54 protein-coding genes and 1 tRNA gene (2 of these 55 only partly in view) are annotated in these 56,048 nt (G+C 63.9%); 25 read left to right on the forward strand and 30 right to left on the reverse strand.

Annotated features, from left to right (window positions below; translation table 11 throughout):
- Positions 1–879, forward strand: the final stretch of a protein-coding gene (locus A4R29_RS25400) for a M23 family metallopeptidase (RefSeq protein WP_063173803.1). 1,083 nt of this gene lie to the left of the window's left edge; 879 of the gene's 1,962 nt are visible here — the last part of the coding sequence; its start codon lies beyond the left edge, outside the window; it ends in the stop codon at positions 877–879.
- Positions 880–885: 6 nt separating this feature from the next.
- Here the strand turns inward: A4R29_RS25400 and A4R29_RS25405 are convergent, their stop codons facing one another.
- Positions 886–2,445: an MFS transporter gene (locus A4R29_RS25405; RefSeq protein ID WP_063173134.1), complete on the reverse strand. Its 1,560-nt coding sequence runs from the start codon at positions 2,443–2,445 to the stop codon at positions 886–888.
- A 151-nt stretch (positions 2,446–2,596) separates the two neighbouring features.
- On the opposite strand from A4R29_RS25405, the gene A4R29_RS25410 reads away from it, so the two are divergent.
- On the forward strand, positions 2,597–3,229 hold the full coding sequence (locus A4R29_RS25410) for a TMEM175 family protein (protein ID WP_063169065.1): 633 nt from the start codon (positions 2,597–2,599) through the stop codon (positions 3,227–3,229).
- Here A4R29_RS25410 and A4R29_RS25415 read toward each other — a convergent pair.
- The 8 genes from A4R29_RS25415 to A4R29_RS25450 all read right to left on the reverse strand — a co-directional run bounded on the left by A4R29_RS25415 (position 3,203) and on the right by A4R29_RS25450 (position 14,920).
- Positions 3,203–4,708: a L,D-transpeptidase family protein gene (locus A4R29_RS25415; RefSeq protein ID WP_063173135.1), complete on the reverse strand. Its 1,506-nt coding sequence runs from the start codon at positions 4,706–4,708 to the stop codon at positions 3,203–3,205. The genes A4R29_RS25410 and A4R29_RS25415 overlap by 27 nt on opposite strands.
- 150 nt (positions 4,709–4,858) lie before the next feature.
- Complete coding sequence (locus A4R29_RS25420; protein ID WP_013529465.1) at positions 4,859–5,224, reverse strand: MmcQ/YjbR family DNA-binding protein; 366 nt, start codon at positions 5,222–5,224, stop codon at positions 4,859–4,861.
- A gap of 59 nt (positions 5,225–5,283) precedes the next feature.
- The gene (gene clpB, locus A4R29_RS25425) at positions 5,284–7,890 is read right to left on the reverse strand and encodes an ATP-dependent chaperone ClpB (RefSeq protein WP_013529464.1); all 2,607 of its coding nucleotides are present in this window, start codon (positions 7,888–7,890) and stop codon (positions 5,284–5,286) included.
- 219 nt (positions 7,891–8,109) lie between these two features.
- Positions 8,110–9,054, reverse strand: a complete 945-nt coding sequence (locus tag A4R29_RS25430; RefSeq protein ID WP_063173136.1) for a DUF4167 domain-containing protein — start codon at positions 9,052–9,054, stop codon at positions 8,110–8,112.
- Positions 9,055–9,357: 303 nt separating this feature from the next.
- Positions 9,358–10,230 carry a peptide chain release factor N(5)-glutamine methyltransferase gene (gene prmC / locus A4R29_RS25435; protein ID WP_027163520.1) on the reverse strand — a complete coding sequence of 291 codons (873 nt, stop codon included), beginning with the start codon at positions 10,228–10,230 and terminating at the stop codon, positions 9,358–9,360.
- Positions 10,223–11,302, reverse strand: a complete 1,080-nt coding sequence (gene prfA, locus A4R29_RS25440; RefSeq protein WP_013529461.1) for a peptide chain release factor 1 — start codon at positions 11,300–11,302, stop codon at positions 10,223–10,225. Before prfA ends, prmC begins: the two co-directional genes overlap by 8 nt.
- Positions 11,303–11,312: 10 nt before the next feature.
- On the reverse strand, positions 11,313–13,583 hold the full coding sequence (gene ptsP, locus A4R29_RS25445) for a phosphoenolpyruvate--protein phosphotransferase (RefSeq protein WP_063173137.1): 2,271 nt from the start codon (positions 13,581–13,583) through the stop codon (positions 11,313–11,315).
- Positions 13,584–13,666: 83 nt separating this feature from the next.
- Positions 13,667–14,920 carry an aspartate kinase gene (locus A4R29_RS25450; protein WP_013529459.1) on the reverse strand — a complete coding sequence of 418 codons (1,254 nt, stop codon included), beginning with the start codon at positions 14,918–14,920 and terminating at the stop codon, positions 13,667–13,669.
- A 257-nt stretch (positions 14,921–15,177) separates the two neighbouring features.
- Between A4R29_RS25450 and A4R29_RS25455 the strand changes: the two genes are divergently transcribed.
- On the forward strand, positions 15,178–17,034 hold the full coding sequence (locus A4R29_RS25455; RefSeq protein WP_063173804.1) for a CHASE3 domain-containing protein: 1,857 nt from the start codon (positions 15,178–15,180) through the stop codon (positions 17,032–17,034).
- 11 nt (positions 17,035–17,045) lie between these two features.
- Here the strand turns inward: A4R29_RS25455 and A4R29_RS25460 are convergent, their stop codons facing one another.
- Positions 17,046–17,615 (reverse strand): putative glycolipid-binding domain-containing protein, encoded by a 570-nt coding sequence (locus A4R29_RS25460; RefSeq protein ID WP_063173805.1) that lies wholly within the window; start codon positions 17,613–17,615, stop codon positions 17,046–17,048.
- 285 nt (positions 17,616–17,900) lie between these two features.
- On the opposite strand from A4R29_RS25460, the gene ubiG reads away from it, so the two are divergent.
- Positions 17,901–18,650: a bifunctional 2-polyprenyl-6-hydroxyphenol methylase/3-demethylubiquinol 3-O-methyltransferase UbiG gene (gene ubiG / locus A4R29_RS25465; protein ID WP_013529456.1), complete on the forward strand. Its 750-nt coding sequence runs from the start codon at positions 17,901–17,903 to the stop codon at positions 18,648–18,650.
- Positions 18,651–18,652: 2 nt separating this feature from the next.
- On the opposite strand, the gene A4R29_RS25470 is transcribed toward ubiG, so the two are convergent.
- Both A4R29_RS25470 and A4R29_RS25475 read right to left on the reverse strand, forming a co-directional pair.
- Positions 18,653–19,171 carry a flavin reductase family protein gene (locus A4R29_RS25470; RefSeq protein WP_063173138.1) on the reverse strand — a complete coding sequence of 173 codons (519 nt, stop codon included), beginning with the start codon at positions 19,169–19,171 and terminating at the stop codon, positions 18,653–18,655.
- A gap of 142 nt (positions 19,172–19,313) precedes the next feature.
- Positions 19,314–20,204, reverse strand: coding sequence for a DMT family transporter (locus A4R29_RS25475; RefSeq protein ID WP_013529454.1), 891 nt, complete (start codon positions 20,202–20,204; stop codon positions 19,314–19,316).
- Between the two features lie 96 nt (positions 20,205–20,300).
- On the opposite strand from A4R29_RS25475, the gene A4R29_RS25480 reads away from it, so the two are divergent.
- Positions 20,301–20,786 (forward strand): MarR family winged helix-turn-helix transcriptional regulator, encoded by a 486-nt coding sequence (locus tag A4R29_RS25480; RefSeq protein ID WP_013529453.1) that lies wholly within the window; start codon positions 20,301–20,303, stop codon positions 20,784–20,786.
- A gap of 6 nt (positions 20,787–20,792) precedes the next feature.
- Here the strand turns inward: A4R29_RS25480 and A4R29_RS25485 are convergent, their stop codons facing one another.
- The 5 genes from A4R29_RS25485 to A4R29_RS25505 all read right to left on the reverse strand — a co-directional run bounded on the left by A4R29_RS25485 (position 20,793) and on the right by A4R29_RS25505 (position 23,866).
- Positions 20,793–21,347: a hypothetical protein gene (locus tag A4R29_RS25485; protein ID WP_167355189.1), complete on the reverse strand. Its 555-nt coding sequence runs from the start codon at positions 21,345–21,347 to the stop codon at positions 20,793–20,795.
- Positions 21,348–21,469: 122 nt separating this feature from the next.
- The gene (locus A4R29_RS25490; protein ID WP_013529451.1) at positions 21,470–21,895 is read right to left on the reverse strand and encodes a DUF1178 family protein; all 426 of its coding nucleotides are present in this window, start codon (positions 21,893–21,895) and stop codon (positions 21,470–21,472) included.
- Entirely contained in the window at positions 21,892–22,758 is an 867-nt protein-coding gene (locus A4R29_RS25495) for a carbon-nitrogen hydrolase family protein (RefSeq protein WP_082827592.1), read from the reverse strand. Before A4R29_RS25495 ends, A4R29_RS25490 begins: the two co-directional genes overlap by 4 nt.
- Before the next feature lie 10 nt (positions 22,759–22,768).
- On the reverse strand, positions 22,769–23,038 hold the full coding sequence (gene grxC / locus A4R29_RS25500; RefSeq protein ID WP_013529449.1) for a glutaredoxin 3: 270 nt from the start codon (positions 23,036–23,038) through the stop codon (positions 22,769–22,771).
- A gap of 27 nt (positions 23,039–23,065) precedes the next feature.
- Positions 23,066–23,866, reverse strand: a complete 801-nt coding sequence (locus A4R29_RS25505) for a ComF family protein (RefSeq protein ID WP_013529448.1) — start codon at positions 23,864–23,866, stop codon at positions 23,066–23,068.
- 65 nt (positions 23,867–23,931) lie between these two features.
- On the opposite strand from A4R29_RS25505, the gene A4R29_RS25510 reads away from it, so the two are divergent.
- Positions 23,932–24,807, forward strand: coding sequence for a class I SAM-dependent methyltransferase (locus A4R29_RS25510; RefSeq protein ID WP_024503791.1), 876 nt, complete (start codon positions 23,932–23,934; stop codon positions 24,805–24,807).
- A 28-nt stretch (positions 24,808–24,835) separates the two neighbouring features.
- Here the strand turns inward: A4R29_RS25510 and A4R29_RS25515 are convergent, their stop codons facing one another.
- The 5 genes from A4R29_RS25515 to argJ all read right to left on the reverse strand — a co-directional run bounded on the left by A4R29_RS25515 (position 24,836) and on the right by argJ (position 28,013).
- Positions 24,836–25,021, reverse strand: a complete 186-nt coding sequence (locus tag A4R29_RS25515; RefSeq protein WP_013529446.1) for a Flp family type IVb pilin — start codon at positions 25,019–25,021, stop codon at positions 24,836–24,838.
- Between the two features lie 109 nt (positions 25,022–25,130).
- Positions 25,131–25,445 (reverse strand): hypothetical protein, encoded by a 315-nt coding sequence (locus A4R29_RS25520; protein WP_013529445.1) that lies wholly within the window; start codon positions 25,443–25,445, stop codon positions 25,131–25,133.
- Between the two features lie 129 nt (positions 25,446–25,574).
- Entirely contained in the window at positions 25,575–25,997 is a 423-nt protein-coding gene (mutT, locus tag A4R29_RS25525; RefSeq protein ID WP_063173141.1) for an 8-oxo-dGTP diphosphatase MutT, read from the reverse strand.
- On the reverse strand, positions 25,990–26,742 hold the full coding sequence (locus A4R29_RS25530; RefSeq protein ID WP_063173142.1) for a GNAT family N-acetyltransferase: 753 nt from the start codon (positions 26,740–26,742) through the stop codon (positions 25,990–25,992). Before A4R29_RS25530 ends, mutT begins: the two co-directional genes overlap by 8 nt.
- A gap of 29 nt (positions 26,743–26,771) precedes the next feature.
- Positions 26,772–28,013, reverse strand: coding sequence for a bifunctional glutamate N-acetyltransferase/amino-acid acetyltransferase ArgJ (gene argJ / locus A4R29_RS25535; RefSeq protein WP_063173143.1), 1,242 nt, complete (start codon positions 28,011–28,013; stop codon positions 26,772–26,774).
- Positions 28,014–28,472: 459 nt separating this feature from the next.
- Between argJ and A4R29_RS25540 the strand changes: the two genes are divergently transcribed.
- Positions 28,473–29,072: a TetR/AcrR family transcriptional regulator gene (locus tag A4R29_RS25540; RefSeq protein WP_013529441.1), complete on the forward strand. Its 600-nt coding sequence runs from the start codon at positions 28,473–28,475 to the stop codon at positions 29,070–29,072.
- Positions 29,073–29,142: 70 nt separating this feature from the next.
- Here the strand turns inward: A4R29_RS25540 and A4R29_RS25545 are convergent, their stop codons facing one another.
- Positions 29,143–30,060, reverse strand: coding sequence for a peptidylprolyl isomerase (locus A4R29_RS25545; protein WP_024503787.1), 918 nt, complete (start codon positions 30,058–30,060; stop codon positions 29,143–29,145).
- A gap of 246 nt (positions 30,061–30,306) precedes the next feature.
- Here A4R29_RS25545 and secA point away from each other — a divergent pair, with 246 nt between their 5' ends.
- The 4 genes from secA to A4R29_RS25565 all read left to right on the forward strand — a co-directional run bounded on the left by secA (position 30,307) and on the right by A4R29_RS25565 (position 37,735).
- Entirely contained in the window at positions 30,307–33,039 is a 2,733-nt protein-coding gene (gene secA / locus A4R29_RS25550; protein WP_013529439.1) for a preprotein translocase subunit SecA, read from the forward strand.
- A 499-nt stretch (positions 33,040–33,538) separates the two neighbouring features.
- Entirely contained in the window at positions 33,539–34,939 is a 1,401-nt protein-coding gene (locus A4R29_RS25555; protein WP_063173144.1) for a lipopolysaccharide biosynthesis protein, read from the forward strand.
- Positions 34,939–36,219 carry a GNAT family N-acetyltransferase gene (locus A4R29_RS25560; protein ID WP_063173145.1) on the forward strand — a complete coding sequence of 427 codons (1,281 nt, stop codon included), beginning with the start codon at positions 34,939–34,941 and terminating at the stop codon, positions 36,217–36,219. Before A4R29_RS25555 ends, A4R29_RS25560 begins: the two co-directional genes overlap by 1 nt.
- A 232-nt stretch (positions 36,220–36,451) precedes the next feature.
- Positions 36,452–37,735 (forward strand): coiled-coil domain-containing protein, encoded by a 1,284-nt coding sequence (locus A4R29_RS25565; protein WP_063173146.1) that lies wholly within the window; start codon positions 36,452–36,454, stop codon positions 37,733–37,735.
- Positions 37,736–37,832: 97 nt separating this feature from the next.
- On the opposite strand, the gene A4R29_RS25570 is transcribed toward A4R29_RS25565, so the two are convergent.
- Positions 37,833–37,917 (reverse strand) — tRNA-Leu (locus A4R29_RS25570).
- 274 nt (positions 37,918–38,191) lie between these two features.
- Here A4R29_RS25570 and A4R29_RS25575 point away from each other — a divergent pair.
- Together A4R29_RS25575 and A4R29_RS25580 are read left to right on the forward strand one after the other, a co-directional pair.
- Positions 38,192–38,779, forward strand: coding sequence for a YqaA family protein (locus A4R29_RS25575; protein WP_013529435.1), 588 nt, complete (start codon positions 38,192–38,194; stop codon positions 38,777–38,779).
- A gap of 33 nt (positions 38,780–38,812) precedes the next feature.
- Entirely contained in the window at positions 38,813–39,331 is a 519-nt protein-coding gene (locus tag A4R29_RS25580; protein ID WP_063173147.1) for a disulfide bond formation protein B, read from the forward strand.
- A gap of 166 nt (positions 39,332–39,497) precedes the next feature.
- Here A4R29_RS25580 and A4R29_RS25585 read toward each other — a convergent pair whose 3' ends face one another.
- Positions 39,498–40,055 carry an HNH endonuclease gene (locus A4R29_RS25585; RefSeq protein WP_006328497.1) on the reverse strand — a complete coding sequence of 186 codons (558 nt, stop codon included), beginning with the start codon at positions 40,053–40,055 and terminating at the stop codon, positions 39,498–39,500.
- A gap of 128 nt (positions 40,056–40,183) precedes the next feature.
- Positions 40,184–40,825, reverse strand: coding sequence for a DNA-3-methyladenine glycosylase family protein (locus A4R29_RS25590; RefSeq protein WP_013529433.1), 642 nt, complete (start codon positions 40,823–40,825; stop codon positions 40,184–40,186).
- Positions 40,826–40,899: 74 nt separating this feature from the next.
- On the opposite strand from A4R29_RS25590, the gene gluQRS reads away from it, so the two are divergent.
- Positions 40,900–41,775 (forward strand): tRNA glutamyl-Q(34) synthetase GluQRS, encoded by an 876-nt coding sequence (gene gluQRS / locus A4R29_RS25595; protein ID WP_063169082.1) that lies wholly within the window; start codon positions 40,900–40,902, stop codon positions 41,773–41,775.
- 145 nt (positions 41,776–41,920) lie between these two features.
- Entirely contained in the window at positions 41,921–42,817 is an 897-nt protein-coding gene (locus tag A4R29_RS25600) for a DMT family transporter (RefSeq protein ID WP_063169083.1), read from the forward strand.
- Between the two features lie 126 nt (positions 42,818–42,943).
- On the opposite strand, the gene A4R29_RS25605 is transcribed toward A4R29_RS25600, so the two are convergent.
- Complete coding sequence (locus A4R29_RS25605) at positions 42,944–43,795, reverse strand: YihY/virulence factor BrkB family protein (protein WP_013529430.1); 852 nt, start codon at positions 43,793–43,795, stop codon at positions 42,944–42,946.
- 55 nt (positions 43,796–43,850) lie between these two features.
- Here A4R29_RS25605 and A4R29_RS25610 point away from each other — a divergent pair, with 55 nt between their 5' ends.
- From A4R29_RS25610 to A4R29_RS25640, 7 genes are all read left to right on the forward strand, one after another.
- Positions 43,851–44,717 carry an SDR family oxidoreductase gene (locus A4R29_RS25610; RefSeq protein ID WP_082827492.1) on the forward strand — a complete coding sequence of 289 codons (867 nt, stop codon included), beginning with the start codon at positions 43,851–43,853 and terminating at the stop codon, positions 44,715–44,717.
- 24 nt (positions 44,718–44,741) lie between these two features.
- Positions 44,742–44,933: a twin transmembrane helix small protein gene (locus A4R29_RS25615; RefSeq protein ID WP_013529428.1), complete on the forward strand. Its 192-nt coding sequence runs from the start codon at positions 44,742–44,744 to the stop codon at positions 44,931–44,933.
- 25 nt (positions 44,934–44,958) lie between these two features.
- Positions 44,959–45,540, forward strand: coding sequence for a cob(I)yrinic acid a,c-diamide adenosyltransferase (locus tag A4R29_RS25620; protein WP_013529427.1), 582 nt, complete (start codon positions 44,959–44,961; stop codon positions 45,538–45,540).
- Positions 45,541–45,568: 28 nt separating this feature from the next.
- Positions 45,569–46,369 (forward strand): rhomboid family intramembrane serine protease, encoded by an 801-nt coding sequence (locus A4R29_RS25625; protein ID WP_024503780.1) that lies wholly within the window; start codon positions 45,569–45,571, stop codon positions 46,367–46,369.
- Positions 46,370–46,567: 198 nt separating this feature from the next.
- Complete coding sequence (locus A4R29_RS25630) at positions 46,568–47,317, forward strand: electron transfer flavoprotein subunit beta/FixA family protein (protein WP_013529425.1); 750 nt, start codon at positions 46,568–46,570, stop codon at positions 47,315–47,317.
- A 158-nt stretch (positions 47,318–47,475) separates the two neighbouring features.
- Entirely contained in the window at positions 47,476–48,405 is a 930-nt protein-coding gene (locus A4R29_RS25635) for an electron transfer flavoprotein subunit alpha/FixB family protein (RefSeq protein WP_027162891.1), read from the forward strand.
- 207 nt (positions 48,406–48,612) lie between these two features.
- Positions 48,613–49,491 carry a 3-hydroxybutyryl-CoA dehydrogenase gene (locus tag A4R29_RS25640; protein WP_013529423.1) on the forward strand — a complete coding sequence of 293 codons (879 nt, stop codon included), beginning with the start codon at positions 48,613–48,615 and terminating at the stop codon, positions 49,489–49,491.
- 56 nt (positions 49,492–49,547) lie between these two features.
- Here A4R29_RS25640 and A4R29_RS25645 read toward each other — a convergent pair whose 3' ends face one another.
- The 3 genes from A4R29_RS25645 to A4R29_RS25655 form a co-directional block, all read right to left on the reverse strand.
- On the reverse strand, positions 49,548–51,587 hold the full coding sequence (locus tag A4R29_RS25645) for a PAS domain S-box protein (RefSeq protein WP_027162892.1): 2,040 nt from the start codon (positions 51,585–51,587) through the stop codon (positions 49,548–49,550).
- A gap of 134 nt (positions 51,588–51,721) precedes the next feature.
- On the reverse strand, positions 51,722–52,360 hold the full coding sequence (locus tag A4R29_RS25650) for an NrsF family protein (RefSeq protein ID WP_027162893.1): 639 nt from the start codon (positions 52,358–52,360) through the stop codon (positions 51,722–51,724).
- Between the two features lies 1 nt (position 52,361).
- A complete protein-coding gene (locus A4R29_RS25655) occupies positions 52,362–52,913 on the reverse strand; it encodes a sigma-70 family RNA polymerase sigma factor (RefSeq protein ID WP_013529420.1) in 552 nt (183 codons plus the stop codon).
- Positions 52,914–53,174: 261 nt separating this feature from the next.
- Between A4R29_RS25655 and A4R29_RS25660 the strand changes: the two genes are divergently transcribed.
- The 3 genes from A4R29_RS25660 to A4R29_RS25670 all read left to right on the forward strand — a co-directional run.
- Positions 53,175–54,182, forward strand: a complete 1,008-nt coding sequence (locus A4R29_RS25660) for an iron ABC transporter substrate-binding protein (RefSeq protein WP_013529419.1) — start codon at positions 53,175–53,177, stop codon at positions 54,180–54,182.
- A gap of 174 nt (positions 54,183–54,356) precedes the next feature.
- On the forward strand, positions 54,357–55,937 hold the full coding sequence (locus A4R29_RS25665) for an ABC transporter permease (RefSeq protein WP_024503777.1): 1,581 nt from the start codon (positions 54,357–54,359) through the stop codon (positions 55,935–55,937).
- Positions 55,934–56,048: the start of an ABC transporter ATP-binding protein gene (locus tag A4R29_RS25670; RefSeq protein ID WP_013529417.1), read on the forward strand. It continues 968 nt past the right edge of the window; the window shows 115 of its 1,083 coding nt (coding positions 1–115); its start codon is at positions 55,934–55,936; the stop codon falls past the right edge of the window. Before A4R29_RS25665 ends, A4R29_RS25670 begins: the two co-directional genes overlap by 4 nt.

Here is a 56,048-nt window from a genome sequence, read left to right on the forward strand (position 1 = left end):
AACCCCGAATTGCTGACGGCCTTCGATGATTCGTCGGCGCCGGTGGTGGTGCGCGGCAACCTGCCCAACGTCTATGACGGCATCTACCGCGCCGCCTACTCCTACGGCATGTCCAAGGCGATGACGCAGCGGTTGATCAAGCTGCTGGCGTCCGATGTCGACTTCCAGTCTCGCCTCAGCCCCGCCGACCGCATCGAAGTCCTGTTCTCGCAGCCCGACGGCGACGATCAGACCTCGGACAGCTCCGAGCTTCTCTACGTCTCGGCGACGTTCGGCGGCCAGACCCGCAACTTCTACCGCTTCCAGATGCAGGACGGCGGCACCGACTATTTCGATGAGGACGGTTCGAGCGCCGAGCAGTTCCTGTTGCGCAATCCCTTGCCCGCCGGGAAATTCCGCTCCGGGTTCGGCGCCCGCAGGCATCCGATCCTCGGCTATGTCCGCATGCACACCGGCGTCGACTGGGCAGCCCCCATCGGCACGCCGATCATCGCCGCCGGCAACGGCACGGTCGAGAAGGTCGGCTGGGCCGGCGGTTACGGCAAGCAGATCATCATCCGCCACGCCAATGGCTACGAAACCTCATACAATCACCAGAGCGCCTTTGCCAAAGGCATCGAACCGGGCGTGCACGTCCGCCAGGGCCAGACCATCGGCTTCCTCGGCCAAACCGGCCTCGCCACCGGCCCGCATCTTCACTACGAGCTGATCGTCAACGGCACCAAGGTCGATCCGATGCGTGTCCGCCTGCCGGTCGGCAAGGTGCTGAAGGGCGATGACCTCGTCGCCTTCAAGCGCGAACGCGAACGCATCGACGAACTGTTGAAGCAGGAAGACAGCGATTCGCTGAAGGTTGCGAGCGCCAAGATCGACGGTTGATCGGCTTCAGCCTGGCGTATCTTCGGCCCGTCGCGGCCATGGCAATCGATCACCGGGAATGGTCGTCCAGGCGATGACAGCCGCAAGCAGGCAAAGCAGCGCGGTCACCGAAGAAACCGCGGCAAACGCGGCGTCGCTGGCGGCGAGCCTTGTCGCATCGATGGCCGGGGCAAGCCCGGCTGGCGCCGGTTCACCAAATCCCGGGATGCCGGACGTTGCGCTCGCGTCCAGTGCATTCGCGTAGACCCACGCGGCAAGCGAGCCCATCGCCGCCACCGCGATCAGACCGCCGATGCGTGAGACGGCATTGTTGATGCCGGAGGCCGCCCCCGTGTCCTTGTCCTCCACCGCCGTCATGATCGCGGTCGACAAGGGCGACACGACCAGAGCCATGCCGAGCCCCATCAGCCCCATCAGCGGAAATGTTCCCGTCCAGAAATTGTGGATGCCGGCGTAGGTGAGCAAGGCCAGCCCGGCAAACGCAAAAGCCACGACCAGGCTGCCGCAGGCGATCGGAAAACGCGGTCCGATCCGGTCCGACAGCTTGCCGACAGGTCCCGACAAAAGCGCGATCGATGCCGACAAGGGCAGGAAGATGAAGCCGACCTCGGCCGTGCTCAGCCCCCAGCCGGCGATCAGCAGCATTGGCAGATAGAAAAGGTTGGCCGACAGCGCAAAATAGAGGAAGAACGTCGCCACATTGGCGCCGGCGAAAGCACCGACGCGAAACAGGCTGAGGTCGATCATCGGCTCGCCCTGCCGAAGCTCGAAGACGATGAAGACAGCCAGCAATACGACGCCGGCGGCAATGCTCGGCCCTGCCATGAGGCCCTCGCCGCTGGCGCTCATCGAGGTCAGCCCATAGGCAAGCGCACCGAAAGCCAATGTCGCGAGCGCTGCACCGCCGAGATCCAGGCTGCGTTTCTCCGTCGGCGCATCGGCCGGAACCTTGGCCAGCAGAAGCCAGATCGAAATCAAGCCCAGCGGCAGGTTGATGGCGAAGATCGCCCGCCAGATGCCGTCACCGAAGGCCGACAGCACGAAGCCGCCGAACACCGGGCCAAGTGCCGTGGTCAGCGCCGAAGCCGCCGCCCAGATGCCGATCGCGCGGCCGCGTTCTTTCTTCGGGTAGGCCTTGGCGATGATGGCGAGGCTGCCAGGCACCATGATTGCCGCACCGATGCCCTGCAACGCGCGAAATGCGATCAGCACAATTGCATTCGGCGCCAGCGCACAGGCAAGCGAAGCGAGGATGAACAGCGCAATGCCGGCCACGAAGGCGCGGCGCAGACCGAATCGGTCGCCGGCAGCGCCCCCGGCCAGGATCAGCGCCGAGAGCGTCAAGGCATAGGCATTGGAAATCCACTGCGCCTCGGCAAGGCTTGCGCCGAGATTGACGCGGATCGCTGGTGTAGCGATGGCCAGGATGGAGCCGTCTATGAAGCCAAGCGCCGAGGCCAGAATTGCCGCGACCAGCACAAATCGTCGCCGCGACTGCGGACAAAACGTTCCATTCGTGACCGGATTGGTCAGCGGGACGGCGGCGGCTTCACTTGGTGAATGCATGAAACCTTGCTTAAACCCCTGGCGCACCGGCAACAACCAGCCAGTGGCTTGCTGTCGCTGAAACCAGCCGTTTGGCCAGGGTCGCACCCTGTCAGATGCAAATGGCGGCAACCATGCTAGGTTTCCGGAAGGTGCCGATGGGGAAACATCGATGAAGCGGCCACTTGAAGCATCGGCTGAGGGACGCGGCCGTATCGTCGGGATCACCGATGGCGTATTCGCCATCGCGCTCACCCTGATCGTTCTCGAAATCAGGGTGCCGGCGCACGAGGCGATCCATTCCGAACGCGAGCTGCTCGCTGCGATCGCCGCCCTGGCGCCGCGTTTCCTGACCTACGCCTTGAGCTTCCTGACGCTGACCATCTTCTGGTTTGGCCAGCAGGCGCAGCATGGTCTGATCGCCAAATCCGATCGACGGCTTGCCACGCTGAACCTTTGCTTTCTCGCCTTCATCGCCTTGCTGCCCTTCTCGACCGATCTTCTGGCCGACTTCCTCGAGTTCAGAACCGCGGTGCTGGTCTACTGGCTCAATCTGCTGGCGCTCGGCGTCACGCTGTTCGCGAGCTGGCGTTATGCGGAGAAAAGCGGCTTCGTAGCAGAGGATGTCGATGCGGAAACCAAACGCACGGTCTATCTGCGCATCATCAAGGCACAGATCCTGTGGGCGGTCGGCGCCGCACTCTCGCTTGTCAGTCCCTTGCTCGGCGTCGGCTTCATCCTGGTCGTGCAGTTGGTCTATGCCGCCGCGCTTCGCGGTTCACTGCTGCGCAAGGTTATCGGCTGAGGGCCCGCCGACAAACTCCACCGTCACGCCCGGCGAAACCAATTTGGCCAGCTCCCGCGCATCCCAGTTGGTCAGGCGTACGCAGCCATGGCTCTCGGTCTTGCCGATCTTCGACGGATCGGGCGTGCCGTGGATGCCGTAGGTCGGCTTATCCAGGGCGATCCAGACCGAACCGACGGGACCGTTCGGGCCCGGCGGAATGGTCAGGACCTTGTCGTTTTGACCCTGCTTGAAATTGATGCTGGGATTGTAGGTGTAGTTCGGATCGAGCGCCACGCGCGACACCGTGTGTATGCCGGACGGTGACGGCGTATCCGACGAGCCGATGGTTGCGGGATAGGCCGCGACCAGTTTGCCGCCGGCGTCATAGGCGAAAACCTCTTTCTTGTCCTTGTCGGCGACGATACGCGCCACCGGCGTCGAAACCAGCCTGCCGAAATTGGCGACCTTGATGATCGTGCCGGGACGATTGAAATCGACCTCCGGGTTGAGCGCCTTGAGATAATTCTCGTCCATGTGAAAGCGCTCCGCGAGCGCCTCGGTCACCGACGTATAACCCATGCGGTCGAGTTGCGCCTTCTGGCTGTAGTCTTCCGGGATCGACGCGACATAGGGACCGGCCGCGTCCTCCGCTGTGATCGTGTAATTGGCGAAGGCATCGCCGCCGGATTGCGCAAGTGCCGCCTGGATGGCGACCGCGTCGGTCGATCGCAGATTGGCGCCGGTGATCTGGTTGTAGGCGGCGAGCGCCTTGTCGACATTCGAACCGAAACGCCCGTCGATGACGCCAGGCGAAGCGCCACCCCGGTCGAGCAGCACCTGAAGGGCGGCGACATCCTGGCGCGCTCCCAGCGAAAGTGCCGGGGCAACGGTGGTCTTGTCGCCGGCCTTTGGCGGCAGAGCCGCCTGATCGGCGGGTGTCGTCGGCTGGGCAGGGTCTATCGCGGCCTCGTTCAGCGGCTGGCGCTTGATTGTACCCGGCTTAGCCGGCTGCGGCGCGTCGGGATAATTGTCGTCGTAATTGCCATCGTCCTGCGGCGCCGGCGGGTAGGCTTCGGCGGAATTGTCCCCATAGGGATCGTACTCATCCGCCGGCGGCGGGATAACGCGGCCTTCCTCTTCCAACTGCTTGCGCCGGAACCGCGCCATGTCTTCCGGATCGTCGAGATAGTAGCGGTCGTCGCCTTCGGGGGCGCGGCCCAGTTCGCGCAGTCGTGTCTCGCGGCGCGAGGCGCGGCGATCGAGCCGGGTCTGCGGCGGCTGGATGGCGATGACCTTGCCAGTATCGGCATCGACGATCACGCGGTTGCCTCTGGCGTCGTAGTAGATGTCGAGATTGCCGTCCTGGGCGACAAGGATGCCCCCGGTATCGGCAGCGCGGACAACCCTTGGCGCATTGTCCGTCGTCGGCGCGGCGAACGCCCCGGAAGACACAAGCCCGGCGGCTAGCGCCGAGAGGGCAAAGATCGTGCGGAACATGGTGGCCAAATTCTCCGGTCCGTAAATTTGCCGCCGCCGGCATTGTCTTCTGGCGAACCCCTTCGCCAGCAAACCAGTTACACCATCCTATGGTTCCAACATGAACCGGGCATGAAGATGGCGGTTTTCCGGCGCCTCAAGGAATATAGGCTAGCTTTCGGCAAGTCCCAATTCCTTGCGCGCCTGCCTGGTAAGCTTCAGGGCGACAAGGCGATGGCTCTCGCGCAGATAGTCCTTCAGCGCGGCATCATCCATGCTCTGGCTTGTCCGACGCTGGATCCATGTCATGCCGCGCGAGGCAAGATAGGGTGCAGGCCGTAGCCCCGGCTGTTCCTTGAGCACATCATAGGCGATATCGGAACATTTGAAGGTGACGAAGAGCTGCTGGCCATCGTCCCAGCCGCCGATCGCGAAGACCTTGGCCCCCACCTTCCAAACATGGGCGCCACCCCACTGGACGACATGGGTCGTCGAAGGCAGCGAGTCGCAGAAGCTGTTGTAGTCGTCCAGTGTCATCCCCGCCCCACGTTTTATATGAAAACGCCGCGCGTCCAGGAAGGACGCGCGGCGCAGGATCAGGCTGCCGCTTCCGCCGCGACGATCGTCGGTTTGGAGCGGAAATTCAGCCGGTCGGAACCGGCTGTCACCTTGACGGTCGAGCCGTCGAGGATGTCGCCGAGCAGGATCTTCTCCGCCAGTGGGTCCTGCAATTCCTTCTGCATCACCCGCTTCAGCGGCCGCGCGCCATAGGCCGGGTCGTAGCCCTTGGCCGCCAGCCAATCCACCGCCTCCTGGTCCAGCGATAGCGTGATCTTGCGGTCGACAAGCAGGCTCTCGAGCCGCTTGAGCTGGATCTCGACGATGCGGCCCATATCCTGCCGGCGCAGCCGGTGGAACAGGATCACCTCATCGACGCGGTTGAGGAACTCCGGCCGGAACGATGCCCTGACGACGTTCATCACCTCGTCGCGCACCAGATCGACATCCTGGTCCTCGGTGAGGTTGACGAGATATTCGGCGCCGAGGTTCGACGTCATGATGATCAGCGTGTTGCGGAAGTCGACCGTGCGGCCCTGGCCGTCGGTCAGGCGGCCGTCGTCGAGCACCTGCAAAAGCACGTTGAACACATCCGGATGCGCCTTCTCGATCTCGTCGAACAGCACGACCTGATAGGGCCGGCGCCGCACCGCTTCGGTCAGCGCGCCGCCTTCCTCATAGCCGACATAGCCGGGAGGCGCGCCGATCAGCCGGGCGACCGAGTGCTTTTCCATGAACTCCGACATATCGATGCGCACCATGGCGCTCTCGTCGTCGAACAGGAAGCTCGCCAGCGCCTTGGTCAACTCGGTCTTGCCGACACCCGTCGGTCCGAGGAACATGAACGAGCCGATCGGCCGGTTCGGATCCTGCAGGCCCGCGCGGGCGCGGCGCACCGCTTTCGACACAGCTTGCACCGCCTCGCCCTGGCCAACGACGCGCTTGCCGATCTCGTCTTCCATGCGCAGCAGCTTGTCGCGCTCGCCCTGCAGCATCTTGTCGACCGGAATGCCGGTCCAGCGCGAGACGATATGGGCGACGTGGTCGGGGGTAACCACCTCTTCGACCATGCCGGCTTTGCCGTCCTGGGCCTCGGCCTCCTTCAGCTTCTTTTCCAGTTCCGGAATCTTGCCATAGGCAAGCTCGCCGGCGCGCTGGAATTCACCCTTGCGCTGGGCAATGGCAAGGTCGTTGCGCGCCTCGTCGAGCTGCTTCTTCAGGTCGGCGGCGAGCCCGAGCTTCTGCTTCTCGGCCTGCCACTTGGCGGTGATCTCGGTCGATTCCTCCTCAAGGCCGACGAGTTCCTTTTCCAGGCGGGCGAGCCGGTCCTTCGAAGCATCGTCCGTCTCGACCTTCAGCGCCTCGCGCTCGATCTTGAGCTGCATGATGCGGCGATCGATCTCGTCCAGCGCCTCGGGCTTGGAATCGACCTGCATGCGCAGCCGCGATGCGGCTTCGTCGACCAGGTCGATCGCCTTGTCCGGCAGGAAGCGATCGGCGATGTAGCGGTTGGACAGCGTCGCCGCCGCCACCAGCGCTGAATCCGAAATGCGCACCTTGTGGTGCTGCTCGTATTTCTCCTTCAGGCCGCGCAGGATCGAAACGGTGTCTTCCACCGTCGGCTCGTCGACGAAAACCGGCTGGAAGCGCCGGGCAAGGGCTGCATCCTTCTCGACATGCTTGCGATACTCGTCGAGCGTGGTGGCGCCGACGCAGTGCAGTTCGCCGCGCGCCAACGCCGGCTTCAACAGGTTGGATGCATCCATGGCGCCATCCGCCTTGCCGGCGCCGACCAGCGTGTGCATCTCGTCGATGAACAGGATGATGTTGCCGCTGGCCGAGGTGACTTCGGAGAGCACGGCCTTCAGCCGCTCCTCGAACTCGCCGCGATATTTGGCGCCGGCAATCAGCGCGCCCATGTCGAGCGCCATCAGCTGCTTGTCCTTCAGCGATTCCGGTACGTCGCCATTGACGATGCGCAGTGCCAGACCTTCGGCGATCGCCGTCTTGCCGACGCCGGGTTCGCCGATCAGCACCGGATTGTTCTTGGTGCGGCGCGACAGCACCTGGATGGTGCGGCGGATCTCGTCGTCACGGCCGATCACGGGGTCCAGCTTGCCGGCACGGGCATCCGCGGTCAGGTCGCGCGCGTATTTCTTCAGCGCGTCGTAGCCCTGTTCGGCACTCGCCGAATCGGCGGTGCGGCCCTTGCGGACATCGTTGATGACCTGGTTGAGCGCCTGCGCGGTGACGCCGGCCTTGGCCAATATGTCGGCGGTCTTGGCCGACTTTTCCATGGCGAGCGCCTGCAAGAGCCGCTCGACCGTGACAAAACTGTCGCCGGCTTTCTTGGCCAGTTCCTCGGCGGTCGAAAACACTTTCGCCAGCGGCTGGGCCAGATAGAGCTGGCCATTGCCGCCCTCGACCTTGGGCATCGCTTCGAGCGCCGTCTCGACGCCAAGCTTGACGTCGCGGACGTTGCCGCCGGCGCGTTCGATCAGCGACGCGGCCAGGCCCTCGTCGTCGTCGACGAGCACTTTCAGGATATGTTCAGGGGTGAATTGCTGGTGGTTGCGGGAAAGCGCCATGGTCTGCGCGGACTGGATAAAGCCGCGCACGCGCTCTGAGTATTTCTCAAGGTTCATATCTGTCTCCTTCCATCACCGGCCCGCTTTGCGGCACCGGATCCGATTGCGGTGACGGACCCGCTCATTCGAGCCGGGTCCAGTTGAGGCTGATATGGTGCACAGGCCCTGAACCCTCAAGACGTCCCGATATCGGCAACCACATAATATTGCACGGCCGCCCAAACGAAAACGGCGGAGATTTCTCTCCGCCGCTCAATGCCTTGAAATGCCGTTGGGTCAGTTGTCGATATCGACATTGACCGGTTGGGCGTTGCCGCTGTCGGCCGGGGCCGCAGCCACCTCGCCGGCGTCGGTCCCGGAACTGGCATTGTCACTACCGCCATCAACCTGATCGGCGTTGACGCGCGGGCGGCGCGGACGACGCGGACGACGGGCTGCACCGCTTTCGGCGGCCGCCTCGTTGAGTTCGGCCTGGGCGGCAAGACCTGCCGGGGAAAGGTTCTCGAACGACGGAGCCGGTTCGGCCGGCGTCACAGATTCGGCCGGCGAAACGGCTTCGCCCTGGATCGGGGTCTCGTTGCCCTGGGGCTGACCACCTTGCTCGGCGGACGATGAAAAGTCGCGCTGGCCGTTCTGGCCATAGCCGCCATTGGGGCGGCGATCACGATGGCGCCCGCCATTGTTGTCGCGGCCGCCATTGTTGCGCCCGCCATTGTTATCGCGGGCCTCGCGGCCACCTTCCCGGTTCAGCGCGACCTCGGCCGGCGTACCTTCGATAACCGGCTGCGGGCCGGCGCCATGGTTGACCACCGGGATCTGGACGTCGGAAGCAGCGTTGCTGTTGTTGCCGCTATTGTCGAAATCGTCGCGGTCCTCATCGCCGTCATCGTCGAAATCATCGCGATTCTGCTGCGTGTTCTGGATTGGCATCTGCGCCTGTGCGGCCGCGATGATGCGATTGTAATGCTCGGCGTGCTGGAGATAGTTCTCCGCCATGACCCGGTCGCCGGAGCTGTGTGAATCACGGGCAAGGGTGGCGTATTTTTCGGCGATCTGCTGAGCCGAACCGCGGATCTTCACGTCCGGGCCATTGCTCTCGTAGTTGCGCGTCAGGGGATTAGGCCCCTTGCGGTTGTTGTTGTTATTGTTGTTATTGTTACCACCGCCGCCGCCATTGTTGTTGCGACCGCGCATGCGCCTGTTCTGCTGTTGTGGCCTCATCAAACTCTCTTCATTTTGAAATTTTCGAAAAACTCTTCACGAACGGAGGCGCTCATGCAGCCAGCCGTTTCGTCTCTTCACCGGCGTTCGCCCGCATCGATTGCGTTGGCGCCACGTGTCATCCTGTTCCGGTTACATCACTTGCCGGACGATTCCCGCACGAAGCTTGGGCATCGTTTGCGCAAGAAGGCAGCTATTTCCAAGGAAAACCGAATCGCTAAGAGCACTGCCTGCTTCGTCTCATCCGGTTAAGGCGACCCTAGCCGCATTCCCCGGCATTGCCAAGCGCTTTTTTGCACTGCGTCAAGGCTTTATCCTTTCAAAGACAATAACCCTGTCGTTTCCACCGAGGTCACGGAAAACACTGCCCGGCACGTAGCCGGCTGCAGTGAATATCTCGCAGACCTCGTTGCGTTGCGTATGGCCGATCTCGACCGCAATTCTGCCTTCAATTTCCAAAAACCTTGCCGCTTCCGCAGCGATGGTTCTGTAGGGGTTCAGACCGTCCGCGCCGCCATCCAGGGCTAGGCGCGGGTCGAAATTGCGGACTTCGTCCTGCAGATTTCCAATGTCTTCGGAGGATATATAGGGAGGGTTTGCGACAATTACATGGTACCGGCCGGAAACTTTTTCGAACCAGTCCGACTGCAGCGCCGTGAACCGGCCCGCAAGGCCCAGTTGCCCGGCATTGCGGGCCGCCGTCGCCAGCGCACCCGCGGACAGATCGACGCCGGTGGCATTAGCCGTCGGCACGACGCTGAGCAGCGCCAGCGCAATGGCGCCGGTGCCGGTGCCAAGATCGAGGATGCGACACTCGCCTTCCTGCGTCGCAACCGCCTTGACGAAGGGCAATATCGCCTCGACCAGCGTTTCGGTATCCGGCCGCGGTTCCAGCGTTTCCGGCGACAGCGACAGGCGCAAACCGTAGAATTCACGATAGCCGAGGATGCGATGCACAGGTTCGCCGCCGGCGCGGCGTCTCAAGGCGGCATCGATTTCGGCAACAGCGCCGGCGCCGACCCTGCGTTCGGGGTCCGCAATGGCTTGCGTGCGCGTCGTGCCCGAGAAATGCTCGACGATCAGCCTCGCATCGAGCGCCGGGTCGTCGACGGTGCTGCCGAGCCGAGCCCGCGCTTCCCGCAGCAGCGGCCCGAGCGCGTTGGGCAGGTCAGTCATCGATGCCGATGTCGGCGAGCAGCTTGGACTGATGATCGGCGATCAGCGCGTTGATGATCTCGTCGAGTTCGCCCATCATCACCCGGTCGAGCTTGTAGAGCGTCAAATTGATGCGATGGTCGGTGACGCGCCCTTGCGGGAAATTATAGGTGCGGATGCGTTCCGAGCGGTCACCGGAGCCGACCTGTGACTTGCGCGATTCGGAGCGCTCCTCGTCAGCCTTGCCGCGTTCGAGATCATAGAGGCGGGCGCGCAGGATCTGCATCGCCTTGGCGCGGTTCTGGTGCTGCGATTTCTCAGCCTGCACGACCATGATGCCGGTCGGCAGATGGGTGATGCGGACGGCCGAATCGGTGGTGTTGACGTGCTGGCCGCCCGAACCCGAGGCGCGCATCGTGTCGATGCGGATGTCTTCGGCCCTGATGTCGATGTCGACCTCTTCGGCCTCGGGCAGCACCGCGACGGTTGCCGCCGACGTGTGGATGCGCCCGCTGGCCTCGGTCGCCGGCACGCGCTGCACGCGGTGCACGCCGGATTCGAATTTCAGATGCGCAAAGACGCCCTTGCCCGACACCGTGGCGATGATTTCCTTGTAGCCGCCGGCATCGCCATCGCTGGCCGAGGCGGTCTCGAAACGCCAGCCGCGTTCGGCGGCGTAGCGTTCGTACATGCGAAACAGGTCGCCGGCGAAAAGCGCGGCCTCATCGCCGCCGGTGCCGGCGCGGATTTCGAGAATGGCGTTCTTGTCGTCGGCGGCATCCCTGGGCAACAGCAGGATCTGAATGTCCTTCTGCAGCGCCTCGATGCGGTCCTCGACCCCTGGCAGCTCGGCCTCGGCCAGCGCCCGCATCTCGGCGTCGGTGCCCCTGTCGGCAAGCATGGCTTCGAGGTCGGCCTGTTCATGCTCGGCCGCGCGCAGCGCCCTGACCTTGGCCACCATGTCCTGGATTTCGGCATATTCGGACGCCATCCGCACATAGGCGTCCGGCGCCGGGCCGGCCGACATCTGCGCTTCGAGCATCTCGAAACGCTTGACGACTTGATCCATACGATCGCGGGGCAAATTGACCATGATGAGGCTGCTATAACGGGATCGAACGGTCGTCGGCAAAGGCCTGCAGCAGCGCCCGCATCGGCAGGCCCTGTGCCGGAGCCATCAGATTGTCGTCGAAAAACGCCTTCAATTCGTCCAGCGGCAGTTCCGTCAGCATCGCCTTGACCGGCCCGATCGAGGCCGGCGACATCGAGATCGAGCGGAAACCGAGTCCGATCAACGCCATCGCCGAGATCGGCTTGCCGGCGAGTTCGCCGCACAGCGTCACCGGCGTGTGATTGCGGACGCCGGCATCGGCGATCTGCTTGAGGACGCGCAAGAAGGGTGCCGACAGCGTGTCGAAGCGGTTGGCCAGTTGCGTGTTGCCGCGGTCGACGGCCATGACGAACTGGAACAGGTCGTTCGAACCGACCGAGACGAAATCGACCGCTTTCATCAATTCATCGAGTTGGAACAGCAGCGATGGCACTTCAAGCATCGCCCCCAGCTTCAGGCTGGTCGGCAAATGATGGGCAAAGCGCGACAAATGCCGCACCTCGCGGTCGATGATCTCGCGTGCCTGGGCGATCTCGCCGAGTTCGGTCACCATCGGCAGCATCAGCTTCAGCTCACGCCCGCCGCTGGCCTTGAGCAAAGCGCGTATCTGGGTGCGCAGCAGGCCCGGCCGGTCGAGCGTCAGGCGGATCGCCCGCCAGCCAAGCGCCGGGTTCTCTTCCTGGATCGCGCCCTTGAAATAGGGCAGCACCTTGTCGCCGCCAATGTCGATGGTGCGGAAGGTGACGGGCTTGCCGCGCGCCGCTTCGAGCACGTCGCGGTAGAGCTTTTCCTGGGCCTCGGCCCGGGGAAAGGTGGAAGCGACCATGAATTGCAATTCGGTGCGGAACAGACCGATGCCGGCCGCGCCCGCTTCGGCAAGCTGCGGCAGGTCGACGGCGAGACCGGCATTCATCAGCAAATCGACCTGTACACCATCCCTGGTCGTCGACGGCTTCTTGCGCAGTTCGCGGTAGACCTCTTGCCGGCGCGCCCTGAAACGCACTTTTTCGGCATAAGCGGCCTCGAGATCTGGCTGCGGCCGCAAATGGATCACGCCCTCCTCGCCGTCGACGATGATGGCATCGCCGTTTTCCGCCATGGAAACAGCGCCCTTCATCTGGCCGGCGACGGGGATGCCCATGGCACGCGCGACGATGACGACGTGGCTGGTCGCTGCACCGTCCTCGAGCACCAGCCCGCGCATCTTGTCGCGGGGATAATCGAGCAGTTCGGCAGCCCCCATCGAACGGGCGACGATGATGGCGTCCTTAGGCAGCGATGCCGCGACATCTTCCGGCCCGCGCCCCATCAGCTGGCGTAGCAGGCGGTTGGCGAGGTCGTCGAAATCGCTCATCCGCTCGCGCAGATAGGGATCGGTCATGTGCAGCATGCGGGCGCGCATGTCGCTCTGCACCTTTTCCACCGCGGCTTCCGCCGTCAGGCCGTTGCGGATCGCCTCTTCCAGCCGTCGCACCCAGCCGCGATCGTTGGCGAACATGCGATAGGCTTCCAGCACCTGGCGATGCTCGCCCTCGAAGGCGACGTCGCGGCGTTCCAGCATGTCGTCGATGGACAGCCTGAGCGAGCTGAGTGAGATCTCCAACCGGCGAACCTCTTCCTCGCTGTCCTCGTTGAACAGATTGGTGACGACGATGCGCGGCTCGTGCAGCACGACATGGCCAAGCCCGACACCTTCATTGAAGGACAGGCCGGTGAAGCTGACAGGACGGCGCAGATCGAGTTCGAGGCCGGGCCGGGTCAGCCGCGCCAGATCGCCGGTGGCGATCATCTCGGCGATCACCATCGCCGTGGTTTCCAGCGCCTCGACCTCGTCGTCGCGGTAGTGGCGCATGGTCTTGTTCTGCACCACCAGCACGCCCAGCGTGCGCCCTGCCCGCAGCACCGGCACGCCCAGGAACGAGTTGTAGATCTCTTCCCCGGTCTCCGGCAGGTAGGCGAAGGCAGGGTGTTCCTGCGCATTGGACAGGTTGAGCGGCCGCGCGCTGGCGGCAATGGTGCCGACCAGGCCTTGGCCCAGCCGCAACTGCGCCAAATGGACGGCGTTCGGGTTCAGACCTTCGGTGGCGTAGAGTTCGAGCACCGAATCGGCACGCAGCACATAGAGCGAGCAGACTTCCGCGACCATGTTGGAGGCGATGTCGCGCACAATCCGGTCAAGCCGCTCCTGCGGCTCCAGCGGCTCCTGCATGAGCTCGCGGAGCCGTTTGAGCAAAACGCGCGGGCCACTGGCCTGATCACGCATCGCGGCTTGTTCTCCAATGGGCATTCTGCCCGCCGCAGTTTCCACCGCGACCGGCGCACACGCAACAACTCAAATCGTTCTCGCTACTGCTTATCCAGACCGTAGACGGAATGCAAAGTACGAACCGCAAGTTCCGTATACGGGCCGTCGATCAGGATCGAAATCTTGATCTCCGAGGTCGTGATGGCGCGGATGTTGATCGATTTGTCGGCCAGCGCCTTGAAAGCGGTGGCGGCGACGCCGGCATGGCTCCTCATGCCGATGCCGATGACCGAAACCTTCGACATGCCGGCTTCCGACTGCACGACATCGTAGCCGATCGAGGCCTTGAGGCGTTCAAGCACGGCCAGCGCCTTGTCGACATCGCCCGACGGCACGGTAAAGGTCATGTCGGTGAACTTGCCGTCCTCGGAAATGTTCTGGACGATCATGTCGACATTGATGTTGGCCTCGGCCAGCGGCCCGAAGATGCCGGCGGCAACGCCCGGCCGGTCGCCGACCCGGCGCAGTGAAATCTGCGCTTCGTCCTTGGCGTAGGCAATTCCGGTGACGACCTGCTGTTCCACGATCTCTTCCTCGTCGCAAATGAGCGTTCCGGGCGGATTGAGCAAATCCCCCATTCCGGGCGCATCGGGATCGTCGAAGGACGACCGCACGAAGGTACGCACCCTGTGCACCATGGCAAGCTCGACCGAACGCACCTGCAGAACCTTGGCGCCGAGCGAGGCCATTTCAAGCATTTCCTCGAACGAGATCTTGGCCAGCCGCCGCGCCTTGGGCTCGATGCGTGGATCGGTGGTGTAGACCCCGTCGACATCGGTGTAGATGTCGCAGCGATCGGCTTTGACCGCCGCAGCGATGGCGACAGCACTGGTGTCGGAGCCGCCGCGGCCGAGCGTGGCAATACGATTGTCCGGGCCGATGCCCTGGAACCCGGCAATCACCGCCACCTGGCCCTCGCCGAAGCGCTTGATCAGGAACGCACCGTCAATGTCGAGGATGCGCGCCGCCCCATGCGCATTATCGGTCTTGATCGGGATCTGCCAGCCCTGCCAGGAGCGGGCGTGCACGCCCATGTTCTGCAAAGTGATGGCCAGCAGGCCGGCCGTGACCTGCTCGCCGGAAGCGACGACCGCATCATATTCGCGTGCGTCATGCATCGGCGAGGCCTCACGCGTCCAGCCGACCAGTTCGTTGGTCTTCCCGGCCATCGCCGAAACGACCACCGCCACCTCATGGCCGGCGTCGACCTCGCGTTTGACGTGACGCGCCACGTTGCGGATGCGGGCGATGTCGGCGACCGAGGTTCCGCCGAATTTCATCACGATGCGCGCCATGGGAGCGAAATGCCTTTGCCTGAAGCCGGATCCCAGCCAAAAGCCGGAATCCCGAAAAGCGGAAGGCCGGCTGACGCCGGCCGCTGAATGCGCGGCCTCCTTAGCCAAATGACGAAGGTTTCGCAAGGCTGGCGGCCAATTGCCGGCTCCAGAAGCCGGCATATTGCCTTCCGCCCCGGCGCCGCCTACGAAATGCTGCCTGCGGGAATTCTTTTGGTTCGGCATAGCAGATGATGATTGCTCGGTTTCGACGTGCCATGCGATGGCAATCGCTCCCGCTTGTCGCAGGCTTTGCGGTGCTGGCGCTTATTGTCGGCAGCCGTGCCATGCTGGTCGAGGAACAGCGGGCCAACCGCGCCGCCGCGCGCGAGGCAATCGAATATCAGCAATTGCTTTCGGGTCTGCTTTCTCTGGCACAGGAAGCCGAGAACGGCCAGCGTGGCTACCTGCTGACCGGCGAGAAATCCTATCTCGAACCCTATCGGAGCGCTGTCGGCGCCATTCCGGGGCAACTTGCCCGTATCGACAGCTTGACCGCCCCCGACGACCAGTTCGTCCAGCCGATCAACCACATCAAGGACGCGCTTTCGCAAAAGCAGGCTGAACTGGCCGAGACGATTGCCCTATACGACCAGGGCAATGCGACGAAAGCGCTGGATCTGATTCGCAGCGGCCAGGGCAAGGCAGTCATGGACGAAATCCGAACCAGCATGGATACGGTCCGACGCATCAGCGCCGCAGCCGTCGCCGCGCGCGACGCGCATACCGACCAGGTCGAGACCTGGCTACGCATCGGTTCGGTGGCGGCACTGCTGGCGATCTTCCTGCTTGCCGGCTACGCGATCAGGGAATCGCGCCGCCGCTTCCTTGAGGTGGCCGTCGCCCAGGAGGAGTTGGTGCGCAAGAACGTCGCGCTCGGCAGTGAGATCGAGATACGTGAAAAGGCAGAATCCCAGATCCGCCAGATGCACAAGATGGAGGCGGTCGGCCAGCTTACAGGCGGCATCGCCCACGACTTCAACAACATGCTGGCGGTGATCATCAGCGCCATGAACCTCGCCCAGCGCAAGCTGGCGCGCGGCGAGCACGATATCGCACAATTCATCGACGCGGCGATCGATGCCGCGACCCGTGCCGCCAATCTGACGGCCCGGCTGCTCGCCTTCTCGCGTCAGCAGCCGCTGGCGCCGCAGATCGTCGACGCCAACCGCCTGCTGACCGGGATGTCCGACCTGATCCGGCGGGCACTCGGCGAAACCATCCGCATCGAAACGGTGCTGGCGGGAGGCTTATGGAAAACCCATGCCGACCCGAGCCAGATCGAGAACGCCGTTCTCAACCTGGCCGTCAACGCCCGCGACGCCATGGGCGATGACGGCAAGCTGACCATCGAGACCGCCAACAGCCATCTCGACGACAGCTACGCCGCCGCCCATGCCGAAGTCGCGGCCGGCCAGTATGTGATGATCGCCGTCAGCGATACCGGTTCGGGCATGACCCCCGATGTCATGGCCAAGGCCTTCGAACCCTTCTTCACCACCAAGCCGGTCAACAAGGGCACCGGCCTTGGATTGAGCCAGGTGTTCGGCTTCGTCAAACAGTCGGGCGGCCACGTCAACATCTATTCCGAGCCCGGCGAAGGCACGACAATCAAGATCTACTTGCCGCGGTATTTCGGCGCCGAAGAGCCGGCCGTGCCCACCGGGCGCGGCGACAACCCCGCCGCACCGGTCGCCGAAACGATCCTTGTCGTCGAGGATGATGCCCGCGTGCGGGTCTCCACCGTCGAGGCCATACGCGAACTCGGATACACCGTCATTGATGCCGCGAGTGGCGAGGAAGCGTTGCAGAAACTGGCGGAGAACCCGAAGGTCGCCCTGCTGTTCACCGACATCGTCATGCCCGTCATGAACGGCCGCAAGCTGGCGGAAGAGGCCGTTGCCCGCATGCCGCTGCTGAAGGTGATCTTCACCACCGGCTTCACCAGGAACGCCGTGGTCCACAACGGCGTGCTCGACCACGACGTGCATTTCCTCGCTAAGCCCTTCACCATCGAGCAACTGGCAGCGAAACTGCGTGACGTGCTTGGCACGACGCAGGTCGCAGCGGACTGATCACAATCGCTTCAGCCTGACGCAGCCGCGCTTCTCCAAAGGCCGGGATAGTCGACAACGAAGCCGTGCGGCGAGACGTTGAGGGTCTCGTCATAGCCGAACACCGGCGCGGCGTAGGCATAGCGAACCGTGTCGAGACGCCGATAGGTCTGATCGAGGCGCACCAGCCTCAGTTCAGGGAAAGTCAGGTAGGCGGCCGGGGCAGGCGACGCTTCGCCGATCCCGAGGCCATACCGGCGGATCGCCACCAGGTTCGATGCCGGTGTGAAGCCAAGATCAACGTCGACAAGGCCGTCGACGCCCTGCTGGACTTCGCCGTTCAGCGTCCACTGGCCGTTGAAATCGCGTTCGATCGCATAGTGCAGCTGGCGCGTGCCGAGAAAGCCTTCGACAAGCGCCGCCCGTGTGTGCCAGCCGGCATCGCAATCCACCCCGTAGGCGAGGCAGCACGGCTTGCCGTCCTGGATGAAGATGACTTGTCCCTTGAGGCTGTGCCCGCCATCGGTCTGCGCAAGCAGACAGGCATCATGCCCCTCCACGTCCAGCCGATGCCAGAGGATCGAAGCCGTCATTGCTGTCATCGTCACCTCCTTCGAGTTCAAAACGATGATGTGTTCCTTCGCCCGCCAGGCCAATTGTGTTTCACCGCGGCGCACTCCAGCTGACATGCCCTGACAGAATCCGGCTCCCTGCCGGCAGAAGAAAATTGTTGCCTTGACATTCGCGGCTTCACGCCCGACTTCCTAGCGCATGACCCCGAAATCGAAGTCGATTTCGGAAAGGATCATGCGCAGAATCTAAAGTGCTACAGCGTCCTTTGCGCGTCCAAGAGGACGCGCGGCGCTGTAGTGTCGAGGAGACCAACTATGCCAGAGCCCCGACGATCGACGATCGATGCCGGAGAAGTGGAACGCTTTTCCGCCCTTGCCGCCGAATGGTGGAACCCGAACGGCAAGTTCCGTCCCCTGCACAAATTCAATCCGGTCCGGCTGGCCTATATCCGCGACCAGATAGCGACGCGCTTCGGCCGTGACCCACGCGCTGCAAGGCCTTTCGAGGGACTGCGCATCCTCGACATCGGTTGCGGCGGCGGACTTTTGTGCGAGCCGATGGCGCGGCTTGGCGCCGAGGTTGTGGGCGCGGATGCCTCCGAAACCAACATCGAAGTGGCCAAGCTGCACGCCGCCGAAGGCAATGTCAGCGTCGACTATCGCGCCACGACGGCCGAGGACCTTGCCGACGCCGGCGAGAAATTCGACGTCATCCTCAACATGGAAGTGGTCGAGCATGTCGCCGACATCGACCTGTTCGTCGCCAAATGCGGCGAGATGGTGCGGCCCGGCGGCATCATGTTCGTGGCCACCATCAACCGCACGCTGAAGGCGCTGGGCTTAGCCATCATCGGCGCCGAATATGTGCTGCGCTGGCTGCCGCGCGGCACCCACCAGTTCGGCAAGCTGGTGCGCCCGGAAGAGCTCGAAAAGGCGCTTGCCGGCGCCGGCCTGACCATCATCGACCGCACCGGCGTCACCTACAATCCGCTGGCCGACCGCTGGGCGCGGTCGAAGGACATGGACGTCAACTACATGGTCCTGGCGGAAAAAGGCTCGGTCTGACCTTATTCAGAATTCAGCGGCCTGTAGCCGCCGCGCCAGTAGATCAGCGCCTGGCCGGCATCGGACGTGCGCACGGCCTCGACCGAACCGATGACGATGGAATGCGTTCCGCGATCGATCATTTCATCGAGGCTGCAGTCGAATGCGGCCACCGCATCCGAAAGCAGCAAAGCTCCGGTCTTGAGCGTCACCCATTCGGCGCCCTCATAGCGGTCCTTGCCCTTGATGCCGCCGAAGCCGGAGAACCGCTCGGCCACGCGCTGATGCTGGGGGCCAAGCGAGTTGACGCCGAAATGCCGGTAGCGTTCGATCACCGGCCAGGTCGACGATGACCGGTTGACACAGGCGATCACCTTGGGCGGCTCGGCCGACAGCGAGACGACCGAAATGACCACCAGACCGGAGCGATCCTCGCCGGTGCCGGCGGTGATGACGCTGACATTGCCGACGATCAGCCGCATCGCGGCGCGAAAATCAGCTACATCGACGGCAGTCTCCTCGGATGTCTTCGGTTCGGTCATGGCTTGCTCCAGAGCACGATTCCAAAAAGGGAAAGGTCCTCGGAAAAGACCACGCTCAAACAAGAAGATAAAGCAGATCTGGATACAAATTCAGGTGAGATCGGCTCCAGGCGCGAAGGCAGTTCGGATCCCCTGCGACCGCTCACGCCTTCTGGCTTTGTGCCCTGGTGGTGATGAACACGCCGGCGGTGATGATGAGCGCGCCTGCCCAGGTCAGCAGTTGATAGTGCTCGCCGAGGAAGAGGGTTCCGGCAAACAGGCCGACGGCCGCCGCCACATAACCGATCTGGCTGAGATAGACCGGACCGCCGACCGCCTGCAGCCGGAAGAAGAACGCGAACATCGCCGATGCCGACGCAACCTGCGCGACGACGACCAGCGGCACGCCGCCGAGTGGGACGAAAGCTTCGCCGCCGAACAGGAGGAGAATGCCGGCAAGCAGCATCGCCGCCGACGCCAGATGGCTGCCGACGGCAAGCTCGATCGGGCCGGTACCGTCCGGCCAGTCGACCGTGCGATAGATGTTGCCGGCGGCAAGGCTGACCGGGATGAGCAACCCCATCGCCACCCAGAACAAATCGGCCGGCTGGCCGGCCTCGCCGCGCGTCACCGCGACCATGACGGCGCCGACGAAGCCGACGGCGATGCCGGCAATGCCCAGCATGTTGGGGCGCCGGACACGCAGCAGGATCGAGAACACCAGCGTGATGACCGGCGACAGCGTGAACATGATGCCGGTGTAGCCGGCGCCCAGATGCGGGATGGCCGAGAACATCAGGAGATTGGGGACAGCATAGGACACCGCGGCGGTGACGAAGAAATAGCGCAATTTGTGCGCGGTGAGCCGGACCCGCTTGCCGCGAGCCAAGAGCATGCACAGCAAGACCCCGCCGGCGCCGAGCGAGATGACGAAGGCCCAGACCATGGCCGGCACGCCGGCAGCCGTGGCGAGCTTGCCGAACGGCAGCGTCAGGCCGAGCAGGCCGCCGGTGACGACCAGCAGGCCGAGCGCCGAATCCCAGAGAAGCTTCATTGACCGAATCCTGTAGCGCGGCTCTTGGCCGGCATTGCATCTTGCAGTAAGATAACGGAAAGATTCTTAACGTCAAGATAAATGATGGTGAGACAGTTGGACAGGGCAGCACGGGCGATCGAGCAATGGAAGCGGGAACGACCCGATCTGGACGTCTCGCCGATGGGTGTGCTCGGGCGGCTGAACGAGGCCGCCTCGCTGATCGCCCGCGAGCGCCTGGCGCCGTTGTTTGCCCGTTATGGATTGCAGTCCGGGGAATTCGACGTGCTGGCAACGCTGCGCCGCTCTGGATCACCCTACGCCCTGACGCCGACCGCCCTCTATGAAGCGACGATGGTGACGTCAGGCGCCATGACCAACCGGCTCGACCGGCTCGAAACGTCCGGATTGATCCTGCGCGGGCCGCACCCCAACGATCGGCGCGGCATTGTCGTGCGGCTGACCGAAAAGGGTCTCGCGTTGATCGATGAGGCTATTGCCGCCCATGTTGCCAACGAGCATGAGATTCTTTCCGGCCTGACACCGGCCGAACGGGAGACGCTCTCTCGGCTGCTTGAGAAATTGATCGGGAGCGTGAGCTAAGCCGGGTCAGTTCGTAGGCTGCCGCGAGAACCGGCGCCGGTGTTTCCAGCGGCGGTATGATACGGTGAGGTCGATAAGCCGGGTCGGCATGTTGAGGTAGAGCAGAGCATCCCGCAAACCGCTGAGATAGCGCTCACTCATCGCCTTGTCGGAAAAGTCCGGCATGGCCTCGAGTGTCGCTTCGGCTTGCTGGCTCCGGCCCTTTCCGGTCGGCAATCTGGCCGCAAAGGCTATTTCTCGACGCAGACAGACCTGCTCCACGCGATCCCGCAGCGCCTCTTCGTAGCCGATACCACATCGCATAAGCCGCGCGTGGGTGGCTTCATGGACGATAATCGAAGCGACCAATTCCGGCGTCGTCCCTTCGCTGATGATATGGCGCTCGTCCAATTCGCATGCCTTGGAAGAGTTTGCCCATTGCGCGACGGAAGCAGGAAGGGTTGTGACAAATACCTGTCTTACGTCACCAAGCAGCCGTCTGTAGCGCACTGGATCAAAATCACGAATAAGCTGAAGCGCCTCGACGATCTTGTCGGTGCCCTTGTCGCTGATGATGAGCAACCCGTCGATCGTTCGGGTACCGCTAAGCTTGACGGCGCCCCAGCGGGCCAATCGGCCAACGACGGCTCTTATGCTGCGTCGCGGCTCAATCGCTTCTGGGTCGCGCAAAGCTCCCTCGGAACTCAGTTGCGGTCGTCCGGAAACACCGGGATCGGCATGAACTCGACGCCGTCCTCGACCAGGCTCTTGGCTTCGTCCAGCGTCGCCTCGCCATAGATGCCACGCGGGTCGCTCTCGCCGAAATGGATCTTTCGCGCTTCCTCGGCGAACTTGTCGCCGACATAATCGGCATTCTCGCGCACCTTCTCGGCCATCGCCTTCAGCTGCGCCAAAGCCTGCTTCTGCGCCTCGCCCATGGCCAGCGCTATGGTTTCCTGCTTGCGCGCCGTGGAGACGGCCGGCGCCATCAGTGCTTTCTGCACCTTGTGCGAACCGCAGCTCGGGCAATCGACGAAGCCGCGCTTCTTCTGGGTGTCGAAATCGTCGTTGCTGCGGAACCAGCCTTCGAATTCGTGCTCGTGCTCGCAGATCAGGGCAAAACGGATCAAGAGGCTGCACCCCTGAGCCGCGGCGCCTCGCCCGAGCCGGCATTGACGGCAAAATCCCGCGCATTCCTGAGATTGGGGATCTTCTTGCGCGCGGCAAGCGACTGCGCCGGGTCGATCTCGGCGACGATCACCGCCGGTTCGTCATGCGCGGCTTCCGCAATGATCCGGCCCCACGGATCGACGATCAGCGAATGACCGTAAGTCTCGCGGCCGTCTTCATGCAAGCCACCCTGCGCGGCGGCGACGACATAGGCGCCGTTCTCGATGGCGCGCGCCCTGAGCAGCACGTGCCAGTGCGCCTCGCCCGTCTGGCGGGTGAAGGCAGCCGGTACGGAAAGCAGGTCTGCGCCGGCCAACGCCTCGGCGCGGAAGAGTTGCGGAAAGCGCAGATCGTAGCAAACGGCGAAGCCGAGCTTTGCACCCTCGATGTCGGTGACGACGGCCTCGGTTCCCGGTTCATAGGCGGCGGACTCACGCCAGCTCTCGCCATTGTCGAGATCGACGTCGAACATGTGGATCTTGTCGTAGGCGGCGAGCGCAGCACCATCCGGCCCGAACAGCAGCGCCCGGTTGGCGAGCTTGCCGTCAGCGCGCAGAATGGCGGTCGAGCCGATATGCAGGAAGATGCCGAGCTCCCTGGCCAGCCTGCGCGCGGTCGCAACGACGATGTCCTTGTCCTCCGACGTGAACGATGCGGCGCGAGCTTCCTTGTCGCGGATCAGCGCCCCGGTCATTTCCGGCGTCTGGATGTAGGTGGCACCTAGGCTGGCTGCTTCACGCACCAGCCGTTCGAGATCGACGGCGTTGCGCTCGGGGCTCTCGCCCGAACGCATCTGGATCGCAGCGGCCTTGAAAACACCCATCGTCATTCCCTCAATTCGTCGCGCCGTTGGCGAGCAATTTGTCCAGCCGGCCTTCGGCCTCCAGCTCGTGGAGGTCGTCACAGCCGCCGACATGCGTATCGCCGATGAAAATCTGCGGAAAGGTCGTGCGGCCATGCGCCCGGGAGATCATCTCCTGGCGCAATTCCGGCGAGAAGGAGGCATCGTGCTCGGTAAAGGCTATGCCCTTGCGCTCGAGCAGCCGCTTGGCTGCCGTGCAATAGCCGCACATCATGCGGGTGTAGATCGTGACATCGGTCATGACGAATTTCCGCTGTTCGTTGCCGACTTATATAGTCGCGGACTCGTCCGCCCGAAAGTCCCCCGGCAACACACGCGCAAAGGTCAGCACGTCGACGGCGGCCGCACCTCCCCTTTTCAGCGCCTTGGTGGCGGAACGCACCGTGGCGCCGGTGGTGTAGACATCGTCGATCAAAAGCACCCTGCGGCCGGCGATCTCGATTTCCGCCTCGGCGGGCACCCGGAACGCGGCCCGCACATTCTCCTCGCGTTCGCCGCGCTCCAGCCCAACCTGCTGGCGGGTGAGTTTCACGCGCCGCACCGCCGAGGGGGCGAAGGGCAATCCGCTAAGTGCCGAGACCGCCCTTGCCAGTTCCGCCGACTGGTTGAAGCGCCGCCTGAAAAACCGTCGCCAGTGCAGCGGCACCGGCACCACCACATCCGCCTCGGCGATGAGATCGGCACCCGCACGCATCATCCAGCGCGCCATCCAAGGTGCCAGATCCGTGCGATCCTGGTATTTCAACCCTTGCACCATCTGGCGCGCAACGCCGGAATAGGCGACCGCCGCCCGCGCCCGCTCGAAAGGCGGCGGATCGGCAATCGCCTCGGCCGACAGAAAGCCTTCGCCCATATGGTGGGTGAACGGCGTACCCATGACAGGGCACCATGGCCGCTCCAGCAGCCTGAGCTTCGGCCAGCAGGCGCCGCACAGCACGCCCGGCTGCGAGACATGCCGGCGGCAACCGGCGCAGACCGGCGGAAACAGCATCCGCGCCGGCCAGCCGACAACCGACCGGGCCAGGTTCGTGATCCCGATGGACTTGATCTTGGGCATCGGATCGGCCACGTGGTTGCTCCTGCGCGCCACTATATCAACGATCTCGGAGCGTGGACAAACAAAGGATCTGCCCGTTGCAGCCAATAATGGATACCTCTCTGTGGCTGACGCACAAGCGGCGCGCGCTTGCCCGTCCGGTCGACGGCGCGGACTTCCTCATGCGCCGCACGGCCGAGGACCTTGCCGACCGGCTGGGCGCCGTCGAGCGCCGGTTCGGCAAGGCGGCCGTGCTGTTTTGCCAGACGCCGGCGGCGGCCGAAACGCTCGCCGAAAGCGGCAAGGTCGCCGACATTGTCCGCGTCGAGACGGATACGGCTTTCCTGAGCGGTGGCGATGCCGGCCTGATCGCACCGCTCGAAACCGTGCCGTTCGAGCCGGAAAGCCTCGATCTGGCGGTGTCGCTCTTGTCGCTGCAGGCCATGAACGACATCCCAGGCATGCTGATCCAGATCCGCCGCGCGCTGCGGCCGGATGGGCTTTTCCTCGGCGCCTTTGCCGGCGCCGGCACGCTTTTCGAATTGCGCGAAAGCCTGCTTGCGGCCGAGACCGAGCTTTACGGGGGCGCCAGCCCGCGTGTCGCGCCGTTCACCGATGTGCGCGATGCCGGTGCGCTGCTGCAGCGCGCCGGTCTCGCTCTGCCGGTCGCCGACGTCGAGACGGTGACGGTGCGCTATGCCAGCCTGTTCAACCTGATCGCGGATCTGCGGGCCATGGGCGAGACCAATGCGCTCACCGATCGCAGCCGGCGGCCGGGCTCGCGCAAGCTGTTTGCCCGTGCGGCGGAAATCTACGCCGAGCGGTTTTCCGACCCCGACGGCCGCGTCAGGGCAAGTTTCTCGATTGTCTGGATGTCCGGCTGGGCGCCCGACGCTTCGCAGCAAAAACCGCTGAAGCCAGGGTCGGCCAAGGTCTCGCTGAAAACAATCCTGGAGGCGCCCGACGGGCAATGATCCTGCCCCAGGGTGCGGAAAAGCCGGATCAGGGAGTGGGTGCGAAAGCGTTCGCAAGCTTGCTGTTGTTGTCGCTGAACAGCCAGATGATCCCGTCGCGGACCTCACCGATACCGCCGACGATGGCCAGCGACAGCACGGCGATGATCACGCCATATTCGACGGCCGTGGCGCCGGTCTCGTCGTTCAGAAAACCCAGCAGCACTGCTTTCATGGCCTCAACCCCTCTGTCCGGGACCTTACAGCCGACCTGTTAAGAAAGGTTAACGGCAAAGGCTTAACAGGCGGTGAAACCGCCGCCTTTGCGAAATTTCTTAACCATGTCAGCAGTCGCCGCTGCTCCGGCCATTGGACCTGATGATGCAGACCGAGCTCGGCTGCGGCTGCAGCACGCTGCGGCGCAGCGTGTAGGTTTCGCGATGGCCGATCGAGCCTGTGGCCGCCATGTCGAGCCCGCCGAAACCGTCACGGGCCGACAGCGAGCGTGTCTGGCTGTCGAGGAAAGGGGTTGCGATCAGCGCCAGCGCCACCGCGGCCGAACCGAACAGAAGCGTTATGCGCAATATGCCCATGCCCGCATCGGCGGCGCGAAACCCCCGCTCGGGCCGGATCGAGTCCCAATCCCTGTCTAGGCTCATGCTATCGCTCCCCGGCAAATCGACGGCTCGGCCGCGAACGGCCATGCTTCAATTTTTCACGACGAGATAAATCTTCCATTAATGCTGGCTGATACAACGCCTCGGCCAGGAACCGGCCGGACGGGAGCCTCAGAGAAGATCGATGAGGAACGGGATCAGCGGCTCATCGGCCGGCGGCATCGGATACTCGCGCATCTGCTTCGGCCGCACCCATTTCAGCGTCTGCCCTTCCCTGGGCTGCGCGATACCGCGAAAGCGGCGACAGATGAACAGCGGCATCAGCAGGTGGAAATCGTCGTAGGAATGGCTGGCGAAAGTGAGCGGCGCCAGGCACGGGATGTCGGTTTCGATGCCGATTTCCTCATGCAGTTCGCGAATGATGCATTGTTCGGGCGTCTCGCCCGGCTCGACCTTGCCGCCGGGAAATTCCCACAGCCCGGCAAGTTGCTTGCCCTGAGGCCGCTGCGCCAAAAGCACCCGGCCGTCGGCATCGACCAGCGCGCAGGCGGCGACCAGCAGCAGGCGCTTGCCGGCAATCACGACATCATTCATGACCCGGCGGCCGGCGGTAGTGGTAGCGATAGACTTCCTCGAAGCCGAGCGAATGGTAGAGCGCCAGTGCCGGCACATTGTTGGCCTCGACTTGCAGCCAGGCTTCCCGTGCGCCCCGCAGCCGTGCCCATTTCAGTGCCGACAGGATCAGGTTGCGGCCGTGGCCCCTGTTGCGTGCCGACTTGTCGGTGGCGACTTCGAACAGGCCGGCGAGATCGCCGTCATGCACGCAGATCAGCGTCGCCAGCGCTTCTGATCCATCTTCGAGCGCGAACAGCCCGGCTTCGGGCTGGATGGCGCCGATGATCTCCGACAGGCCGGGGCGCAGCGAAACATCCGAACCGCTGACCTTGAGCGACGCGCCGATGAAGCGGCTGATGTCTTTGAGCGGGATCTGGTCCATGGCAGCGTCGAGTTGCGCATCGGCCAGCGGCAGCCGCATGACCAGCGACTCGTCGAACCGGCTCCATCCCTCATGGTCGAGATGACTGGCAAGATCGGGACCCGACAACGGCGACATGCGGAATGTCAGCGGCCTGCCATAGGCATCGAAACGGCGGCTGGCCCTGCCTATACGGTCGGCAATGTGCTGGATGTCGCCGGGATCGAGCGGATTGACCGAGTTCAGCCGCTTGGCCGGATGGCCGGCGGTCAGCCGCACCACCCAGGTGCCGTCATAGTGGACGGCGGCCGCCGGCCAGGCGCGAAAGCCGGCCGCCTCGTAACGGCGAACGATCGCGAGCATGCTTGCCGGATGCCTGGAGCTCAAAACCGTCAGCTCCGGTAATCGCCATTGATGGCGACATATTCCTTGGTGAGGTCGCAGGTCCACACCGTCGCCTTGCCGCGGCCAATGCCGATATCGGCGCGGATGCGGATATCGTCGCGCTTCATGTAGGCCGACGTCGCGGCCTCGGAATAGCCGGGGTCGCGCTCGCCTTCATGCGCCAGCCTGTTGTCGCCGAACCAGATCGACAGCCGGTCGCGATCGGCGGGTTCGCCGGCCTTGCCGACGGCCATGACGACGCGGCCCCAATTGGCGTCCTCGCCGGCGACTGCCGTCTTGACCAGCGGCGAATTGGCGATCGACAGCGCGATGCGCTTGGCCGAGCGCGCCGATTTGGCGCCGGTGACGGTGACTTCGACCTGCTTGCGGGCGCCTTCGCCGTCGCGCACCACCTGCAGCGCCAGCGATTTCAGCACCTTGCCGAGCGCCCGGCGGAACGTGCCGAGACGGGCATCCTTGGGATCGGTTATCGCCGGCGCGCCGCGCCTGGCGGCCTTGCCGGTGGCGAAGATCAGCAGCGTGTCGCTGGTCGAGGTGTCGCTGTCGACGGTGACCGCGTTGAAAGTCTTGGCCGTGCCGCGCGACAACAGATCCTGCAGGACAGGGGCGGCGATCGGCGCGTCGGTGGCGATGAAGGAGAGCATCGTCGCCATGTCGGGCGCGATCATGCCGGCGCCCTTGGAAATGCCGTTGATGGTGACATCGGTGTCGCCGAGCTTGACGGTCGCGGTCGCCACTTTCGGATAGGTATCCGTGGTCATGATCGCCTTTGCCGCTTCGGTCCACAGCTCGGGCTTGCCGTTGCTGACCAGCCCCGCGAGCAGATGGCTGAATTTGCTGGTGTCGAGCGGCTCGCCGATGACGCCGGTCGAGGCCATGAAAACCTCCGCTGCCGTGCAGCCGGCCGCCTTCGCCGCCGCCTCGCCGGTCAGTGCGGTCGACTCGCGGCCCTTCTTGCCGGTGAAGGCGTTGGCGTTGCCCGAATTGACGACCAGCACCCGCGCCTTGCCCGCGCCGAGATTCTGCCGGCAGAAATCCACCGGCGCCGAGGGGCATTTCGATTTCGTGAACACGCCGGCGACCGCAGTGCCTTCATCGAAGACCATGGTCAAAAGATCGGTGCGGCCCTTGTACTTTATCCCGGCCTCGGCGGTGGCGATGCGCACCCCCTCGATTTCTGGCATTTTCGGGTATTTCTTCGGCGCAAGCGGCGAAATCGTCGTGGACATGGAGGCCTCGGGCGGGAAAATCGCAAGGGAAGGCCGGTTTGCCCGATAGACCGCGCCGGCGCAAGGGCGTTTTCGTCGCTCTTGTCCGGGAGCTCGAACTCGCCCCTGGGAGCAGGGCTCCGAGACGTCGCAAGCCCATGCAGTAGACATCGTCCGACGGCCGGTCCGGCGGTGTCAGCCAGTTTGCGCCGGCCGCGTTCATGTTAGTAGGAATTTATTCTTGACAGGGTGAGAGCAGCTATGCTACATTTTCGTCCATGGTGCTGATTTGCGCCAGTGACCCGCCTCCGGCGGGTTTTGCTTTTGGGGGCTCACCAACCGAGACGCCGGTAAGATTCCAGAAAAACGACCAACCCCTGCCCCGACCTTGCCAGCCTCCAGAAGCTTCAAAACGCGCCGTTTCGTTTGAGCGTCGGGTCACCTATATTGCCGGCGAAGTGTTTGGCGAGGACGACAGAGATGGCCGAGGACGCCGATCCGGCGCGCAGATCGATCGGTGCGCGGCGCAATCCCGACAGCGCCGAGGCCATTCTCCAAGCCGCCGAGACCGTGCTGGTCGAAGCCGGTTATGCCGGTTTCTCGATCGAGGCGGTGGCGCGGCGGGCCCGCGCCGGCAAACCCACCATCTATCGCTGGTGGCCGAGCAAGGCGGCGTTGCTGCTTGAGGTCTACCAGCGCCAGAAGCGCGTCGATGTTCCCGATACCGGGGTGTTGGAGGAGGATCTCGTCGGCTTCCTGAAGAACCTGTTCGCCCACTGGCGCGAGACATCGTCGGGAAGCGTGTTCCGGTCGCTGATCGCCGAGGCACAGTCGGACGAGACCGCGGCCGCGGCCCTTGCCGACTACTCACTGGGCCGACGGTCCCATACCGCCCAGATCATCGAACGCGCCAAGGCAAGGGGCGAAATCCCGGCCGAAATCGATTCAGCTGTTGTCGCCGACCTGATCGCCTCCTTCGCCTGGAGACATCTGCTGACCAACCGGCTCGACGAGGACGAAGCGACCATCGGCAAGGCCGTCAACTACGTGATGCGAGGCATAGCGGCGCCTGCCTCGTAAAGACGGCAATGAATGAAAAAGGGCGCGGCAACCCCTGGCTGCCGCGCCCCTTTTCAAAAAGCTGCCAGTCTTACTTGGCGCTTTCCAGCGTATCGACCGCCTTCTTCAGGTTGGCGTCGGGGATCTCGACCTTGGCGCCGGCGCGCAGCGACTTGACCAGCGCGAAATACTTGTCGCGGATGACCGCCTGCTTGGCCTGGTCCTTGACGTCGTCGAAGGCCGGCGGCTGCTTGGTGCGCTTGTCCTCGAGCTTGATGACATGCCAGCCGAACTGCGTTTGCACCGGCTGCTCGGTGTATTTGCCGACCTCGAGCGCGGAGGCAGCCTTGTCGAACTCCGGCACCATCTGGCCAGGTCCGAACCAGCCGAGATCGCCGCCGCTGGTCTTGCCTGACGGATCGCTGGTGTGCTCGTTGGCGAGCTTCTGGAAGTCGGCGCCGCCGTCGAGCTGCTTGATGATCGCCTCGGCCTCTTCCTTCGTCTTCACGAGGATGTGACGGGCATGCAGCTCGTTGGTGGGCGGCGTGTTGGCGATTTCCTGGTCGTAACGGGCGCGGACCTCGGCGTCGGTGACCTTGTCGACGACACCCTTCTCGACCATCTCGCCATGCAGCGCGCGCTGCTGCAGGAAGGCCATGCGGCGCTGGAAGTCGGGATCCTTGTCGAGCCCTGTGGTGACCGCCTGGGCGGCCATGACGCGGATCTCGATGGCAGCCGAAAGGGCGGCGGCACGGCGCTGCTCGGGCGGCAATTGTGCGAACTGCTGCGACAATTCCCCTTCGGCAAGCACCAGATCTGCTTCGGTCAGGGGCTGACCGTTGACCGTGGCGATAACCTTATTGGGATCGACCGGTGCCGCGGCTGGCGCTGCTGCATCCGCTGGAGCGGGAGCGGTTTGCTGCGCCATCACAGGCGAGAGCGAAAGGGCCGACAGGCCGACGGCCAAGCCAAGGCTGGCGAGCGACGCGCGGCGAAACAACAGGGACATAGGGGGACTCCGGTGGGGATTGTTAAGAGGGGTGCTTCCAGATCGGCCAGATTGTGGCGGAATTTGGCGCAGCCAGCAGGGCCAGCGCGGCGTTGACATCAGTTGAGCCCCCTCTTATCTGTCCAACGACTTTGCGTCCAGAACCGTTTTCCGGGCGCTTTTTGTGTTTGTCCACGTTCACGTGGAATTGATGGGGCCGCCCGGCGCTCATCTCAAGATTGAGAATTCTATCGAAAGGACCATTGGATGGTCAGTCTCGGCGGTCTCGCCCGTAAGGTTTTCGGTTCCTCCAACGACCGTCGGGTCAAATCGACCCGGCCCCGTGTCGAGGCGATCAACGCCATGGAAAACGAGATGCGGGCGCTTTCCGATGAGGAATTGGTCGGCCGCACCGCGAAATTCCGCCAGGACATCGCCAACGGCGCCACGCTCGACGACCTGTTGGTGCCGGCCTTCGCCACCGCCCGCGAGGCCGCGCGCCGCGTGCTCGGCATGCGCCCCTTCGATGTCCAGCTGATCGGCGGCATGGTGCTGCACAATGGCGGCATTGCCGAGATGCGCACTGGCGAGGGCAAGACCCTGGTCGCGACGCTGCCGGTCTACCTCAACGCGCTTGCCGGCAAGGGCGTCCACGTCGTCACCGTCAACGACTATCTGGCCACCCGCGACTCAGAATGGATGGGCCGCGTCTACAAATTCCTCGGCCTCTCGGTCGGCGTCATCGTCCACGGCCTGTCCGACGAGGAGCGCAGCGCCGCCTACGCCGCCGATGTCACCTACGCCACCAACAACGAGCTCGGCTTCGACTATCTGCGCGACAACATGAAATACGAGCGCGCCCAGATGGTGCAGCGCGGTCACAATTACGCGATCGTCGACGAAGTCGATTCCATCCTGGTCGACGAGGCGCGCACGCCGTTGATCATTTCCGGTCCGCTCGAGGACCGTTCGGAAATGTACAACACCATCGACACCTTCATCATCCAGCTGCAGCCGCAGGATTATGAGATCGACGAGAAGCAGAAGACCTCGATCTTCACCGAGGAAGGCACCGAGAAGCTCGAGAACCTTTTGCGCGACGCCGGCCTGCTCAAGGGCGAGTCGCTCTACGACGTCGAGAACGTCGCCATCGTCCACCACGTCAACAACGCGCTGAAGGCGCACCGGCTGTTCCAGAAGGACAAGGACTATATCGTCCGCAACGGCGAGATCGTCATCATCGACGAGTTCACCGGCCGCATGATGCCGGGCCGCCGCTATTCGGAAGGCCTGCACCAGGCGCTCGAAGCCAAGGAGCATGTGGCGATCCAGCCGGAGAACCAGACGCTCGCCTCCGTCACCTTCCAGAACTATTTCCGCCTCTACAAGAAGCTGTCCGGCATGACCGGCACGGCACTGACCGAGGCAGAGGAATTCGGCAACATCTACGGCCTCGAAGTCACCGAGATCCCGACCAATCTGCCGGTGATCCGCATCGACGAGGACGACGAGGTCTATCGGACGGTCGAGGAGAAATACAAGGCGATCGTCAGGGAGATCCGCGAAGCCAGCGCCAAGGGCCAGCCGACGCTGGTCGGCACCACCTCCATCGAAAAATCCGAGCAGCTGGCCGAGCGCCTGCGCAAGGAAGGTTTTACCGATTTCGAAGTGCTGAACGCCCGCCATCACGAGCGCGAGGCGGCGATCGTCGCCCAGGCCGGCAAGCCCGGCGCCATCACCATCGCCACCAACATGGCCGGCCGCGGCACCGACATCAAGCTCGGCGGCAATGCCGAGATGCGGATCGAGGAAGAGCTGGGCGACATGCCGGCCGGCCCCGAACGCGAGGCGCGGGAAAAGGAAATCATTGCCGACATTGAGCGGCTGAAGGAAAAGGCGCTGGCCGCCGGCGGCCTCTATGTGCTGGCCACCGAACGCCACGAATCGCGCCGCATCGACAACCAGCTTAGAGGTCGCTCAGGAAGACAAGGCGACCCCGGCCGCTCGAAATTCTTCCTGTCCCTGCAGGACGATCTGATGCGCATCTTCGGCTCCGAGCGCATGGACGGCATGCTGCAGAAGCTCGGCCTCAAGGAAGACGAGGCGATCATCCATCCGTGGATCAACAAGGCGCTGGAAAAGGCGCAGAAGAAGGTCGAGGCGCGCAACTTCGACATCCGCAAGAACCTGTTGAAATATGACGACGTCTCCAACGACCAGCGCAAGGTGGTGTTCGAGCAGCGCATCGAACTGATGGACGGCGAAGGCCTCTCCGAAACGATCGCCGAGATGCGCGAAGGCGTCATCGACGAGATCGTCGCCAAGGCCATTCCCGAAAATGCCTATGCCGAGCAGTGGAACGTTGCCGGGCTGAAGGCCGAGATTGCCGAGTTCCTGAACCTCGACCTGCCGGTCGAGGACTGGGCCAAGGAAGAGGGCATCGCCGAGGACGACATCCGCGAGCGCATCGCGCAGGCCGCCGAAGCCGCCGCCAAGGAGCGCGCCGAGCGTTTTGGCCCCGAGGTGATGAATTACGTCGAGCGCTCGGTGGTGCTGCAGACGCTCGACCATCTGTGGCGCGAGCACATCGTCAATCTCGACCATCTGCGCTCGGTCGTCGGCTTCCGCGGCTACGCCCAGCGCGATCCGCTGCAGGAGTACAAGGGCGAGGCGTTCGAGCTGTTCCAGGCCATGCTCGGCAATCTGCGCCAGGCCGTCACCGCGCAGCTGATGCGCGTCGAACTGGTCCGCCAGGCCGCCGAAGCCCCGCCTCCGGAAGCCCCCGACATGTTCGGCACCCATATCGACGGCACAACCGGCGAGAACGACTTCGAAGGCGGCGAAACCGCCCTCCTGGTCCGCCCGGAGACAACCGCAATCGTCGCCCCCGAAGACCGCGACCCCAACAACCAGGCCACCTGGGGCAAAGTCGGCCGCAACGAAGCCTGCCCCTGCGGATCGGGAAAGAAGTACAAGCACTGCCACGGGGCGTTCGCGTAAGGGGCGCTTTTCCTTCTCCCCGTTCACGGGGGTGAGGCGTGGTCCGCGTAACGGACGAAAAGCCAATTGCTTGGCTTTTCGAACGACGAACGCCCGGAGCGATAGCGAAGGGCTGGAGTGCCGACGTTCGCGATTAGCCCATCTCCCCACCTGAGGGGGAGATGGCCGGCAGGCCAGAGGGGGGGCGCTGTCCCGCCGACTAAGCCGCCTCGAACTCGAACTTCAGCTGCGCGGCCTCTTCCTCTGGCAGCCAAGGCACCATCTGAGGCACGATCGATAAAGCTGGGTGCTATCCTGATCGGCAACGTCTCCGTGCTGCACGCCTCGGCGATGATGAAACAGCGGCGCAACCTCAAACGCCTGCGCCGCCCCTCATCCGCCTGCCGGCACGTTCTCCTCGTATAGGGACGGGGCGAAGGAACTTCTCACCCAACCGTTTCTTAATGTGTCTCCGCTACACCAACGCCTGAAAAGAAGCGGAAAACGGAGAGAAATCGGGGTGCGCTTTTCCGCGGCCACGACTGCCGGGCGGTTCTTGCCGCAGCGTTGGGCGCTGCGCATGGGGCCGTTGCTTGGCCGCATCGATGCCGTGCTGTTCACCGCCGACGAGCGCGGCGAGGCCAGCCGCATGTCGGTTATCGCCTTCTCGGTCCGCATCGTCAGCGCCGTCATTGCCTTCGTCAGCCAGGTGCTGATGGCACGCTGGATGGGCTCGTTCGAATATGGCATCTTCGTCCTCGTCTGGGTGACGATGGTCATCGTCGGCAATCTCGCCTGCCTGGGCTTCCACACCTCCGTCATCCGCTACATTCCCGAATACCGCGAGCGCGGCTTGATGGACGAGTTGCGCGGCATCGTGCTGGCCAGCCGTCTGTTCGTGCTGATCGCATCGACGCTGATCGCCGGGCTCGGCGCGCTCGGCGTCTGGCTGGCGGCACCCTGGATCGAGAACTACTATGTGATCCCGTTCATCCTCGGCGTCATCTGCCTGCCGATGATCGCCATGTCCGACCTTCTGTCGGGCCTGGCACGCGCCAACAGCTGGGCGCTGTTTGCCCTGTCGCCGACCTATCTGGTGCGGCCGGTGCTGATCCTGCTGTTCATGGCGCTGATGCTGTTTGCGGGCTACGCACCCGATGCCAGGACCGCAATCTTTGCTTCGATCGCCGCCACCTACGCCACAACGCTCGGCCAGCTTATCGGTGTCACCCAGCGCATGGAACGGCAGATTCCGGCCGGGCCGATGAAGGTCCATTTCGCGCAATGGTTCGTCGTCTCGCTGCCGATCTTCCTGGTCGAGAGCTTCTTCTTCCTGCTGACCAATGCCGACGTGCTGATGGTCGGCGCCTATATGGACCCCAATGACGTCGCCGTCTATTTCGCCACGGTGAAGACCCTGGCGCTGGTGCATTTCGTCTACTTCGCCGTCAAGGCCGGCGTTGCCCAGCGCTACGCCCAGTTCACCCATGGCGACCCGCAAAGGCTCGCCGCCTTTGCCCGCGAGACGGTGTCGTGGACGTTCTGGCCTTCGCTGTTGATGGCGCTGCTGGTGCTGGCGCTCGGCGAGCCGATGCTGGTGCTGTTCGGCCCGGAATTCAGCAGCGGCTATCCCTTGCTGTTCCTGCTCGTCTTCGGCGTCGCGGCGCGCGCCGCCGTCGGCCCCTGCGAAAGCCTGCTGACGATGAGCGGCAACCAGAACATCTGCGCCGCCGTCTATGCCATGACGCTGGCCTTCAACATCGCCCTCAACGTGGTGCTGATCCCGATGTTCGGCCTGTGGGGCGCGGCCATGGCCACCGCCTTTGCCATGATCTTCGAAGCCGGCGCGCTGTCCTTCACGGTGTGGCGCAAGCTCGGCATCGTCATGCTTATCTTCGTGCCTGCGAAAGGAGCCGCGTGATGGCTGCCATCCCGTTGCTTGAGGAAACCAGCGGCGGCACCGCCGGCGCCATGGTGTCGGGCCTTGCCGGGCTGACCCGTGACGCCGACCCCGCCCATATCGAGATTCTCGCCAACAACCGGCCCGAGCGCAAGCTCGCCATCTACCCGGCATCCGCCGGCTTCGACCTGGTCGAGGAACTGGATTATCTCTGCGCCCGCACGGTCGAGCCCAACGTGTTCTTCAACCCGCGTTTCCTTGCGCCCGCCATGCCGCGGCTGGAAGATCGCGAGGTGCGGCTGGCGGTCATCCGCGACGGCGACGAATACCGCAACCGGCTGCGCCTTCTGGTGCCGTTCTCGGTGGAACGGCCGGTGGTGCCGCTCGGCGTGCCGGTGATGCGCACATGGTCGAGCCCGTTCGGTCCGCTCGGCACGCCGCTGGTCGACCGCGACGACCCGGTGGGCGTCGTCGAGGATTTCTTCTCGATGCTGTCGCGCCCGCATCTCAAGCTGCCGAAAGTGTTCGTCCTGCCCGATGTCCGGCTCGATGGCCCGGTGGCGAGCCTGTTTGCCACCGTGGCCGAGACGCGCGGCCTGATGCTGGTCACCACCGGTCAGACCCTGCGTCCGGCGCTGGAGAGCGAGCGCGACGGCGATGACTATCTGAAGGCCTCGCTGCGTTCGCACCATTATCGCGAGTTCCGGCGGCTGAAGCGGCGCCTTGGCGACCTCGGCAGGCTGGAGCATGTCGTGGCGCGCGGCCCCGAAGACATCCGCCACGCCATCGAAGGCTTCCTGACGCTGGAAGCGGCCGGCTGGAAGGGCCGCGAACGCACCGCCATGGCGATCGACCGTTTCCGCGCCGCCTTCGCCCGCGAGGCCGTGCACCGGCTGGCCGAGCAGGACATGTGCCGCATCCATTCGCTGACGCTCGACGGCCGCACCATCGCCTGCCTGATCGTCTTCGTCGAAGCCGGCATCGCCTACACCTGGAAGACCGCCTATGACGAGACGCTGGCCAGCTATTCGCCGGGCACCTTGCTGATGATCGAGGTGACCAGGCAGCATCTCGACGATCCCAACATCATGATGACCGATTCCTGCGCCGTGCCCGACCATCCGGTGATGAGCCGGCTATGGGCCGAGCGCAAGCCGATGGGCACGCTGGTGATCGGCCTGACGCCGGACGCCGACCGCCTCACCCGCCAGGCCGCCTCGCAACTGCACCTCTACCGCGAAACCCGCAACATGGCCCGCCTGCTGCGCAACCGCATGAAGAGCTTGTTGGGGCGGCGCTGAGAAAAGGCAAGGGTGCGGTTCTGGAAGGATGGCACATTTTCGCTGCAATATTTGACACGGAGGTGGCCGGGACTTTACTTCGATTGCCCAAGAGGCAAGCGCTAAGATCGACTTCCGCTTCAAAAAAACGAGATTTCTTGCAGCAATTTTCCGGTGAAACCCGGCAAGATCTACTCGCATTCTTGTCCTTGATGCACGATAGTCTAGTGATTCGGTCCGCGATGAGAGAAAAATGTCGCTGAATCATGAGGCCAACGGCGCCCGGCACATCAGTGCGAACGACAGCGCCGTTGTCCGAAGGGCCGACGAAGACTTCGAAGAACTGATTCGAAGCATCCGAGCCGCCACGCATCAAGCTTTGCCTCTCTTCGAAGAGGAGCCCGTGACCGGATTGGCCCAGTCAGACACGCTGGCCGCCTCCCTCGGCTCGACTTCGGCCCGGACGGGCTCGAGTCAGGGCCACGCCATGCGCAGCTCCTCGCTCTTGTCCAACGATGACGACTTGGCGTGGTCGCTGGTTGAGGACTATGTGGCCAGGCTCGATGCGCAAACGCACGATGCCGACGCTCCCGATACGGACAAATGGGACTTGCAGGAAGAGGTGGCGAAGCTGCAACGCTTGCAGGATCGCACCTCGAAAGAGCTTGGGCGAAAATCGCGCGAGCTATCGATCGCAAGCAAGACCATCGCCGACCTGGAGGTCCAACTCAACAGGGCACGGCAGACCATTGCGCAGGCAGATAGGCATGCCGGCCAGCGCGCAACACGGTTCCTCGAAGCGAATGTCGAGGTCGAGCGCCTGGGACGGAACCTGGCGCGCGTGTCGGGGCAACTCCGCGACGAGACCATGGCCAGGCAAGCCGCCGAGCAGGCGCGTGAGGACGTTGCATCGCGGCTCGCCAGCTTGCAACAGGCCGCCATGCTGCTTCGTTCCAAGGTCGCGGACTACCAGCTCCACAACGAACGACTGACCGGCAAACTATCTGCGCAGATGCTTGTACAGCAGGACCTGCAGGCGCGGCTGTCCACGGTCGAGCATCAGCGCGGCGTTCTCGGCGATTGCGCCGCCGCCGCGCAGGAACGGGCCGTGGAACTTGAAAAGAGGTTGCGCTTGCTCCAGCGCAGCGCCCCCGATCAAAGCGTGGTCCGCGCAACGCCGAGCGCCGGGCAGCGCGCCGAGGACGTGGCCGAGCATCGGCGCCAAACCTCGGAAACCGAGATTGCGAAATTACGCCAGGAGCGCGACGCGGCGCGCCGGGACTGTGGCGCGGTGAAGGTTCAACTCGCCGATCTCCGCTTGCGCGGCATGACCGACGAACTCGCGCATGCCCGTTGCCGCAACGAGAACCGCCAGCTTCACCAAAGGCTGGAAACGCTGACACGCCAGGATCCGCCCAGCGGACCGGCAGCCGATGACAGCGCCGACCTAGAACGGACATTCGACGAATTGCTGGCAGCTGGCGAGATCGGCCCGGCCAATGACGGCGACCCCAGCGTGGCGCGCAAAGCGTGTTGATCGCCTGCTGAGACGTATCGGGAGCCAAAGCGACCGTGACGTCCTTCGTCTATTGAACTTCGAGTGGCCCGCCACCCGAAGCTCGGAGAGCGAAGGGTGGTGCCCCTAGCCGGGATCGAACCAGCACTCCTTGCGGAACTCGATTTTGAGTCGAGCGCGTCTACCAATTCCGCCATAGGGGCTCAGGCCGGGCGGCCTGGATGGCGCGGGACTATACGGTTGGAGGGCTGTTCGTCAACTGGCCAATTCCTCGTCGCCCCGGATGCGACCAAACTGCGCCTTTCGATTTCGTGACGGGGCTGCCATTGTGCAGCGCGGAAAATCTTTCTAGACAGGCGGCGCATCAAAGCGCGGCACGTCTGCGGGGACGGATGGCGTGCGCTGGGTCTTTGTTCTGTGCATGCCGTTACACCCCAACATGCCTGCGCAATTGAACGACACGCATTAGGAGTGCCGATGCTTCGCGGACTTTACGACTGGACCCTGTCGCTGGCGGCCCGCAAATCCGCCGAATGGTGGCTGGCCTTCATCGCCTTCGTCGAAAGCTCGGTGTTCCTGGTGCCGGCCGACGTGCTCTATCTGCCGATGGCGCTGTCGCGGCCGGATCGCGCCTACCGCTATGCGCTGATCGCCACCGTCGCCTCGGTGCTGGGCGGCATCGCCGGCTGGTTCATCGGCCACTATGCCTATGACGCGGTCGCCAGGCCGATCCTCGAATTCTACGGCAAGTACGACGAGTTCGAGCAACTGCGCGCGGGCGCCGGCGTCGGCTTCATCGTCCTGATGCTGATCACATCGGGTGCCGCCCACCTGCCGCCGATCAAGGTGGTGACGATCCTGTCCGGTGTCATCGGCGTCAATTTGCTGCTGTTCATCGTGCTGGCGATCGTGGCCCGCGGCGCCCGCTTCCTGCTGCTCGCCTGGCTGCTGCGCCGCTATGGCGAACCGATCCGCGAATTCATCGAAAAGCGCCTCGGTCTGATCGCCGGCGCCGGCGCGGTTGCCCTGATTTTGCTCTATATCCTAGTCAAATACGCGTTCTGAACATTACCATTGCGAGCCGGACGACCGATTGAAATGACAGCGACCATGAATGCCGACACCGGACGCCAGCGCACGCTGACCGCCTTGTTCCTCGCCGTCGCCATGGCCGCCACTGTCGGCTCGGCGCTCGGCTTCCAGTATCTCGGCGGCTACATCCCCTGCCACCTCTGCCTCGAACAGCGCACACCCTACTATATCGGCGTGCCGCTGATGGTGCTGGCGGTGATTGCGTCGATGCTGCACGCACCGGCATGGCTGACACGCGGCCTGCTGGCCGTCGGCGGCATCCTGATGCTCTACGGCCTCTATCTCGGCGTCTACCACTCCGGCGTCGAATGGCAGTGGTGGGCCGGCCCGACCGATTGCACGGCGGGCGCCGGGCCGGTCGACACCGGCGGCAAGGGCGTGCTCGACGCGCTCGACAAATTCGTGCCGCCATCCTGCGACAAGGCCGCCTTGCGCATCCTTGGCCTGTCGCTGGCCGGCTGGAACGCCATCGCCAGCCTGATCCTCGCCGCCGTCGCCTTCCGCGGCGCCCTCACCCGCGACTAAGCCAATTCGATTGAACGGCGCGACGCAGAGTTCGAGCAAAAATTCGCCGGGCTGAGTCGGATAGGCGCGGCTTTCGAGAACCGGAGCGGAGCGTACTGAAGTACGTGAGCACCGGAAGCGCAGAAAGCTGCGTCAGGCGGCCAGCATGGCGGATTTGTGCCGAACTCTATGGTTCGAGTTCGACATCCCAGTACAGATAATCCATCCAGCTCTCATGCAGATGGTTGGGCGGGAACAGGCGGCCATTGTTGTGCAGATCGTGCACCGTCGGCTGGAAAGGCTTCTGCAACGGCCACATCTTGGCATGCGCCGGCATCATGCCGCCCTTCCTCAAATTGCACGGCGAGCAGGCGGCAACGACATTCTCCCACGTCGTCGCGCCGCCGCGATGGCGTGGGATGACGTGATCGAAGGTCAGGTCCTCCGGCGTGCCGCAATATTGGCACTGGAAGCGATCGCGCAGGAAGACGTTGAAGCGGGTGAAGGCCGGGTGCCTGGAGGGCTTCACATAGGCCTTAAGACTGACAACGCTCGGCAGCTTCATCGAGAAGGTCGGCGAGGAGACGGCGTGCTCGTATTCGGCGACGATGTTCACCCGGTCGAGGAACACCGCCTTGATGGCGTCCTGCCACGACCAGAGCGACAAGGGGTAATAGCTGAGCGGACGGTAATCCGCATTCAGCACCAGTGCTGGAAGCCCATCCGGAGATACGGCAACCGTCACGTGTTCACCTCCTTGGTTCTAGACCCGAACGGCACGGATACTGTAAGCCCGACATGACAGGGATGTGAAGCGGATTGTCGCGTCGCTGAAGCGCCAAAAATGCATGATTTTTATGATTTTTCGTGGATTCAGGCCGGCGGCGCGGCGTCCCGCCCTCTGGTTTCACGATAATAGGACCAGAAAAGCCGCGATGCGACACCTCGCCACGGGCTCCATGATTCGGCCAATGCGATCAGCGTTTTCTCAGGCGGACGCGGCTCGATGCCGAGCGCGTGGCCGACCGCGCTCTGCAGCGCGACATCACGCGCGGGGAAAATATCGGGGTGCCCGGCGGCGAATAAAAGGTACACTTCCGCCGTCCACGGGCCGATGCCGGACACCGCCGTCATCGTCGTGATCGCCTCCTCGGCATCGAGCGAACAGAGGTGATGCAGGTCGAGGCCGTCGACCACGGCCTGGGCAATTGCGATCAGGCCGCGCTGCTTCGGCCGCGACAGGCCGGCCTCGCGAAACATGTCCTCGCCGGCGGCCAGGATCGCCTGCGGCGTCAGCGGATCGACGAGCTTGGTCAGCCGGCCGAAGATCGCATCGGCGCTGGCGCGGGACACTTGCTGCGAGACGACGATCGACGCCAGGCTTCGAAACCCCGGTTCGGACAGCCGCAGCGGCACCTCGCCGGCCATGCCGCGCACCTTTTCCAGGCGCGGGTCGATCACGCAAAGCGCATCGAGCCCCCGGGCAATGTCGTCCGATGTCGCGATACGCTGCATGCTTTCTTGTTCCTGAACCGGCAGCACGGTAGCAATTGGCAAAACCGCCGCACAACCCGATTGCCGCCGCAGAGATGACACTCCTGACATTCCGCTTCGCGCCCAGCCCCAATGGCGACCTGCATCTCGGCCACGCCTATTCGGCGCTGCTCAACCAGAAGCTGGCGGCACGGGCGGACGGCCGCCTGCTGCTGCGCATCGAGGATATCGACACGACGCGCTGCACGCCGCAATTCGAGGCCGGCGTGCTTGCCGACCTGAAATGGCTGGGGCTTGGCTGGGAAGAGCCGGTGCGCCGCCAATCCGAGCATTTCGCCGAATACCAGGCGGTGCTCGAGCGGCTGGTCCGGGAGGAACTCGTCTATCCCGCCTTCATGAGCCGTGGCGAGATCCGCGCCTTCATCACCGACAGTGAAAAGCGTGGGCGCGACTGGCCGCGCGATCCCGATGGCGTGCCGCTCTACCCCGCCGCTGACAAGGCGCTGCCGGTCAAGGAACGCCAGCGGCGGATCGCCGGGAATGCGCCCTTCGCCTGGCGGCTGGATGTCGATGCCGCCTTGGCGCGTGTCGGCAAGGACCTGTCTTGGACCGAATTCGCCGACGAGACGCTTTCCGCGACACGCTCGATCGAAGCCCGTCCGCAGGACTGGGGCGACGTGATCGTGGCGCGCCGCGATATCCCGACCAGCTACCACCTCGCCGTCGTCATGGACGATGCCCTGCAAGGTGTCAGCCACGTCGTGCGCGGACAAGATCTGTTTTCCGCCACCGGCGTGCAGCGCCTGCTGCAGCAACTCCTGGGACTGCCGCAACCGGCCTATTTCCATCATCGCCTCATCCTCGGGCCCGACGGGCGAAAACTGTCGAAGAGCCTGGGCGATACCGGCCTTGCCGCCTTGCGCCATGCCGGCGCATCGCCTGACGACATCAGGCGAATGGTCGGGCTTTGAGCCCGGTGAGACCAAGAAGCCACCCCAGATGGGCCGGCGTTGAATTCCGGTGATCTATGGATCAACCGTTTCGCTTTGCGCGCCGGGGTGAACGGGATTAGAGCATCGCCACGGCAATTCTCTCCAGTGCGGCGGACTCCGGAACATGCACAGCATCAAGCGGTTCATTCCCGCCACCTTCGTCGTTCTGTGGGCGACCGGCTTCATTGGCGCGCGCTACGCCATGCCATGGGCGGAGCCGTTCACCTTCCTCGCCGCGCGGTTCGTCATCGCCGCCATCCTGCTGGCCGTCCTGATGCTTGTATTGGGTTCGAAAAAAGCCACCCGCGAGGAGGCGCTGCATGCCACCGGCGCGGGCATCCTGATGCATGGCGTCTATCTCGGCGCTGTGTTCTGGGCCATCCACAGGGGCATGCCGGCCGGCTTTTCGGCCCTCATCGTCGGCCTGCAGCCGCTGATCACGGCGGTGCTGGCCGGCAAATTCCTCGGCGAGGCGATCCTGCCGCGTCACTGGCTTGGCCTTGGCATCGGCCTCATCGGTATCGTCATCGTGCTGTGGCCGAAGCTCGGCGCGCTCGGCGGCGGCGTGACCGCGGCGACATTGACCGCCTCGCTGGTTTCGGTGCTCGGCATGAGCGCCGGCACCATCTGGCAGAAGCGCTTTGCCTCCGGCGGCGACCTCGTCGCGGCGACCATGTGGCAATATGTCGGCGGTGGCTCGCTGATGCTCGTCGCCTCCCTCGCCTTCGAAACCCACACGGTCGTCATCAATGGCGAACTCATCTTCGCCATGGCCTGGCTGGTGCTGGTGCTGTCGCTCGGCGCCATCTTCCTGCTGATGGTGATGATCCGCGACGGCGAGATGTCGAAGGTGGCCTCGCTGTTCTACCTGGTGCCGGCGGTGACGGCGATCATCGCCTGGGCCCTGTTCGACGAGCAGCTCAACGCACTTCAGATTGCCGGCATGGCGATCACGACATTCGGCGTCGGCCTGGCAACGGCGCGGCAGGCCAAGGGAAGAACTGTGGAATTGAGGAATTGAGGAATTGAGGAATTGAGGAATTGAGGAATTGAGGAATTGAGGAATTGAGGAAGAAGCACAGACAGCGCCGGATATGGCCCGCTTTTTCTCCAATTCTTCAGTTCTTCAATTCCTCAATTCGACCTGTCATCCGACCCGCGCGCGCGCCTCCAGGTAGCGGCTGATCGCGGCATTGAGCTCGCCGCCGAGGATGAAGATCGCCGAGACCATGTAGAGGAAGACCACGGCGATCATGATCGAGGCCAGGCCGGCATAGGTCGTCACATAGGACGAGAAGTGGTCGAGATAGGTGGCGAAGATAGTCGAACCGATAAGCCATGCCGCCAGCGTGAAGACGATGCCCGGCACCAGCGAGACGAAGCGGCGCTTGCCCGCCGGCAGCCAGAAATGGACGGCAAACAATCCGCCGACAATGACCGCCGAAGCGATGACGTAACGCCATAGCGTAATGGTGCCCATATAGGGCTTGATCCAGTCGATATGGGCTTCGGCGAGCCGCGCCAGCAGCGGCGCGAACACCAGGAGCACGCTGATCGCCAGGAAACCGGCCGTGGCGATGAGCACGAAGATGATGCTCTGCACCCGGCGGTAGATGATGCCGCGCGTTTCCGAGACGCGGTAGGCGCGGTTGAGCGACGTGCGCAGCGCCTCGATGCCGTTCGAGGCAAAATAGGCCGCAAGCACCACACCATAGGTCAAAAGGTCGGTGCGCCTGACGGTCAGCACATTGAGCACTTCGCGCGCGATCGGCTTGGCGATCTGTTCGGGCCAGGTGTCGAAGACCAGATGCACGGCCGTGTCGGAGAACGCCTGCGCGCCGAGGAAGCTCGCCAGCGTCGTCGCGAAGATCAGGAACGGGAACAGCGCCATCAGCGAGGTGATCGCCAGATGGCTGGCCATCGCCCAGCCGTCATCGGTGTTGAAATGGCCAAGTGCGTCGTAGAGGACCCGCTTGAGGGCTACGATCTTCCGCAACAAGAACAGCGCCCTCCAATTGTCTCCACGCCGGGAATATGGGAAGGGATTGCGGCAAATGGCAACCCTTGGCGAAACCACGAACGGTCCGGCGCGGAAGTTGCGCTCGATTATCATCACCGGTGCGTCTTCGGGAATAGGCGCGTACTGCGCCCGCGCGTTGAAGGCGGAAGGCTGGCGGGTGTTCGCAACGGCGCGCAAGCCACAGGACATCGCCGCGCTCGAAGCCGATGGCATCGAGGCCTTCTATCTCGATTATTGCGAGCCGGACTCCATCGCCGCGCTGGTGACGGCGGTGCTCGACCGCACCGGCGGCCGGCTCGACGCCCTGTTCAACAACGGCGCGTATGCGCAGCCGGGCGCCGTCGAGGATCTGCCCGTTGCCGCGCTCAAGCAGCAGTTCGAGGCGAATTTCTTCGGCTGGCATGATTTGACCCGCCGGCTGGTGCCGGTGATGCGCCGCCAGGGTCAGGGCCGCATCGTCCACTGCTCCTCGATCCTTGGCCTCGTGCCGGTGCGCTTTCGCGGCGCCTATTCGGCGTCGAAGCACGCACTGGAGGCCTTGATGCTCTGCCAGCGCCAGGAACTGGCCGGCAGCGGCGTCCACGTTTCGCTGATCGAGCCGGGGCCGGTGAAGTCGAAGATCGCCAGCAATGGCCTCATTTGGTTTCTCAGCAACATCGACCACGAGAATTCCGTGCACCGCGTGGACTATGCGGCGCAACTCGAGCGACTGCGGGCCGGCGGCAGCCAATCGGCCTTGAAGCCAGGGCCGGAAGTGGTTCACGCGGCGCTGCGCCATGCACTTCTGTCGCGGCGCCCACGCCCGCACTATGTGGTAACAGTGCCCGCCAGGATCGGCGCGGTGCTCAGACGCATCCTGCCGGCATCGATGCTTTACCGCCTGATGGCCAAACGCGCCTGAACGCCAACCAACTGGAACGAAGCAATGGCAACCGTCTTCAACATTCTCGCCATTCTGGTCATGGTCGCCGTTGCGGTCGTGCTTGTTCGCGGCCTCATCAACATGATGCGCGGCGGCTCCGGCGTCACCTCGAACAAGCTGATGCAGGCGCGAGTCATGCTGCAGGCCGTGGCGCTGGTGCTGATCCTGCTGGCGGTGTATTTCACCCGCAAGTGAGGATGCCGGCGGCCGGGGAGGCGAAATGGTCAAGCTCAACAAGATCTACACCCGCACCGGCGATGATGGCACCACGGGTCTCGGCACCGGCGAGAGGCGGCTGAAATCCGATCTGCGGGTAGAGGCCTACGGCACGGTCGACGAGGCCAATGCCTGCATCGGCATCGCCAGGGTCCACACGGCCGCGGCCCATCCCGCGATCGACGCCATGCTGTCCCGCATCCAGAACGATCTGTTCGATCTCGGCGCCGATCTCGCCGTACCCGACGACGGCAAGCCGCTCGGCTATGAGCCGCTTCGCATCGTCGCCGTGCAGACCGACCGGGTCGAAAAGGACATCGACCTTCTCAACAAGGAGCTTCAGCCGCTCAAATCCTTCGTGCTCAATGGCGGCACAGCGGCGGCGGCGGCACTTCACCTTGCCCGCACCGTGGCAAGGCGAGCCGAAAGGCTGATGGTCGCACTGGCCCAGGACCCGAACGAGCACGTCAACCGCGACGGTCTGAAATACATCAACCGCGTCTCGGATTTCCTGTTTGTCGCCGCCCGGGCGGTCAATGACAACGGAAACGCCGACGTGCTATGGGTTCCCGGCAAGAACCGCTGATTGTCGAAAGCGGAAGAGGGCCTGGGGCATGTTCATCCCGCTTTACGACACCAACAGGCTGCGCCACATCCGCCTGCAATATGTGACCATCGGGCTGATCGTGGTCAACGCCCTGGTCTACCTCGCCACCGCGCTCGGCGGCGAGAGTTTCTCCAATGCCGCCGTGCTTGGTCTCGGCTTCATCCCGTCGGTCGTCCATGACACCGCCGAGCTCGATCCCCGTTTTATCGTCATCCCCGAAAGCCTGAGCTATCTCACCTATTCCTTCCTGCATGCCGACATCTTCCACCTCGGCGGCAACATGCTGTTCCTGTGGGTGTTCGGCGACAATGTCGAGGACGCGCTCGGTCACATCCGCTACCTCATCTTCTACCTGTTGTGCGCGATCGCCGGCGCCGCCTTCCAGGGCCTCGTCGCCTGGGACTCGCAGGTGCCGCTGATCGGTGCCTCGGGCGCCATCGCCGGCGTGGTCGTCGCCTATCTGATCCTTTATCCCAGGGTGAAGGTCTGGGTGTTGGCCTTCGCCCGCATCCCGCTGCGCATTCCGGCCTTCATCCCGCTCATCCTGTGGGTCCTTTTCCAGGTGGTGATGTTTGCCGCCGGCGGCGAGGATCAGATCTCCTGGGCCTGCCATATCGGCGGCATCATCGCCGGCGCCGTTCTGGTGCTTGTCTTGCGTAGCCGCGGCGTGCCGCTGTTTGCCGGCGCCGACGAAGACGTCGCGCCCGCCGCGCCCGACCAGCCGCCGGTTGCCACGGAACCGCTGATCCCCGATCAACCCGCCGCGACACCGCGCTGGGGACGCGGAAACGCTTCCAGTTCGGACTGAACCGATTTGAGCCACTTGCAGCGTATTGACGTGCAGGGTTGCCGCAACTACGGAAACGTCTCCGCCGCAACCTAAGGCGGGCAAAGACCAGAATTTCCATCCGGCCAGAATTTCCACCTGGAATGTCGGCTTTCGACAACTCAGAACGGGCGCAGGCTGTTATAGCGCGCCCAATTAGCGTGAAGAGGTGACAGGCAAATGAAGATCCTTGTGCCCGTGAAGCGGGTTGTGGATGCGAACGTCAAGGTTCGCGTGAAGGCTGATGGTTCGGCGGTGGAGCTCGCCAACGTCAAGATGGCGATGAACCCGTTCGACGAGATCGCGGTTGAAGAAGCGATCCGGCTGAAGGAAGCTGGCAAGGCGGAAGAAATCATCGTCGTCTCGATCGGCCCGCAGCAGGCGCAGGAAACCCTGCGCACGGCGCTCGCCATGGGCGCCGACCGCGCCATCCTGGTCAAGACCGACGAACAGACCGAGCCGCTCGGCGTCGCCAAGGTGCTGAAGGGCGTCGTCGACGCCGAGCAGCCCGGCCTCGTCATCCTCGGCAAGCAGGCGATCGACGACGATTCCAACCAGACCGGCCAGATGCTGGCGGCACTGTTAGGCTGGGCGCAGGGCACCTTCGCCTCCAAGATCGTGCTCGACGGCGACAAGGCCAAGGTGACGCGCGAAGTCGATGGCGGCCTGCAGACGGTGGAACTGAAGATGCCGGTGATCGTCACCGCCGACCTTCGCCTCAACCAGCCGCGCTATGCCTCGCTGCCCAACATCATGAAGGCCAAGAAGAAGCAGCTCGACGAGAAGAGCCCGGCCGACTACGGCGCCGACGTCAAGCCGCGGCTGAAGGTCATCAAGACCGAAGAGCCGAGCGGCCGCAAGGCAGGCGTCAAGGTCAAGAGCGTCGCTGAGCTGGTCGACAAGCTGAAGAACGAAGCCGGCGTGCTGTAAGGAAATCCGATGAGGCCGGCCTGCAAACGGCTGGCTTCTCCGCTTCCGGTGCTCACGTACAGAAGTACGCTCCGCTCCGGTTCTCGAAACCAACCGTTTTCGACTCGGCCTGACCGGATTTCAGGGAGCCGCGAAGACGAAAGTCAGGAATATCATCAATGGCTATTCTTCTGATTGCAGAACACGACAACGCAACCCTTTCCGACCAGACCGCCAAGGCGCTGTCGGCCGCGCTGCAGATCGGCTCGGACGTGCATGTGCTGGTTGCCGGCAAGGGCGCCAAGCCGGCAGCCGACGCTGCCGCCAAGCTGAAGGGCGTGAGCAAGGTGCTGTTGGCCGAGGCCGACGAGCTTGCCGAGCGCCTGGCCGAACCGACGGCAGCGCTCATTGTGTCGCTGGCGGGCGCCTACGACACCATCATCGCGCCGGCGACCTCGTCGGGCAAGAATGTCGCGCCGCGCGTGGCTGCGCTCCTCGATGTCGCGCAGGTGTCCGAGATCATCGAAATCGTATCGCCCGACACCTTCAAGCGGCCGATCTATGCCGGCAACGCCATCCAGACGGTGCAGTCGAGCGACGCCAAGAAGGTGATCACCGTGCGCACCGCCTCCTTCCAGGCAGCCCCCGAGGGCGGCTCGGCAGCCGTCGAGACCGTCAAGGCCGCGGCCAATCCGGGCCTCTCCACCTTCATCGAGAACAAGCTTTCCGAGACCGACCGTCCGGAGCTGACCTCGGCCAAGATCATCATCTCGGGCGGCCGCGCGCTGGGCTCCTCGGAGAAATTCCAGGAGGTCATCCTGCCGGTTGCCGACAAGCTCGGCGCCGCGGTCGGCGCTTCCCGCGCCGCCGTCGATGCCGGCTATGCGCCGAACGACTGGCAGGTCGGCCAGACCGGCAAGGTGGTTGCCCCCGATCTCTACATCGCGGTCGGCATCTCCGGCGCCATCCAGCACCTTGCCGGCATGAAGGATTCCAAGGTCATCGTCGCCATCAACAAGGACGAGGAGGCGCCGATTTTCCAGGTTGCCGACTACGGCCTCGTCGGCGACCTGTTCGTCATCCTGCCGGAACTGCAAAAGGCGCTTTGACGCTTTCTGCCAAAGCGTATTAAATGGTGAGGGTGGGGTAGACGAAGTCGCCCCGCCCTTTTAGTTTGCACCGCACAAAAAGCAGGCCGCAAAGGCTGAAAGCAATCCAGCAAAGTGCGCAGCGGTTTTGCGTCCGGGATTGCGGTAAAATAAAAGGTGGAGCGCTTTCGCAGTTCAAGCGGAAGGGTTCAGGACGGGATCGGTGTAATGAGCAAGATCGAGACGATCGGCATCATCGGCGCGGGCCAGATGGGTGGCGGCATCGCCCATGTCTCCGCGCTTTCAGGCTACAAGGTATTGATCTACGATATCTCGCCCGACCGCATCGAGAAGGGCATCGCCACGATCAGCGGCAACATGGCCCGCCAGGTGGGGTCCGGCAAGCTCGACGAGAAGGTGCGCAACGATGCGATGGGCCGCATTTCGGCCGCGCCCGCGATGGCCGATCTTGCGGGTGCTGACCTGGTGATCGAGGCGGCGACCGAGGACGAGACGGTCAAGCGCAAGATCTACGCCCAGCTTTGTCCGCAGCTCAATCCCGAAGCCATCCTGGCGACCAACACCTCGTCGATCTCGATCACGCGGCTTGCCGCGCAGACCGACCGGCCCGAGCGGTTCATCGGCATACATTTCATGAACCCGGTACCGCTGATGAAGCTGGTCGAACTGGTGCGCGGCATCGCCACCGAGGACCAGACCTTCGAGGCAGCCAAAACCTATGTGAAGCAGCTCGACAAGACGATCACGGTCTCGGAGGATTTTCCTGCCTTCATCGTCAACCGCATCCTGCTGCCGATGATCAACGAGGCGATCTACACGCTCTATGAGGGTGTCGGCTCGGTCGACGCCATCGACACCGCCATGCGGCTCGGCGCCAACCATCCGATGGGGCCGCTGCAGCTGGCTGACTTCATCGGGCTCGATACCTGCCTGTCGATCATGCAGGTGCTGCATGACGGCCTGTCGGACTCCAAGTACCGCCCTTGCCCGCTACTGGTGAAATATGTCGAGGCCGGCTGGCTCGGCCGCAAGACCGGGCGCGGCTTCTACGACTATCGCGGCGAGCATCCCGTCCCGACGCGCTGAGCGGATCGTCGGCGCAAATCAGGGACAAGCCTTTCGGTTCAACGGCGACGGGTCTATCAGGAGGCCACCGCCAGTGGCTCTGTCCGGCCATCCACGATCTGTGCGTCGGGCGCCACGGAGACACAGCCACGGCCCGCCGCCTTGGCGGCATAGCAAGCCGCATCGGCCCTGGCGATGATCTCGTCGACCTCGCCACAATTGGCATTGATCGCAGCCAACCCGATGCTGGCGCCGATCACGTGAGGACGGCCGTCCCAGGTGAAGTCTAGCCCGCCGATCGCATCGATGATGGAGCGCGCCGCGATCTTGGCGCCGGCTGCCGAACCCGATTTCAAAACGACCGCGAATTCGTCGCCGCCGAGGCGAGCGACGATGTCGTCTGGACCAAGCACGCCGCGAATAGCCACGGCGACCCGCTTCAGCAGCGCGTCTCCCGCCGCGTGACCACCCGTGTCGTTGACCAGTTTGAAGTGGTCGAGGTCGATGAACATGAACTGATGTCCGGCGCCTCCGACCGACCTTGTCGTGTCGCCGACCGACCGTGTCGTGTCGGCGGTGCCGTCCTTGCGCGCCTGGCCGACGAGGTCCTCCATGGCGCGGATGAAGCTGGAGCGGTTGGCAAGGCCGGTCAGCGCATCGTGTGCCGCGGCGTGGGCGAGCTGGCGCTGCAGCGCGCGCGCATCGGTAAAGTCCTGGAAGACGATGACCAGCCCGCAGAATTCGTTGCGGTCGTTGACGATCGGCGACACCACCTGGCGAATGCTGCAGCGCGTGTCATCGCGCCGGATGAGGACGGCGCGGCTGTTCTGGTCGGCGGGCGCATGAACGCCAACCGCGGGCCGGGTCACGCCGATCCTGTGCCCCGTCTCCTCGTCGACCGCCCAGTAGACATGGCCAAGCATCTTGCCGAGAGCCTCGCCGCCGGCAATCCCGGTCAGCTTTTCGGCGACCGGGTTCATGAAGGTGATACGGTTTGCGGCATCGGTGCAGATCACGGCATCGCCGATCGATTGCAGCGTCACCCTCAGCCGCTCCTTTTCATCGGCAAGCATTGCCGCCGACACGGTGAGGCGCTCTTCGGCCTCCTTGCGGCGGGTGATGTCGGTCAAGCTGCCGATGGCCCTGATCAGCCGTCCATCCTCATCACGTTCGATGGCCTTGCCGCGGTCGAGGATCCACACCCAGTGGCCATCCTTGTGGCGCATCCTGAACTCGGCCTCAAAGAACGGTGTCTTGCCCTCGAGATGAGCGCGATCCGCTTCGGCGACAGTCTCGCGATCATCAGGATGGATCATCGTCAGCCAGCGGTCGGTGTCGCCATCGAGCTCGCCATCCGCATAGCCCAGCATCTTGACCCAGGTCGAGGAATAGGTCGTGCCGCCCTTGCGCATGTCGAGGTCCCAGACGCCCTGGCCGGCGCCGGCGAGCGCGAAATTCCAACGCGTTTCCGCTTCGGCAATGCGCGCCTCGGCCTGCTTGCGAGCGTCGATGTTTTCGATTTGCGAGACGAGATAGAGCGGGCGGCCGCTGGTCTCATCGCGAATGACCGAACCGGCAAGATGGGCCCAGACAGGCGTTCCGTCCTTGCGGAGATAGCGCTTCTCGAAATGGAAGGAATTGACCGTGCCCGCCTTCAGATCGTCCATCGTCTTCCGCCCGATCTGCTGGTCGTCGGGATGCGTGATCTGGAAGAAAGTCAGCGTCTCGATCTCTTCGCTTGTGTAGCCAAGCATGGCCGCGAAGGCCGGATTGGTCTGGCGGATGCGCCCATCGAGACCGACAACGACGATACCGATCGCTGAATCCTCCATGGCGCGGCGGAAGCGCAGCTCGCTCTCGGCGATCTGTTGGCGATCCCTGCTGATCCTGCGGATGGACAGGGCGGCGAGGAACAGCGCGCCCGCCGCCACCGCCATCGCGATCTGCAGGCAGAGTTTCAAGGCTTCGGTGCCCAGGTCCAGGTGCGACAGCAGGATCGAGGCCGCCAGCACGCCCAGGCCGGCGACGAGCAACGCCAGCCCTGCACGCCCAAGAGATTCTCGGCTGGTCAATCCTCGCCACATCACGATACGTGCCACCCCCGTGCGCAAACGCATGTTCTCGCCTCAACCTTGGCGGATCGATTTTAAGGAAAGGTTGCGTCAGGCATTCCGGTGCCATCGCTAACCGGCAAACAATTGCCGGCATGATTAAGGATCGGTATGCGCGAGCGGGCTAGCGTGGCGCAACGCTACCAGCGCACGAAAAACCGTCCGCCGAGCGCGCCAAGCAATGCGAGCGCTGCAATGGCTATCGTGTACCAGGTGGCGACGAAAAGCGGCGAATCGTCGAAGCAGTGGGCGGCATAGAAGGTTGCCGCCAGCCCGCCGGCGAGCAGGCCTGCCACCGCACCGGCAAGCACCGGCCGTGTCGGCGCCCCGTAGCGCAGCATCCACAGGAAGATGGCAAGCGGACCGAGGCCGATCAGCGGGATGAAAGCCATGCAGATCATCATGTTGGAGCCGACCATTTTGGTTCCCCACAGCGCCTCCGGCACCATGAAAAGCTCCAGAACCACCGCCACGGCTACCAGCACTGGCGCCGCAGCCATCCCAACCATTGCCCGGCCCGTTGATGCACCCGGCGTCGACAAGGCACGGATCAGGGCGAAGGCGCTGACGGCAAGCACGATGGTGAAAACAAATTTGGAAAGGAAGCGCATCGTGTGCGCGGCCGCCATGAAATCCGGACGTGGGCCGATGGTCAGCAGGAAAACGACGGCCGCGATCACCGCTGCCGCACCGGCGGCCAGCCACCAGGCCGATTGCAGCGGCATCGCCTTGCTGGTTGCATCGGCGTCCAGCGCCTTGATGAGATCGCCCGTTCTCATGTCATTCCCGCCCGAACCGCCCCTGCCCGAATCGCTTGGCTATCGCGGCAAGTCCGCGATGCAGCGACACCCGCACCGCCGTCTCGCTGATGCCGAACTTTGCCGCTGTCTCGCCGATGGACCGCCCTTCCACCGACACGGCCGAGACCACGGAGCGCTGAGCCGGCGACAGACCGTCCAATGCACGGTTGATGTCGCGCTCGCTGACGGTCTCGGTTTCCGGCTCGGCGAACGTCTCGGCGATATCGTCGACGTCGATCTCGATGCGCCGTCCGCGCCGCCTGAACGCATCGATCAGCTTGAAGCGGGCAATCGCATAGACCCACGGCAACACCGGCGCATCCTGACGCCAGGTATGCCGTTTCACATGAATGGCCAGCAAGGTTTCCTGCACGACATCCTCGGGATCGACCCCGCCCTGCACGATCTTGCGCCTGGCAAAACCGCGAACCAGCGCGGCAATCCGGTGCAGAAAGTCGGCGTAAGCCCTTTCATCTCCCGCGATCGCGGCCCGCATCAGCCGGGAAAGTTCGGCCTCGTCCTTGCCGCTCACAAGAGTTCACTCCCCGATTTTCGCGTCTCGGCGCTGATTTGTTACGTGGCCGGCGAAATAATGTCCAAGCCAAACTGTCGGCAAGTCACGAAAGTTTGCGGCACCGCCGAACCGTGAGCATCACGCGGAATTGTCCGTTCGGCACCGACCTTTGCACGTCAGCGACCGATTGAAGCACATCAACAATGTTGACTATAGCTGTCATGTATCGATAGGTGCAGCCGTGACAGACCTAGGACCCCCGAAATCGAGGACAATGCCATGAAATACGCTCTTTCCACCCTCGCCGGCGCCGCCGCGCTGGCAATCAGCCTCATCGCCGGTCCGGCAAAGGCGGAAGAGGATGGCATCATTGTCTACAACGCCCAGCACGAAAGCCTGACCAAGGCGTGGGCCGAAGGCTTCACCAAGGAAACAGGCATCAAGGTCACCGTGCGCAATGGCGGCGACAGCGATTTCTCCAACCAGATCGTCGCCGAGGGCGCTGCTTCGCCCGCAGACGTCTTCCTGACCGAAAACTCACCGGCCATGGCGCTGGTCGAAAGCGCCGGCCTGTTCGCGCCGGTCGACGCGGACACGCTGGCGCAGGTTCCCCAGGACTATCAGCCGGCCAGCGGCAAATGGGTCGGCGTTGCCGCGCGCAGCACGGTCTTTGCCTATAACAAGACCAAGCTGACTGCCGACCAGTTGCCCAAGTCGATGCTAGACCTCGCCGATCCGAGCTGGAAAGGCCGTTGGGCCGCCTCCCCCTCGGGCGCCGATTTCCAGGCCATCGTCAGCGCCCTGCTCCAGCTCAAAGGTGAAGCCGCTACCGCCGACTGGCTGAAGGCGATGAAAACCAATTTCACGGCCTACAAGGGCAACAGCACGGTGATGAAGGCGGTTAATGCCGGCGAGATCGAAGGCGGCGTGATCTACCACTATTACTATTTCGGCGATCAGGCCAAGACCGGCGAAAACAGCAAGAATGTCGCGCTGCACTATTTCAAGAACCAGGATCCGGGCGCCTTCGTCTCGATCTCCGGCGGCGGTGTGCTGGCTTCGAGCAAGCATCCGAAGGAAGCCCAGGCGTTCCTGAAATGGCTGACAGGCAAAGGCGGTCAGGACGTGCTGAAAACCGGCGATTCCTTCGAGTACGCGGTCGGCAAGGGTGCGGACTCCAACCCGAAGCTGGTGCCGCTCGCCGATCTGCAGGCGCCGAAGGTCGATGCCACGACGCTGAACTCCAAGAAGGTCACCGATCTGATGACGGCAGCCGGCTTGCTTTAGTTGCCATTCGTCCTAAAAGGACACCCGACCACGCTCCCGCGGGAATTCGCCTTCCGCGGGAGTGATTTTGTTTTTCGAGATGGCATTCGTCGATGACGACACGCTGTGTTCCCGACCGCGATCGCGGTCTTTCAATTGCTGCCGCTGGACGGCAACGGCACGGCGTCTGACCTGATGCAGTCCGCGGTCGATCTCGCGCATTCGGGCCTGCCTTCGGGCACAGGCCGAAGGGCTCGGCGACGCGCACCGCTTTGGCTGGTCCTCGCCGCCATCTTCGTTGCGCTGCTGGCGCTGGTGCCGCTTGCCTTCATCATCTGGATCGCGGTGCAGACCGGCTGGGAGACAGTCTCGGCACTGGTCTTCCGGCCGCGTGTCGGCGAGCTTCTGGTCAACACTGTCCTGCTGGTCGCGCTCTCGGTGCCGATCACCATCGTGCTGTCGGTTTCGCTGGCCTGGTTGACCGAGCGCAGCGACCTGCCGGGCGCCCGGCTCTGGGCCTGGCTGTGCGTGGCGCCGCTCGCCATCCCGGCTTTTGTGCACAGCTATGCCTGGGTCACCATGGTGCCGGGACTGCACGGCCTGTGGGCCGGCGTGCTGGTTTCCGTGATCGCCTATTTCCCGTTCCTGTATCTGCCGGTGTCGGCGGCGTTGCGCCGTCTCGATCCCGCCCTGGAAGACGCCGCCGCCGCACTCGGCCTTGGGCCCCGGCGCGTGTTCTGGCGGGTCGTGCTGCCGCAATTGCGGCTCGCCATCTGCGGCGGCTCGCTGCTGGTCGGCCTGCATCTGCTGGCCGAGTACGGCCTCTATGTCTTCATCCGCTTCGACACCTTCACCACGGCGATCGTCGACCAGTTCCAGTCGACCTTCAATGGACCGGCCGCCAACATGCTGGCCGGCGTGCTGGTCAGCTGCTGCTTCGTGCTGCTCGGCCTCGAAGTGCTGGTGCGCGGCGAGGAGCGCTATGCCCGTGTCGGCTCCGGCGCGGCGCGCCATCAGCAACGCACAAGCCTCGGACGCGCCACCCTGCCTAGCCTGCTCCTGCTTGTCGTCATCACGCTTTTGGCGCTCGGCGTGCCGTTCGTCACCATTGGCGGCTGGCTTGCCGCCGGCGGCTCCGCTGTCTGGCGCTTGGACGAGATCGGCCTGGCGCTTGGCCAGACGCTGTTCCTGGCGCTCGCCGGCGCGTTGCTCGCCACCGTCGCCGCCATGCCGATGGCCTGGATCTCGATCCGCGCGCCGGGGCCATTGCAGCGTCTTCTGGAGGGCTGCAACTACATCGTCGGCTCGCTGCCCGGGGTCGTCATCGCACTGGCGCTGGTCACCATCACCGTACGCATCGCGCTGCCGCTCTACCAGACCTTGTTCACCATCCTGGTTGCCTATGCGCTGATGTTCCTGCCGCGCGCGCTGGTCAGCCTGCGGGCGTCTATCGCGCAGGCGCCGGTCGAGCTCGAACGCGCCGCTTCCAGCCTCGGCCGGCCGCCGCTGCAGGCGCTGTGGTCGACGACGATCCGCCTGTCGGCGCCGGGCGCCGCGGCCGGCATGGCCCTGGTGGCGCTCGGCATCATGAACGAACTGACCGCCACCCAGATGCTGGCGCCCAACGGCACCCGCACGCTGGCGATGGCTTTCTGGTCCTACAGTGGCGAGATTGATTATGCCTCGGCGGCACCCTACGCCTTCATCATGGTGGCGATGTCGCTGCCCTTGACCTGGCTGCTCTATGTCCAGTCGAAACGGATGGCCGGACGATGAGCTTTCTCGAAATCAGCGGCCTGCACAAGCAATACGGCCCGGTGGCGGCCCTTGCCGGCGTCGACCTCAGCGTCGCCAGCGGCAGCCGCACGGCGATCGTCGGTCCTTCCG

This window comes from Mesorhizobium ciceri biovar biserrulae (genome assembly GCF_001618845.1).
Lineage (GTDB): Bacteria > Pseudomonadota > Alphaproteobacteria > Rhizobiales > Rhizobiaceae > Mesorhizobium > Mesorhizobium ciceri.

What these genes read in the sequence shown, in the direction of transcription:
- A4R29_RS25405 (WP_063173134.1), bottom strand. Translation starts at nt 2,445, where the DNA reads ATGCATTCACCAAGTGAAGCCGCCGCCGTCCCGCTGACCAATCCGGTC.
- A4R29_RS25410 (WP_063169065.1), top strand. Translation starts at nt 2,597, where the DNA reads ATGAAGCGGCCACTTGAAGCATCGGCTGAGGGACGCGGCCGTATCGTC.
- A4R29_RS25415 (WP_063173135.1), bottom strand. Translation starts at nt 4,708, where the DNA reads ATGTTCCGCACGATCTTTGCCCTCTCGGCGCTAGCCGCCGGGCTTGTG.
- A4R29_RS25420 (WP_013529465.1), bottom strand. Translation starts at nt 5,224, where the DNA reads ATGACACTGGACGACTACAACAGCTTCTGCGACTCGCTGCCTTCGACG.
- clpB (WP_013529464.1), bottom strand. Translation starts at nt 7,890, where the DNA reads ATGAACCTTGAGAAATACTCAGAGCGCGTGCGCGGCTTTATCCAGTCC.
- A4R29_RS25430 (WP_063173136.1), bottom strand. Translation starts at nt 9,054, where the DNA reads ATGAGGCCACAACAGCAGAACAGGCGCATGCGCGGTCGCAACAACAAT.
- prmC (WP_027163520.1), bottom strand. Translation starts at nt 10,230, where the DNA reads ATGACTGACCTGCCCAACGCGCTCGGGCCGCTGCTGCGGGAAGCGCGG.
- prfA (WP_013529461.1), bottom strand. Translation starts at nt 11,302, where the DNA reads ATGGTCAATTTGCCCCGCGATCGTATGGATCAAGTCGTCAAGCGTTTC.
- ptsP (WP_063173137.1), bottom strand. Translation starts at nt 13,583, where the DNA reads ATGCGTGATCAGGCCAGTGGCCCGCGCGTTTTGCTCAAACGGCTCCGC.
- A4R29_RS25450 (WP_013529459.1), bottom strand. Translation starts at nt 14,920, where the DNA reads ATGGCGCGCATCGTGATGAAATTCGGCGGAACCTCGGTCGCCGACATC.
- A4R29_RS25455 (WP_063173804.1), top strand. Translation starts at nt 15,178, where the DNA reads ATGCGATGGCAATCGCTCCCGCTTGTCGCAGGCTTTGCGGTGCTGGCG.
- A4R29_RS25460 (WP_063173805.1), bottom strand. Translation starts at nt 17,615, where the DNA reads ATGACAGCAATGACGGCTTCGATCCTCTGGCATCGGCTGGACGTGGAG.
- ubiG (WP_013529456.1), top strand. Translation starts at nt 17,901, where the DNA reads ATGCCAGAGCCCCGACGATCGACGATCGATGCCGGAGAAGTGGAACGC.
- A4R29_RS25470 (WP_063173138.1), bottom strand. Translation starts at nt 19,171, where the DNA reads ATGACCGAACCGAAGACATCCGAGGAGACTGCCGTCGATGTAGCTGAT.
- A4R29_RS25475 (WP_013529454.1), bottom strand. Translation starts at nt 20,204, where the DNA reads ATGAAGCTTCTCTGGGATTCGGCGCTCGGCCTGCTGGTCGTCACCGGC.
- A4R29_RS25495 (WP_082827592.1), bottom strand. Translation starts at nt 22,758, where the DNA reads ATGGGTGTTTTCAAGGCCGCTGCGATCCAGATGCGTTCGGGCGAGAGC.
- grxC (WP_013529449.1), bottom strand. Translation starts at nt 23,038, where the DNA reads ATGACCGATGTCACGATCTACACCCGCATGATGTGCGGCTATTGCACG.
- A4R29_RS25515 (WP_013529446.1), bottom strand. Translation starts at nt 25,021, where the DNA reads ATGAAAGCAGTGCTGCTGGGTTTTCTGAACGACGAGACCGGCGCCACG.
- A4R29_RS25520 (WP_013529445.1), bottom strand. Translation starts at nt 25,445, where the DNA reads ATGAGCCTAGACAGGGATTGGGACTCGATCCGGCCCGAGCGGGGGTTT.
- mutT (WP_063173141.1), bottom strand. Translation starts at nt 25,997, where the DNA reads ATGAATGATGTCGTGATTGCCGGCAAGCGCCTGCTGCTGGTCGCCGCC.
- A4R29_RS25530 (WP_063173142.1), bottom strand. Translation starts at nt 26,742, where the DNA reads ATGCTCGCGATCGTTCGCCGTTACGAGGCGGCCGGCTTTCGCGCCTGG.
- argJ (WP_063173143.1), bottom strand. Translation starts at nt 28,013, where the DNA reads ATGTCCACGACGATTTCGCCGCTTGCGCCGAAGAAATACCCGAAAATG.
- A4R29_RS25540 (WP_013529441.1), top strand. Translation starts at nt 28,473, where the DNA reads ATGGCCGAGGACGCCGATCCGGCGCGCAGATCGATCGGTGCGCGGCGC.
- A4R29_RS25545 (WP_024503787.1), bottom strand. Translation starts at nt 30,060, where the DNA reads ATGTCCCTGTTGTTTCGCCGCGCGTCGCTCGCCAGCCTTGGCTTGGCC.
- secA (WP_013529439.1), top strand. Translation starts at nt 30,307, where the DNA reads ATGGTCAGTCTCGGCGGTCTCGCCCGTAAGGTTTTCGGTTCCTCCAAC.
- A4R29_RS25560 (WP_063173145.1), top strand. Translation starts at nt 34,939, where the DNA reads ATGGCTGCCATCCCGTTGCTTGAGGAAACCAGCGGCGGCACCGCCGGC.
- A4R29_RS25565 (WP_063173146.1), top strand. Translation starts at nt 36,452, where the DNA reads ATGTCGCTGAATCATGAGGCCAACGGCGCCCGGCACATCAGTGCGAAC.
- A4R29_RS25575 (WP_013529435.1), top strand. Translation starts at nt 38,192, where the DNA reads ATGCTTCGCGGACTTTACGACTGGACCCTGTCGCTGGCGGCCCGCAAA.
- A4R29_RS25580 (WP_063173147.1), top strand. Translation starts at nt 38,813, where the DNA reads ATGACAGCGACCATGAATGCCGACACCGGACGCCAGCGCACGCTGACC.
- A4R29_RS25590 (WP_013529433.1), bottom strand. Translation starts at nt 40,825, where the DNA reads ATGCAGCGTATCGCGACATCGGACGACATTGCCCGGGGGCTCGATGCG.
- gluQRS (WP_063169082.1), top strand. Translation starts at nt 40,900, where the DNA reads ATGACACTCCTGACATTCCGCTTCGCGCCCAGCCCCAATGGCGACCTG.
- A4R29_RS25600 (WP_063169083.1), top strand. Translation starts at nt 41,921, where the DNA reads ATGCACAGCATCAAGCGGTTCATTCCCGCCACCTTCGTCGTTCTGTGG.
- A4R29_RS25610 (WP_082827492.1), top strand. Translation starts at nt 43,851, where the DNA reads ATGGCAACCCTTGGCGAAACCACGAACGGTCCGGCGCGGAAGTTGCGC.
- A4R29_RS25615 (WP_013529428.1), top strand. Translation starts at nt 44,742, where the DNA reads ATGGCAACCGTCTTCAACATTCTCGCCATTCTGGTCATGGTCGCCGTT.
- A4R29_RS25620 (WP_013529427.1), top strand. Translation starts at nt 44,959, where the DNA reads ATGGTCAAGCTCAACAAGATCTACACCCGCACCGGCGATGATGGCACC.
- A4R29_RS25625 (WP_024503780.1), top strand. Translation starts at nt 45,569, where the DNA reads ATGTTCATCCCGCTTTACGACACCAACAGGCTGCGCCACATCCGCCTG.
- A4R29_RS25630 (WP_013529425.1), top strand. Translation starts at nt 46,568, where the DNA reads ATGAAGATCCTTGTGCCCGTGAAGCGGGTTGTGGATGCGAACGTCAAG.
- A4R29_RS25635 (WP_027162891.1), top strand. Translation starts at nt 47,476, where the DNA reads ATGGCTATTCTTCTGATTGCAGAACACGACAACGCAACCCTTTCCGAC.
- A4R29_RS25640 (WP_013529423.1), top strand. Translation starts at nt 48,613, where the DNA reads ATGAGCAAGATCGAGACGATCGGCATCATCGGCGCGGGCCAGATGGGT.
- A4R29_RS25645 (WP_027162892.1), bottom strand. Translation starts at nt 51,587, where the DNA reads ATGCGTTTGCGCACGGGGGTGGCACGTATCGTGATGTGGCGAGGATTG.
- A4R29_RS25650 (WP_027162893.1), bottom strand. Translation starts at nt 52,360, where the DNA reads ATGAGAACGGGCGATCTCATCAAGGCGCTGGACGCCGATGCAACCAGC.
- A4R29_RS25660 (WP_013529419.1), top strand. Translation starts at nt 53,175, where the DNA reads ATGAAATACGCTCTTTCCACCCTCGCCGGCGCCGCCGCGCTGGCAATC.
- A4R29_RS25665 (WP_024503777.1), top strand. Translation starts at nt 54,357, where the DNA reads ATGCAGTCCGCGGTCGATCTCGCGCATTCGGGCCTGCCTTCGGGCACA.